Annotated in this window: 33 protein-coding genes (2 of these 33 only partly in view); 13 read left to right on the top strand and 20 right to left on the bottom strand. The window is 33.4% G+C overall.

Annotation, left to right across the window (positions count from 1 at the left end; all coding sequences use genetic code 11):
- Both odhB and clpB read right to left on the bottom strand, forming a co-directional pair.
- On the bottom strand, window positions 1–555 hold the beginning of the coding sequence (odhB, locus tag AB3211_RS03610; RefSeq protein WP_367364736.1) for a 2-oxoglutarate dehydrogenase complex dihydrolipoyllysine-residue succinyltransferase. The gene continues 633 nt to the left of window position 1, outside the view; the window shows 555 of its 1,188 coding nt (coding positions 1–555); the start codon lies at window positions 553–555; the stop codon falls past the left edge of the window.
- 120 nt (window positions 556–675) lie between these two features.
- Complete coding sequence (gene clpB / locus AB3211_RS03605) at window positions 676–3,252, bottom strand: ATP-dependent chaperone ClpB (RefSeq protein WP_367364735.1); 2,577 nt, start codon at window positions 3,250–3,252, stop codon at window positions 676–678.
- Window positions 3,253–4,070: 818 nt separating this feature from the next.
- Here clpB and efp point away from each other — a divergent pair.
- The 5 genes from efp (at window position 4,071) to AB3211_RS03580 (ending at window position 8,192) form a co-directional block, all read left to right on the top strand.
- A complete protein-coding gene (efp, locus tag AB3211_RS03600) occupies window positions 4,071–4,637 on the top strand; it encodes an elongation factor P (RefSeq protein WP_367364734.1) in 567 nt (188 codons plus the stop codon).
- Window positions 4,638–4,798: 161 nt separating this feature from the next.
- Window positions 4,799–5,554 carry an inositol monophosphatase family protein gene (locus AB3211_RS03595; RefSeq protein WP_367364733.1) on the top strand — a complete coding sequence of 252 codons (756 nt, stop codon included), beginning with the start codon at window positions 4,799–4,801 and terminating at the stop codon, window positions 5,552–5,554.
- A 125-nt stretch (window positions 5,555–5,679) separates the two neighbouring features.
- Window positions 5,680–6,015 carry a DUF2610 domain-containing protein gene (locus AB3211_RS03590; protein ID WP_367364732.1) on the top strand — a complete coding sequence of 112 codons (336 nt, stop codon included), beginning with the start codon at window positions 5,680–5,682 and terminating at the stop codon, window positions 6,013–6,015.
- 217 nt (window positions 6,016–6,232) lie between these two features.
- Window positions 6,233–6,928, top strand: coding sequence for a metal ABC transporter ATP-binding protein (locus AB3211_RS03585; RefSeq protein WP_341758792.1), 696 nt, complete (start codon window positions 6,233–6,235; stop codon window positions 6,926–6,928).
- A 490-nt stretch (window positions 6,929–7,418) separates the two neighbouring features.
- Complete coding sequence (locus AB3211_RS03580) at window positions 7,419–8,192, top strand: hypothetical protein (protein ID WP_367364731.1); 774 nt, start codon at window positions 7,419–7,421, stop codon at window positions 8,190–8,192.
- On the opposite strand, the gene AB3211_RS03575 is transcribed toward AB3211_RS03580, so the two are convergent.
- The 4 genes from AB3211_RS03575 to fabD all read right to left on the bottom strand — a co-directional run bounded on the left by AB3211_RS03575 (window position 8,189) and on the right by fabD (window position 14,034).
- The gene (locus tag AB3211_RS03575; RefSeq protein WP_367364730.1) at window positions 8,189–9,178 is read right to left on the bottom strand and encodes a ribonucleotide-diphosphate reductase subunit beta; all 990 of its coding nucleotides are present in this window, start codon (window positions 9,176–9,178) and stop codon (window positions 8,189–8,191) included. The genes AB3211_RS03580 and AB3211_RS03575 overlap by 4 nt on opposite strands.
- 403 nt (window positions 9,179–9,581) lie before the next feature.
- Window positions 9,582–10,610: an IS110 family transposase gene (locus tag AB3211_RS03570; protein WP_367363657.1), complete on the bottom strand. Its 1,029-nt coding sequence runs from the start codon at window positions 10,608–10,610 to the stop codon at window positions 9,582–9,584.
- Between the two features lie 292 nt (window positions 10,611–10,902).
- Window positions 10,903–12,729 (bottom strand): ribonucleoside-diphosphate reductase subunit alpha, encoded by a 1,827-nt coding sequence (locus tag AB3211_RS03565; RefSeq protein ID WP_367364729.1) that lies wholly within the window; start codon window positions 12,727–12,729, stop codon window positions 10,903–10,905.
- Window positions 12,730–13,104: 375 nt separating this feature from the next.
- Complete coding sequence (gene fabD / locus AB3211_RS03560) at window positions 13,105–14,034, bottom strand: ACP S-malonyltransferase (protein WP_367364728.1); 930 nt, start codon at window positions 14,032–14,034, stop codon at window positions 13,105–13,107.
- 187 nt (window positions 14,035–14,221) lie between these two features.
- Here fabD and AB3211_RS03555 point away from each other — a divergent pair, with 187 nt between their 5' ends.
- Together AB3211_RS03555 and AB3211_RS03550 are read left to right on the top strand one after the other, a co-directional pair.
- Window positions 14,222–16,180, top strand: coding sequence for a transglycosylase SLT domain-containing protein (locus tag AB3211_RS03555; protein WP_410521615.1), 1,959 nt, complete (start codon window positions 14,222–14,224; stop codon window positions 16,178–16,180).
- 594 nt (window positions 16,181–16,774) lie between these two features.
- Window positions 16,775–19,006: a tetratricopeptide repeat protein gene (locus AB3211_RS03550; RefSeq protein ID WP_367364726.1), complete on the top strand. Its 2,232-nt coding sequence runs from the start codon at window positions 16,775–16,777 to the stop codon at window positions 19,004–19,006.
- A gap of 639 nt (window positions 19,007–19,645) precedes the next feature.
- On the opposite strand, the gene AB3211_RS03545 is transcribed toward AB3211_RS03550, so the two are convergent.
- From AB3211_RS03545 to AB3211_RS03535, 3 genes are all read right to left on the bottom strand, one after another.
- Entirely contained in the window at window positions 19,646–19,783 is a 138-nt protein-coding gene (locus AB3211_RS03545; RefSeq protein WP_367364725.1) for a hypothetical protein, read from the bottom strand.
- Window positions 19,784–19,935: 152 nt separating this feature from the next.
- The gene (locus AB3211_RS03540) at window positions 19,936–24,735 is read right to left on the bottom strand and encodes an autotransporter domain-containing protein (protein WP_367364724.1); all 4,800 of its coding nucleotides are present in this window, start codon (window positions 24,733–24,735) and stop codon (window positions 19,936–19,938) included.
- A 606-nt stretch (window positions 24,736–25,341) separates the two neighbouring features.
- Entirely contained in the window at window positions 25,342–28,359 is a 3,018-nt protein-coding gene (locus tag AB3211_RS03535) for an NB-ARC domain-containing protein (protein ID WP_367364723.1), read from the bottom strand.
- Window positions 28,360–28,724: 365 nt separating this feature from the next.
- On the opposite strand from AB3211_RS03535, the gene AB3211_RS03530 reads away from it, so the two are divergent.
- Complete coding sequence (locus tag AB3211_RS03530; RefSeq protein ID WP_367364722.1) at window positions 28,725–29,363, top strand: bifunctional (p)ppGpp synthetase/guanosine-3',5'-bis(diphosphate) 3'-pyrophosphohydrolase; 639 nt, start codon at window positions 28,725–28,727, stop codon at window positions 29,361–29,363.
- Between the two features lie 286 nt (window positions 29,364–29,649).
- Here the strand turns inward: AB3211_RS03530 and tnpA are convergent, their stop codons facing one another.
- Complete coding sequence (gene tnpA, locus AB3211_RS03525) at window positions 29,650–30,081, bottom strand: IS200/IS605 family transposase (RefSeq protein WP_367364721.1); 432 nt, start codon at window positions 30,079–30,081, stop codon at window positions 29,650–29,652.
- A 950-nt stretch (window positions 30,082–31,031) separates the two neighbouring features.
- Between tnpA and dnaN the strand changes: the two genes are divergently transcribed.
- Complete coding sequence (dnaN, locus tag AB3211_RS03520; protein ID WP_367364720.1) at window positions 31,032–32,195, top strand: DNA polymerase III subunit beta; 1,164 nt, start codon at window positions 31,032–31,034, stop codon at window positions 32,193–32,195.
- 69 nt (window positions 32,196–32,264) lie between these two features.
- Here the strand turns inward: dnaN and AB3211_RS03515 are convergent, their stop codons facing one another.
- From AB3211_RS03515 to yidC, 10 genes are all read right to left on the bottom strand, one after another.
- Entirely contained in the window at window positions 32,265–35,507 is a 3,243-nt protein-coding gene (locus AB3211_RS03515) for a type IV secretion system protein (protein ID WP_367364719.1), read from the bottom strand.
- A 27-nt stretch (window positions 35,508–35,534) separates the two neighbouring features.
- Entirely contained in the window at window positions 35,535–38,249 is a 2,715-nt protein-coding gene (locus AB3211_RS03510) for a type IV secretion system protein (protein ID WP_367364718.1), read from the bottom strand.
- A gap of 26 nt (window positions 38,250–38,275) precedes the next feature.
- Window positions 38,276–41,215, bottom strand: a complete 2,940-nt coding sequence (locus AB3211_RS03505) for a type IV secretion system protein (RefSeq protein WP_367364717.1) — start codon at window positions 41,213–41,215, stop codon at window positions 38,276–38,278.
- A 245-nt stretch (window positions 41,216–41,460) separates the two neighbouring features.
- Complete coding sequence (locus tag AB3211_RS03500) at window positions 41,461–43,746, bottom strand: type IV secretion system protein (RefSeq protein WP_367364716.1); 2,286 nt, start codon at window positions 43,744–43,746, stop codon at window positions 41,461–41,463.
- Window positions 43,733–46,666: a type IV secretion system protein gene (locus AB3211_RS03495; protein WP_367364715.1), complete on the bottom strand. Its 2,934-nt coding sequence runs from the start codon at window positions 46,664–46,666 to the stop codon at window positions 43,733–43,735. Before AB3211_RS03495 ends, AB3211_RS03500 begins: the two co-directional genes overlap by 14 nt.
- A 7-nt stretch (window positions 46,667–46,673) precedes the next feature.
- Window positions 46,674–49,088 (bottom strand): VirB4 family type IV secretion/conjugal transfer ATPase, encoded by a 2,415-nt coding sequence (locus tag AB3211_RS03490; RefSeq protein ID WP_367364812.1) that lies wholly within the window; start codon window positions 49,086–49,088, stop codon window positions 46,674–46,676.
- Window positions 49,089–49,213: 125 nt separating this feature from the next.
- Complete coding sequence (locus AB3211_RS03485; RefSeq protein WP_341753466.1) at window positions 49,214–49,501, bottom strand: VirB3 family type IV secretion system protein; 288 nt, start codon at window positions 49,499–49,501, stop codon at window positions 49,214–49,216.
- A gap of 45 nt (window positions 49,502–49,546) precedes the next feature.
- Complete coding sequence (locus AB3211_RS03480) at window positions 49,547–50,461, bottom strand: acetylglutamate kinase (RefSeq protein ID WP_367364714.1); 915 nt, start codon at window positions 50,459–50,461, stop codon at window positions 49,547–49,549.
- Window positions 50,415–51,023 (bottom strand): ribosome biogenesis GTP-binding protein YihA/YsxC, encoded by a 609-nt coding sequence (gene yihA / locus AB3211_RS03475; protein ID WP_367364713.1) that lies wholly within the window; start codon window positions 51,021–51,023, stop codon window positions 50,415–50,417. Before yihA ends, AB3211_RS03480 begins: the two co-directional genes overlap by 47 nt.
- Entirely contained in the window at window positions 51,013–52,701 is a 1,689-nt protein-coding gene (gene yidC, locus AB3211_RS03470) for a membrane protein insertase YidC (RefSeq protein ID WP_367364712.1), read from the bottom strand. The genes yihA and yidC overlap by 11 nt, the downstream gene beginning before the upstream one ends.
- Window positions 52,702–53,598: 897 nt before the next feature.
- On the opposite strand from yidC, the gene AB3211_RS03465 reads away from it, so the two are divergent.
- The 4 genes from AB3211_RS03465 to parE all read left to right on the top strand — a co-directional run.
- On the top strand, window positions 53,599–54,528 hold the full coding sequence (locus tag AB3211_RS03465) for an AEC family transporter (protein ID WP_367364711.1): 930 nt from the start codon (window positions 53,599–53,601) through the stop codon (window positions 54,526–54,528).
- Window positions 54,529–54,566: 38 nt separating this feature from the next.
- Window positions 54,567–56,846, top strand: coding sequence for an NADP-dependent malic enzyme (locus AB3211_RS03460; protein WP_367364710.1), 2,280 nt, complete (start codon window positions 54,567–54,569; stop codon window positions 56,844–56,846).
- A 61-nt stretch (window positions 56,847–56,907) separates the two neighbouring features.
- Entirely contained in the window at window positions 56,908–57,084 is a 177-nt protein-coding gene (locus AB3211_RS03455) for a twin transmembrane helix small protein (protein ID WP_341747906.1), read from the top strand.
- A gap of 311 nt (window positions 57,085–57,395) precedes the next feature.
- Window positions 57,396–57,671 carry the 5' portion of a DNA topoisomerase IV subunit B gene (gene parE, locus AB3211_RS03450; RefSeq protein WP_367364709.1) on the top strand. Its footprint extends 1,707 nt past the window's final position, so 276 of the gene's 1,983 nt are visible here — the first part of the coding sequence; it begins with the start codon at window positions 57,396–57,398; its stop codon lies beyond the right edge, outside the window.

Genomic DNA, 57,671 nt, shown 5'->3' with positions numbered 1-57,671 from the left:
TGATTGTTTTAAACGATCCGCTATAGTTTTACGAAGACGTGACATTTTAACACGCTCAACCATCCCTTCATTTGTACGTACAACATTAGCTATAACAGGTAATTCTGTTTCTTTTGCAGGCGGGGTATTTATGAACTCTAGTACATCTCCCTTGGTCACTCTGCCTTCTCGACCAGTACCTTTTATGTCAGCTAATTGCAGTTTATTTTCACTCACTAATCTTTGCACCGAGGGCGGAACATCAACCTTGTTGGTACTTGCAGGTTGCTGTTTTATCTCTTTGTCTAGTGTACTAGGTGAAGCTACACTAGAAGCTTCTCCTTCGGTGATTTGTCCTACGCTCTCACCCACATATACTGTATCGCCCTCATTCTTAAGTATTTTGCTTATTACACCAGAGGAAAGTGCATTTACTTCTAACGTAACTTTCTCTGTCTCAAGTTCTAAAAGTAGCTCATCCACTTTTACCGCATCTCCTTGTTTTTTATGCCATTTAGCAATAGCCGCTTCTGATACAGACTCTCCAAGAGATGGAACTATAATTTCAATACTCATAATTATTTTATTCTCCTAATTATATTCTATTATAAACTCAATTCGATGTAAAACATCGGTTTAATAGCCTAGGGTGTCCCTGCACCTTCAGATGTCACCATTCACTATGGCAAAATCTTCTCAGGTTACTTTATTAATAACTAGTTCACTACCAGTTGATTTTATGTTTACCGTATCACCGCTCATAATACTACTCGAAAGAATCATTTTGGCAAAATGATTCTGTAGTTCTCGTTGAATAACTCTCTTTAATGGTCTAGCACCAAACATTGAGTCATAACCCTTATCAGCAAGGTAATTTATAGCTGATTCATCAAATTCCAATATAATATTTTGTTGCAAAAGAATTTTTTTTAGATTATCCAGTTGTATTTTAACAATATCATGTATGTTGGCACGATTTAGTTTATGGAATAGAATAATCTCATCTAGCCTATTTAAGAATTCAGGTTTAAATACGGCTCGTACATATTCCATTACTTGTTCTTTGATTTTATGTTGGTCATCTTCTTCTCGTTGATTAATAAGTATTTCAGCTCCAAGGTTAGAAGTAAGAACAATAATGGTATTTTTAAAATCAACGGTTATCCCTTGACTATCGGTTAGTCGTCCTTCATCTAAAATCTGCAGCATGATGTTAAAAATATCTGAATGAGCCTTTTCTACTTCATCAAATAAAATAACTTGATAAGGTCTCCTACGCACTGCTTCTGTTAAAATGCCTCCCTGCTCATAACCAACATATCCTGGAGGTGAGCCAATCAAACGTGATATGGAGTGTTTCTCCATATATTCAGACATATCAACTCTGAGAATAGCGTTACGATCATTAAATAAAAAAAGTGCTAAAGCTTTGGTTAGTTCAGTTTTCCCAACACCAGTTGGGCCTAAAAATAAAAATGACCCAAGTGGTCTGTTAATATCTTGCAAACCAGCACGAGAACGGCGTACGGCATCACTGATTCCTTTTATAGCTTCATCTTGACCGATCACTGACCTGCGAAGTTTATCTTCCATAGCTAGTAGTTTTTCACGTTCGCTTGATAGCATTGTATCAATCGGTATACCAGTAATTCTAGATATGATTATAGCTATATCGTTTTCCGATACAACTTCTTTTGATAGTTTGTTATCTCCTCCTTCCATTGCTTGTTGTAGTTTCTTAGTCAAATCAGGAATAACACCATATTTTAGCTCACTAGCCCGTGCAAGATCGCTACTTCTTTCTGCTCGTTCAAGTTCTGCTCTAGCTTTTTCTAGTTCCTCTTTTAATTTTTGCTCAATATGTATTTTGGATTTTTCAGCTTGCCAGCTAGCACTCATATCATAAGAAAGAGATTCAAGTTTTTCTAATTCATCGGTTAAGAGGATAATTTTCTTTTTTGAATGTTCATCATTTTCTTTTTTTAGAGCTGCTAGTTCAATCTTTATTTGAATAATACGGCGATCAAGTTCATCCAATTCTTCTGGTTTACTAGATAATTCTATTTTTAATCGACTACATGCTTCATCGATTAAGTCAATGGCTTTATCTGGTAAGTAACGATCAGTAATATATCTATTGGATAAAGTGCTGGCAGCAACTATAGCACTATCAGCAATTCTTACACCATGATGTAATTCGTATTTGTCCTTAATACCACGTAAAATTGATATAGTATCTTCTACTGTTGGCTCACTAACGTAAACTGCCTGAAACCTTCTAGCAAGAGCTGCATCTTTTTCAATATATTTACGGTATTCATCTAAAGTAGTAGCACCAATACAATGGAGTTCCCCTCTAGCAAGCATGGGCTTTAGTAAATTTGATGCATCCATAGCCCCATCTGTTTTGCCAGTTCCTACTAAAAGATGTAGTTCATCAATAAATAAAATGATTTCCCCTCCAGATTCTTTAATCTCGTTTAATACCGCTTTTAGTCGTTCTTCAAATTCTCCGCGATATTTAGCCCCAGCAATTAAAGCTCCCATATCAAGTTCAATGATACGGCAATTTACTAGCGTTTCTGGAATGTCTTGGCTAAAGATTCTTTGAGCTAACCCCTCTATTATGGCTGTTTTACCAACCCCTGGCTCTCCTATCAGCACTGGATTATTCTTCATTCTTCTTGATAAAACTTGTACTGTTCTTCTAATTTCCTCATCTCTGCCAATTATTGGATCAAGTTTACCAAGTTCTGCTAGCCGCGTGACATCTCTACCATATTTCTTTAAGGCATCGTAACTACTTTCAGAAGATTCGCTATCTGCTTTCTTACCTTTTCTTAACTGCAGAATTGCGGCGTTTATTTTTTTACTAGTTATTGAATTATCCAATAAAATTTTACCAGCAGATGTTTGGTCATACGATAATGCTTCAAAAACTCGCTCAATAGTGATAAAACTATCAGCATTATCCTTAGCAATATCTGAGGCTTTATTAAGTAATTTTAAGCTTTCCGATGATAAATAAAGCTGTCCTCCTCCCTCAATTTGTACTTTTGGGATTTTGTTTAATTCTATAGTTACAGCTTTATTTAAATCCTCTAAGCTACTACCCAAAATATTAATGAGGTTAGTAATAATGCCGCTATCATCATTTAACAAACTCGCCAGTATATGTAATGGCAATAGTTGCTGATGATCATTTTTTGCTGCTAAGCTTTGGGCATTAGAGATGACAGATTTTGCATGTGTAGTAAATTTATCCATATTCATTTCAATAACCTTATAAATTTTAAATTAACCTCAAATATCGATGTAAGAATAATTATTATTCTCTTTTTTTTAAATCATAGTTGATGACATCACCCCTAATGGCGATGATTACTTGAGCCTAGTATTAACTTGTTACATCGCATTAAGGTTAGAATATATCATAATATTTGACCCCACTAAGTATTTTATATAATTAATGGTTAATAATAATACAAGGGGCTATAGCTAAACCCGAAAATATTTGAGTCATGAAAACGATGTTATAAACTAGCTCAAGGCAAAGCCTTCCCGCGTAGGCGGGAAGGCTTTCAACCCACAACTGTCGAAAGTTAGAAGGTATAGGTGGTTTTAGAAGATTTTAATAAGTAAAATAACCTCAGTTCGATATAAGAATTAATAATTCTTATATCGAACTGAGGTTATAACAATAAATTTGCAGGAAATGATAAACAAAAATTTAATATATTTGACTCAACAACTATTAGTTTATCTAGTTAAAGAATTCAACACCAAATAGTATAAGATTTTGTACTTTTTTGTGGCGGTAATCCAAACTTGGTGGAGCTGAAAATATGATCCCCTTCGAACTTTCGACAGTTGTGGATCGTAGGTAGCCACGTACTAAATGTACGCCTAGCACTTCTACCCTTCAACTCCTAGCACTTCATAATTTTGATTCTATCGTCTATCAACTCTTCATTTACGAGTAGTATACATTTGACCTTTATCGATAAAAATGATAAAATAGACCTAGAAAGGTGTTAATAACCAGCTTGAACAAATATACAAAATAATTATTTTAAATAAGTGATAATAATATGAAAATTTCAGCAAATGCTATTAGGGCTGGTAACATTATAGTGTATAATGATGATTTATGGGTTGTAAGCAAAACACCTGAACATACCAAACCTGGTAAAGGTGGGGCTTATGTGCAAGTAGAGATGAAAAATTTAAAAACTGGTACAAAACTTAATGAGCGTTTTAATTCATCCGATTACGTTGAAAAAGCACAGCTTGAGAATAAGGATTTACAATTCCTATATTTTGAAGGTGATGATCTCGTGTTAATGGATAATGAGACATTTGAGCAGATTTTAATTAATAAGGCAATTCTTGGCGAATGTTTGCCATTTCTTGAGGATAATATGGTACTCAAGGTACAGTTTTATGAAGAAAAAGCTTTAAATGCTGAATTACCGCAAACCGTTATTGCTGAAATTATGCAAACTGATCCTGTAATTAAAGGCTCTACGGTAACATCTTCTTATAAACCAGCCATTTTAACCAATGGAGTAAAGGTAATGATACCGCCTTATTTAGTTACCGGAGAGAAAATAGTTGTAAAAATTGAAGATATAAGCTTTGTTGAGAGAGCAAAGTAATATATACTCAGGTAGAACTTCAAGAATTAGCGTTCCCGCGACCTAGAGATCGAAGCTGCTCCGTTACTCATATACGCTACGCCGCTCGACTTTGCTACTGCCTAGCTCTTCTTGAAGTTATACTATCGTCTATCATCAACCCTTGAAATCATATATAGCTTATGCAGCCTATAACTAACTTACTTATTACTGCATCATGTAAAGCTGTTAAGTTTCTGCAGAGAGATTTTTTGGAGCTGGAAATGCTTCAAAGATCTAACAAGGGAAACTATGATTTCTGCAATAAGTCTTATGTTAAAACACAAGACTTATTACGTAATGAGTTGCAAAAATATACAAGTTCTTTATTTTTTCCAGAGGATAAGTTCGAATTGGATAACGCTTCTGAGATGGTTTTATTAATAAATCCGCTTGATAGTTTGAGTAATTTAGAGAAAAGTATACCATTTTTTGCTGTATCTATAACGTGTTTAAAAAAGATTAATAAAATTTTAACCACGGTTTGTACTGTGATAAACTTTCCAGCTCTTGATGAGATTTATTATGTTGAGAAGGGAAGAGGGGTATGGGTAGGAAATAATACCACTAATAATAGTGGTAGATTAAGGGTTTCTGCTTGTTCTAGTTTTGATAATTTTCTAATTTCTACTGACGATCTTAACATAAACCCAGTTTTTTTGAAAAATGCTAGGGTTTTTGGTTCTCATTGTTATGGAATGCTATTACTTGCAGCTGGTAAGATTGATGCTGTTTATTTTTCATCATTAAATTACACTTTAAAAGCTAGCTTTGATTTAATTGTCCGAGAATCAGGTGGAGCAATAATAAATAATGACAAAACGTTTGTTGCTACTAATTATGAACTTTCCGAGAAATTTAAACATCTATTACTTGAAAAAACGTCATTGAGTAATTAAGTTCTGTCGCCAAAATTTTTTACTTTTATTTTTTTGTTAGATCATATACAATTTTGTTAGGGATAAGTTTTTTAGGATTAAATCTTGAAATCCCTAATATTATTCTAATAATTTAATGTTATGTTATGAAAAAGTTTAGTGTTAATTGTGATTTTGGTGGACAAATGGCACCATTTACCATATATGTAGGGCAACCTGAGCCGGGGCATCATCCCTTGCATTTTCAGGATGACTGGTTATCAAAGCAACGTGGTGGGAAAATACCAGCTGAGGTCATGGATGCGATAACTAAACTGCAAGAACTGGCTAATAAGAATAATGTTCTGCTGGAAGAATTGTGTGTGTATGCTCTTGGTTCTGCACAAGAGGAGGAGGATAAATCTGAAAAAAGTGAAGAATCAGAAAGTGATAATGACGACCAAGATGGTAATAATGATGTTAACGGTGACACTGCTAGTTAACCTGAGTTCGATGTAACTGGCTTGATGTCACCCCTACTTCGGTGCGGGGTCTAAAATATCTAATAGTATTCTTGGTTATTTTTTAAGATCCCTGCTTTCGCATGGATGACATCTAGGAGATTAAACCTATGTCTTACATAAAACTGAGGTTAGTTAGTTATCATAATTGACACACAATAATAATTTTGATCAGGTGGTTGTGTCTATATCAGAAGATATTACATTAATAAAATTCAGTAATGTATCTAAACAATTTGGCAAAAAGTTACCCCTTACTAATATTAATTTTACCGTTAAAAAAGGCGAGGTTACGACTTTAATCGGTCCAAATGGTGCTGGAAAAACAACAATAGCTAGATTAATCTTGGGATTAGACAGTGCCTCATCTGGTAATATAACAATTCACCCACATCTAAAAATTGGCTATGTACCGCAGAGACTAGATTTTGCTTCAGACTTACCAATTACAGCTGAAAATTTTTTGTATTTATTAGCCTCAAATGCTACTCGCAATGATTGGCAAGAATGGGGTAATTTTATTGATTTTGATAATTATAAACATCATGATATTTCAGAACTTTCTGGTGGTCAATTTCAGAAGCTAATTCTGACTGCTACCTTACTCAACAATCCTGATCTAATCATTTTAGATGAACCAACTCAATCATTAGATGTTACTAGTCAGCAAGAATTTTATCGGATTATTAATCAAATAAAAAAACGTCTCAATATTACGATTTTTATGATATCACATGACTTATTTACTGTGATGAAAAATTCTGACCAAGTTATATGTTTGAATGGACATATATGTTGTAGCGGTAAACCTAACGATTTAGCACAGAACCAAGACTTCCTAAACACCTTGTCATCAATTGGTTTTTATGTCCATCATCATGACCATAAACATTAGATCTTTTTGGCAACCTCACTTAGGCATTGCCCGCGTAAACCACTAGTATACTGCTATGATTTCAATAGTTGATGGACGAAGGTCAACTATATCTTCTCTTTATTAGGATTTTCTGCTTCTAATTTTTATAGAAAATTGATTATATAATCACCGTTTACCTTAGGATTATCTGTGCTAACTAATTGCAAATCAGATAAATTAATCGCTCCTATTAAATGTTTCCTTTTCCAATCATTAAATGTTGGTAAAGTTTTATTTTGATTCTTTCTTATCCAACCACAACGTGCTTTTGTTTAATACTGAGGATGAACGCTATCCATAAAATGAAGAATTGGTAGAAGTAACCTCAGTTCGATATAAGAATTAATAATTCTTATATCGAACTGAGGTTTATTACTAATGTTAAAAACATCTATTTTTTGCAGTCATTTTAGTATACTATTATTTTATTTACCACTAATATATATCATAAGATATTATAGGATATGAAATGAAAGATCGGAAAGACATTGAGCCATATATGGCATATAAGCCTGCTCAGATATATAATGTCTTGAAAGATTTAACTAGAAGCCAAGAATATAAACTATCAACAGAGACGTATGAAAATCCGGGGAATCCTGAGAATAAAATTAATTATTATCTTAAAAAGGACAATAATTATATCACTGCCCCATCTCATGATGCTCAAAAAGGCAATTCGCTTACAACAACTGCAGCCCCATTAAAGGATACACTTGGAGTACTAAACCAAGATCCTAATTGGAAGCAAGCAATAATTCCTATGTGTCAGTCTAACAAATATTTTCTTGGATTGCTAACAAGGAGACATTTTACATATTTAGAACTGAATAAAGATAAAGATGGAAATATAACATCTCATCATCATGATTCCAAAGGATGGCTTAGCCGTTTTTACCCACTAAAACCAATTAGAGATTCACTAGAAGAAACATTTGGAAAAGATAGAGTTACCTTTAAATCATCATATCTAGGTCATCAAAAAATAGCTGATAATATAAATTGCGGTCGATTCATCCTGTCTTATATAAAAAACGTTATTACTGGTGATCCTGCTAAAAATAAAATAAATCCTCAAACGCAGACAAGTTTATTTAGCGATTTTGACACAACAATTAACAATCCACCTCAGAAAAAAAAGATTTTACCTAAAGCTAAAGTCCCAACACAGACTCCCCATATGGTAGACCACGTATCACGCATTAGTATAAAACCTAATAATAATCCAGGAAGAACACATTAAGTCGTACCACTCTTCCTACCATCCATCTCAGCAAATACATCTTCCCACGATCCAGTAGTTGCAGCTTTGGTATATTCGGTCACCCTTCCTTCAAAGAAATTAGTATGTTCAGCACCGTTTAAGATTTCATCAAGCCAAGGTAATGGATTAGTATCAATTAAATAAATCTCTTTAAGCCCAAGTTGCATTAATCTGCGATCGGCAATATAACGAATATATTTCATTACGTCTCTAGCTGTTAACCCCTCAATACCACCAACTTCAAATGCTAGTTCAATAAAGGCATCTTCAAAATGCACAATAGTCGCACACGCCTCATAAAGACGGCTACGAACCTCCTCAGTCCATACCTCAGGGTTTTCTCTAATAAAAGTTTTAAATAACATAATGATAGAATCAGTATGTAACGTCTCATCCCTTACTGACCAACTAATAATTTGCCCCATACCTTTCATTTTATTAAAACGAGGAAAATTAAGTAAAATGGCAAATGAAGCAAATAGTTGTAATCCTTCAGTAAATGCCCCAAATACTGCTAAAGTCGTGGCGATATCTTCTTTCGTTTCTACACCGAAACGCTGCATATAGTCATATTTATCTTTCATTTCTTTATACTTAAGAAATGCTGAATATTCAGTTTCTGGCATACCTACAGTGTCAAGCAAATGGGAATAAGCAGCAATATGAATTGTTTCCATATTAGAAAACGCCGATAACATCATCAACACTTCCGTTGGCTTAAATACCCTAGAATAATGTTTCATATAACAATTATTCACTTCAATATCAGCTTGAGTAAAGAAACGAAATATTTGAGTTAATAAATGTTTTTCTCCTGGACTTAAATTATATTTCCAATCTTTTAGATCATCAGCTAGCGGCACTTCCTCTGGTAACCAATGAATTCGTTGTTGAATATGCCATGCTTCATAAGCCCATGGATAAGAAAATGGTTTGTAGATTGGACTGGCATTAAGTAAAGACATGTTATATTTCCTTTTTAAGTATACTAAATTAACCTGAGTTTGATATAAGAATAATTCTTCCTTCCTGTGAAGGTAATGTCATTCCCGCGTGGATCACTAGTATGTCATATATGGACGAGTAAGTAAGTCAATAAGAAAAATGATGCGGGAGTAATAAAAAAATAAGCTGTCATATATTCGGCATCTAGTGCCATAATAGTTTTCGCATTCCACGCAATCCTTGGAGTTATCCACTCATTCTTACGGCTTCTAGAGCCTTGACATAAAATCTCGGACTTGTTTTTGGAATGCCCATTTATTATCTCCAATCACTTTCGCTTATATCGTACCTCTTAAATCCTATTTACTTACTTCTTCTTTTATATAGATAAAATACAGATAAATCTATATACACCACCAACTATCAAGCATATGCACATTTTCTTGTAACACATACATACGCTATTCTAGCTAATTTGTTTGCTATTGCCACAGCAGCCTTATTAAAGCTCATCCTTCCCAACAATTTTTTTGCCCATAGCACTAAATGATCAGTGGGGTCCTTTTGTATTTTTGCTCTGATTGCAATAGACCTTGCTCCTTGTATCAGCATAGTTCTAACATATCTATCTCCTTTCTTAGTGATAGATCCAAGACTTGTTTTACCACCTGTGCTATTTTGCTTAGGCACTAATCCCAAACTTGCAGCAAAACTTCGACAATCATCATAATTTTCATAAGCTGCTATGCTTAGTATATTAGCATTAATTTCTCCAATACCTGGTATTGTTTTTAATAAAGTAGCTGTTTCAGATTCTTTATTTATTGCTATTAGCTGTTTATCTATTGCTGATTCTTGTATTAATAACGTAGCAATTTCTTCAGCTATTACCTTCATTTCCTTATACATTCTCTCTGAAATCACACCAGCATTTTTGGCATCTTCTACTATATTTAATGCCTCACGGGCAAATTTAGATTTACTCATTTTTATGTAATAACCAAATTCAAGTAAATCACTCATTAAACCATTACTATATTGTACTCTTTGTCTAATAATATGTTGCCGACGTTTATGTAACCAACTAATCTCTTGTTGTGATATATTTTTTATACGAACCGATTTTAACTCCGGATCTTTTCCTGCTCTTGCTATTGCCAAAGCATCATTTGTATCATTTTTTTGCCGAGTTTTTGCAAAAGCTTTTACATCACATGGTTTAAGTAATTTTACTGTAAAACCTGATTCCATAAACTTATTGCTCCAATAATGACAACTGCCACATGCTTCCATTACCAATAAACTATTCTTGGGAATGTTTGTTAAAATGTAGTCTTCAAATTCTTCTCTGTGTAATTTTTTAGCTAATATTTTTTCACCATCTTTATTTAATGCAACAATATGAAAAATTGTTTTTGCTAAATCAATGCCTAGTATGTTAATATCTTTCATGGTATGGACTCCTTTTTAATTATTAAATAGTATAATTATGTGACCGAATTATATTCGTGATCACGGTAGTAAGTAAAGTTTCTTTTACTTACTCGTCCATACCATCATTCTTAGCAACGGCGGGAATCTAAAAAAAATAAGCCTGAAAGACTATTAAGTAATATAGATCCCGCACCGAAGCAGGGATGACATACTAGTGATCCACGCGGGCAAAGCCAAGCAGGGGTGACACACTAATGATCCACGCTAGCAATGCCTTTAGCTAGGAATGACATCAAGACTACCATATTCATTACTGACAGGATAAACATTCATCATAAGACACAACGTCTTCTTGTTTTTTCTTATTATCTCGTTCAATATCTTGAAAATCCACTTTCTTGACATCGTGTGATACTTTATCGGCTCTTTGAATCGAGGTTGATCTACAATAATATAAACTCTTAACACCTTTCTTCCAAGCTCTAAAATGGATATTATTTAAATACATCTTACTTACATTACCTGCTAAAAAAACATTTAGAGATTGAGATTGCGAGACATATGATACCCTATCTGCTGCTAGATCAATAAGCCAATTTTGATCAATCTCATAAGCAGTTCTAAAAACATCTTTTTCATGGCTGGATAAAAAGGTTAGATGTTGAACTGAGCCTTCATGAGTTGCAATTGATGACCAAACCTGCTCATTATTAAAACCTTTGGTGCTTAACAGCTTTTCTAAATATTTGTTACGTACATTAAAAGATCCAGTAAGAGTCTTTTGGACAAAACTATTAGCAGCAAATGGTTCAATTCCAGGTGAACTATTGCCAGCAATAATAGAGATTGATGCCGTAGGAGCAATAGCTGTTTTATTACTAAACCGTTCGTTAATACCTACTTCAGCTGCATCGAGGCAAGCACCACGTTCATCAGATAGAACTACTGAAGCTTTATCAACTTCTTTATGAATATGTTCAAATATTTGATTATTCCAAACCTTTGCCATTACCGACTCTATTGGTACATCCTTTGATTGTAGGAATGAGTGAAAACCCATAACACCTAAACCTACACTACGTTCACGCATTGCTGAATATTTAGCTCGCTCCATGGTACTAGGTGCTTTAGTGATAAAATCTTCAAGTACGTTATCTAAAAAACGCATTACGGTAGGAATAAACTCGGGGTCATTTTGCCAATCATCAAAATATTCTAAATTTACAGAAGACAAACAACACACAGCGGTTCTAACCTTACCCAAATGATCAATGCCAGTTGGTAGGGTAATCTCGCTACAAAGATTAGAAGTTTTTACTTGTAGCCCAAGTTTTTTATGATGCTGCGGAATATATTTATTGACAGTATCAATAAATAAAATATAGGGTTCTCCAGTTTCTATTCTAGTAGTTAGTAACTTAACCCACAAATCTCTAGCCTTAACTTCACGTACAACTTTTTTAGTAGCAGGGCTGATTAATGGAAAATTTTCATCACTCTCAACTGCTTGCATAAATGCATCTGTTACAGCTATGCCGTGATGTATGTTTAAAGCTTTACGATTAGTATCACCACCAGTATGGCGTCTTAAATCTATGAATTCCTCAATTTCAGGGTGATCAATTGGTAAATATATAGCAGCATTTCCACGTCTAATTGACCCTTGAGAAATAGCTAAAGTCATAGAATCCACAACCTTGATAAATGGAATAATGCCAGAAGAAGTACCTTTGCCTTTAATTGCCTCATTAATAGAACGAACATTGCCCCAATAGCTTCCTATACCACCACCACGTGAGGCTAACCAAACATTCTCAGTCCAAAGATCTACAATACCTTCTAAACTATCATCTGTTTCATTCAAAAAACAAGAGATAGGCATCCCTCTGTCAGTTCCACCATTACTAAGAACTGGGGTAGCTGGCATAAACCACAACTTGCTTATGTACTCATATAATTGCTGAGCTATCTCTGCATTATCAGCATAATAGCTAGCTACTCTAGCAAATAAATCTTGAAAATCCTCTCCGGCTAGTAAGTATCTATCTTTTAGCACTGCTTTGCCAAAACTAGTAAGTAAATCATCTCGTTTCTTATCAATTTTTATAGGAAATTTAGTATTTGCTTGCGTTGCCATTGTTATATTATCTTATTGTTTTAATTAAATTACCCTAATTCGGGATAAGAATTATAATTCTTATCCCGAATTAGCTGTGATATAAAGAAAAATGTACTCTTGAAGCGGTTCTGCGAGTACATTTTAAACCTTTCTAAAGCTAAAAATATGATTTTAAAAGATTAAAATCATGTTTTTAGCAAAATGGATTGCCACGCTCACATACGTTCGCTCGCAATGACATATACGTCTATAAAACGTCATTGCGAGGAGACCGTAGGTCGACGAAGCAATCTATAATTTCACCGAATTTGGGATAAGAATTATTTAATTCTTATCCCAAATTGGGGTAAATTGAGAATATAGCAGATTTTTGTCTTAACACTAATAGCATAATCACACAATTTTTAAAAATTTTTCTAATTCTACAAGACTCGAAACATTAATCAAATCAAATTTATGGTCAGTTTTTTTTAGCATATTAGTTAGCACCTTACCTGCACCAATTTCAACTATTTGTTCTATTTTTAGATTTTCCAATTCGTTTAAGGTTTGACGCCACCTCACCCTACCGCAAATCTGTGAGATTAAGTTTTGTTTTATCTCTATAGGGTTAGTTGTTGGTTTGGCTGTAACGTTTTGTATTACCGGAACAAACGGTTTGTTAATTACTACTTTGTCTAAAGCCTTTGCCATTTGCTCTTCTGCTGGCTTCATCAAACTACAATGAAAAGGACTACTTACATTCAATTTAATAGCTTTATAGCCCAAATCTTTTACGATAGATATTACCCGCTCCACTGCTATAGCTTCACCACTGATGACTATTTGTCCGTTTATATTATCGTTGGCTATATCAAGGTTGGTAAACTCTTTTACGATCTCTTCAAGCTTTTCTAGAGGAATAGCTATACACGCCGCCATTGAACCTTCACCTACTGGATAAGCCTCTTGCATAGACTTACTACGTATTGCTAGCAATTGGGTAGTTACTTGTATATCTATACTTTCCGCTGCACATAATGCACTATATTCTCCTAAAGAATGACCTGCAACATATGAACACAGGTTAGTAATATTTCTATTGGTTTGTTGTTTAATGACATTCAATATTGCCATAGACACTGCCATTAGTGCTGGTTGAGCATTAATAGTCAAAGTTAAATCTTCACTTGGTCCATTAAAGACAATATGACTTAATTTTCTTTCGAGAGTATCATCTACCATTTCAAATGTCTCTTTTGCCACCTGAAAGTTATCGTAGAATTCTTTTCCCATACCAACTATTTGTGACCCTTGACCTGGAAAGACAAATGCTCTATTCATAATATACTACTCGTAAATGAAGAGTTGATAGACGATAGAATCAAAATTATGATAGTAGCCGGAGTCAAAGGGTCGAGGTGCTAGGCGTACATTTAGTACGTGGCTACCTACGATCCCTGAAGACGACAACGCAATTCTTGATTTTCATCGAGTATAATACCATAATAATTTAATTTATCTACTGCCGATTATGAGAATTCCAACAATACTGTCAATAGTTTTAATTATTCTAAATTTACTAATATCAGAGTCAATGGCCTTGGACTCTGTCAAAGAAACTTTTACATGTCTAGACAAGAAAACATGGCAAGATTGTGAAAAGATGGCAAAGTCTTCAAAAGATAAAGCCTTAATCAAAATTATTATGTCTCAAAGATTCTTAGACCTGAATTATAAGAAAAATAGCTTTGAAGAGGTAATAAAATTTATACAAAACAATCCCCACTGGCCACAAGTCGATAAACTAAAAGAGATGGCAGAACAATATTTAAACTATAACACAGACCAAGCTTTAATTGTAAACTGGTTTAGTGGAAACGAACCAATTACTGCTTTAGGCTATAAATTTTATGCTTTAGCCAGTAAAAAATTAATAAAAGATCCACAAAAATTAGCGAAGATTATAAAAAATGGTTGGATTTATGGGGTCTTCACGCAAGCAGAAGAAAGCAACTATTTGAGTAATTTCAAAAATATATTGTGTGAAGAAGATCATGTAAAAAAAATTGATGAATATTTATGGACAGGGGATACGTGTAGTGCAAAAAAATATATGCATTATGTCAGTAATGGCTATAAACAAAATTTTATTACCCAAATTGCTATACTAAGTAAATCTAATACTAGTGAAAAACTTTTTCAACAAGTATCAGAAAAATATTATACCCCAGCTTTATTATTTAACTATTTGGATTCCAAGAAAAAAGAGATTCCTACCAGTCAAAGTATTGCTCTATTTAAAAAAGTAAAGCAAGATAAAATACATTCCGCCTATTGGGCTCGTGTACAATCTTATTACGCTAGAGAATTTATTGACCAAAAAGATTTTGTCAGTAGTTATAAAATAATTAGCATACCTCTTACTGTCTACCCTGAGCATGTAAGAGAAGCAGAATGGCTTAGTGGTTGGCTTGCTCTTAGATTTTTGCATAAGCCGGACATTGCTTTAAGTCATTTTAACAAATTTATGAAAGTTGCAGCCAAGCCATTAAGCGTATCAAGGGGGCAATATTGGCTAGCTAGAACCTATGAAGCAAAAGGGGATAAAGAGCAAGCGAATAAATTTTATCATATGGCCAGCAAGTATTCCCATAGTTTTTATGGACAGTTAGCTAATATCGAACTTAACAAACGGCACTTTATTTTACCACAAAAGCCCACCTCCACTAAGCATAATAATGAAAATAGTGAAATTATTAGAGCCATAAAACATCTAATTAAATATGGTAAGCATGATTTAGCTCTGTTATATGCTAAAACGGCTATTGAAAAATCATCAAAACCGTCTGAGGTTTTATTAATTACCGATATGATTAGTACAAAGGGCAATATTTATCATACAGTAGAGGTAGCAAAAACTGCTTGTCAACATCATACTTTTATTAAGGATTATGCTTTCCCTACCCCTTATACTCAGGCAGTAAAAAATACCCCCCTAGAACCAGCTTTAATATACAGTATTATAAGACAGGAGTCAGTTTTTAATCAATATACAATTAGTACAGCTAAAGCTAAGGGTCTAATGCAGCTTACAGATGCAGCTGCTTATGATACGGCTAAATCTATTGGCTGTAAATGTCATATTAAAAAATTAACTACTGACCCTAAATATAACATTATGCTAGGTACTAATCATTTTAAAGAATACTTACAACTATATAATGGTAATTATCTTTTAGCCATTGCTGCTTATAATGCTGGTCCTTGTAGAATCACAAGATGGATTAATCTGTTTGGTGATCCACGAGACTTAAAAGATTTACGACAAATAATTGATTGGATTGAACTAATCCCATATTATGAAACTAGAAATTATGCTCAACGTGTCTTAGAAAATCTACAAGTTTATAGATCTATCCTTAATAAAAACAGCAACTTAAAGCTAAAACAAGATCTTTTAAAGACTAAAGATAATAAGAGAACCTGAATTCGATGTAACAAGTTACATCGAACTTTCGTGTTATATTTTAACAATCAGGTTTGAAGCGGCTGCCCACCTGATTGTTAAAATATAACACTCCATTCAATATGTGATTTTAATAATTAAAATCACATATTGAATGATGAAAAAAGTTAAAATGCACTCGCGTCAGCCGCTTCAAGAGTGCATTTTTCCTTATAACAAAGCCAGCTCGATATAAGAATTAATAATTCTTATATCGAACTGAGATTAAGAGAGAAATATAACATTTTAGGCTATTTTTAGCCCCATGCTTCTAGTACTACAGTTGTAGCACCAGAGTACCAGTAGTAAAGGTATAACATGTTCTCAAGATATAAGAACCCAAAAATCACCATAAGGGATTATACGAACTTTGAAATTGTAAAGATGACCTACTGATAGTAGGTTAGTGGAATTTAGGTTCAGAATTAGCAAACAAACTTTTCTACTTTTTAATGATTTTTATTATTAATATTTAAACTTAAGTTGAGTTATTTTTGCTTATTCTTTATAGATATTCGTATAATATGTTTTATATGTACCGTTAGGACATAATTTATTTTTCAACAGTTTCATTATATGAAAAAATTTTTACTATTAATCATATTATTAATCATTAATACTAGAACTTTGGCAAAAGAACAAATAACTAATTTAATCACCCCAGTTAGTTATTTTGTCAATCATGAGCAACAACTTAAAATCCTTAATGAGCATTTAAATAAATATAGACAAGCAAGTATAGTTGGTACTAGTGGTATAGGTAAAACTCAACTGATTAGGATGTATGGTTATGAGAATAAAAATAATTATGATCTAATTTGGTTTTTTGATTGTAACCTTGATTTTAATGAGCAATTTGTTAAATTAGCCAAACAACTCAATACTATCAAACAAACTAATATATCTGAAGAAGTTGCTTTAGCAAAAAAAGAAGTAATATCATATTTAACTTCTACTAATAAGTGGTTATTGGTGTTTGATAATCTAAAAGTTAATGAAAATACAAAAGTACAAGATTTTATTGATTGGGAACATAATGGTAATATAGTGTTTTGTTCGCAAGATAATGAAAAGTTATCTAATATTATAGCAATGCCCATACTTGATAAGCCTACTATTATAGCTTTAGCTAATAGCTTATTGGATAATAAAGATAACAATAGTGTTGAATTTTTAACGCAATCTTTTAGTGGTTATCCAATATTGATAGTGCAAGGAACTCAATTGCTTAACAAAATTAAAGGTTTAGATAAAGAGGAGTATAAAAAGAAAATCTATCAATCAACTGATAAAATAGCAACAAATATTAATATGGTTATTCAACAATTAAAACCAAGTGCAATAAAGTTGCTGAATAAAATAGCTTTATTAAATAACCAAAGTTTTTCAAAACAGCTGCTTACCATCATTACTGATCATAAAGATACTTTAGATGATGATATATATCAATTATCTAAGTTTATGCTAATTAGCAATATTAATTTTAGTGAGAATAATCCTATTTTTGAAATGCATGACATAGTTAGCAATAAAATAATGGAACTAAATGGTGATAATAATAAAATATATTTAGAAAATATTATTGCCAAATTACCTAAACCTACAAGAGCTCTCTCAGGATATTTGTGGAGAACCGCTCAGACTATAGCAGAAAACTTAGAAATTATTCTTAAAAATTCTGAAGGATATAATACTAACATATATACAATACTTAAATTAAGAAGTGAGTTATTGTCTTTATATGTAAACGTTGGTGATAATAGCAAAATCCAGCAAATGGTTGATTGGTTTAATCAAAAAAATCAACAAATTAAATTATGGCAAATGCCTGAGAATTACAAATTTTATTACAGTAGATATTTAGGGGCAATAGGAATCTATAATAGGTTAATAAGAAATTTTGAAACAGCGATTTCTTATTTTACTAAATCATTAGAAGTTTTATATACACTTGATAATGATGAAGGCAATGATGCTCTAAAATTTAATTTAATTCATCAAATATGTATAACGTATATAGACATAGGTGAGATAAAATTGGCTGAAGAATTACTTATAAAGATTGAAAAATTAGCAACTCAAGAAGTAGAACATATATTTACAATATATTTTTTAAAGGCTTGCTTGTTTTATGCACAAGGAAAATATAACAAAGCTTTAGAATATAGAGATCAAAGTATTGAGCTTCTTATAAAAAATGGATTCCATGCTAATGACTTATACCTTAGTAGAACTTATATTTATAGAGCAATGGTACTGAATTGTCTTGGTAGATATCAAGAAGCTTATGCTCAAGCTCAACAATTATATAACACACATAAGAAGCTCATAGGGTATGATTATGATATTAAATTTTCATGTATTTATACAGAAATGGCAAAAAGTAAATTAGGTTTAGGTAAAGTATATAAAGCTTCTGAATACATTAATAAGGCTATATTGTTAGCAGAAGAAAACAACAATTCGGAGAACATAAATTATTCTAAAAATTCTGATTTAGCAGCTACTTATGTAGTACAAGGTGATATTTTTTTTGCTCAAGATGACCTTAAGCGATCTATAGAATCTTATAAAAAAGCGTTTGTTATATACCATTATTTATATGGAGATAGAAGTAAAAATATTGTTCAAGTAAGTGATTTGTATAATCATGGAGCAAAAACTGCCTGTAAAAGCAAAGATTTATATAATTATAAATTTTTTGGCAAGCCACAAATTAAGGAGTTTGGCATACACCACCCTAATACAGTTGATATGTTTGAATATTGCAAACAATATAACATGGATTTGTGGGACAAGAACCATTAAGTATTAAGGTTCTGTGGCATTTATTAATAACACAAGGGAAAAGGATCATTAGGAAGATTCATGATTTCACCCCAATTCGGGATAAGAATTAGTTAATTCTTATCCCGAATTAGCTTTAATATAAGGAAAAATGCATTCTTAAAGCGGCTAACGCGAATGCATTTTAAACCTTTCTAAAACTAAAAACATGATTTTAATCTTTTAAAATCATGTTTTTAGCAAAATATTAATTTAACTTGAATTCGATGTAACAAGTTAATACTAGACCCAGTATCATCTCTATTGTGGGTGATGTCACCCCTGCGTAGGCAGGGGTCTAAAGCAGTAGCAAGGATTAAGTGCTTAAACATTTTTAGATACCTGCCTTCGCAGGGATGACATCGAGCGTGCAGAGAATAATAATTATTCTTACATCAAACTGAGGTTAATTTAACAATCAGATGCAGAGCCGTCTCAAATCTGATTGTTTCTATAATTTTACCGAATTTGGGATAAGAATTTGTCAATTCTTATCCCAAATTCGCGTATTTCCGTATGCAACTCGTTAAACAATCCCAACAACAACGTAAAACAGATGCTCATACCCCACATCATTAATTCATGTACGCTGGAATGCTGATGGATTACATAACTTCACTGTTAAAATGTTAACTTACCTTGCCTTATTAGATCATCTAAAATAGGCGTTTCTTTTTGGCTTCTTTGGATACGATCAACTTTATCAGCTATAAAAGTAATAGGCTCATGTTGCTTTTTTATAAATTTGATAATTTCCATAAAATGTTTGCAATCACCTTATAATGACCCCATAAAACTAGACCAGTGAGTAAGTCAGTTCGTAGACACTCTTATTAAACAAAAAGGGTTTTCTTTTTTAAAAGAAAACCCTTTTGTTTGAAGTAATAGATAAGTAAACTTAAAAGATTAGTTTAGAAGTTTACACGAACTTTTAAAGTACCTTGGTGACCAACATATTTACTAGCTAAATATGCATCGTAACCAGCTCCATACTCCATATTACCAGCTTTAGCAGTAACGCCTAAACCAAGGTTAAATAATGTTTTTGCAGCTTTGTCAGCTCTAGTAGCAAACGAACTAGTCATACCATCTAATTTAGCATTAACTTTCCCTGAACTACCAACTAACTTTTGTGAAACAAAAGCATGTACTTCAGGCATCACTGTAATACCGTTAGTATCTACAGAAACTGCAAATCTAGTACCAAGCACAGCTTCAACTTTATTGCTAGTCTTCTTACCAACGACCTTATTTACGTTGTCTGTACCAGTTTCTTTATAACCTTCATCGCTAGATCCTGTATAACGAATTCCAGCCATCGGTGTTAATAATACTGAGTCAGATACTTTAGCATTGTAACCAAATAATACTTGACCACCGTAAGACAGAGAATCATAACTAGCTTTAGCAGTTTGCTGACCACTAGCATTACGAGAAGTAGGAACTTTTCTAGGATCGCTATTTTTAATTTTATTTGAACCAAAAGAAACCAAACCTTGTACAAAGAAATCTTTATCAAGTTGTTGTGATCCATAAAGAGAGAGCATCACAGTATTAAGGTCTGTTTTTTCTCCAAATTTATAATCTTTGTATTTCATATCAGTTCTAACAATACTAACAGCAGCACCGATCGTTAGATTTTCGCTCGCTAAAGCATCGAAACCAAGGACTCCACCAACAGATTTTGTTTTATAGCCAACAACACTACCTTCACCCTTCTGAATAGCTTGATTATAGTATGGCATAGCCCATGCACCCATTGATTCACCAGCTACATCATCAGAACCACTACCTACAGGTTTTTGTTGATCAACTTGGGCAAGTCTTGCTCCCACTAAATTAGTAATCCCAACATTAGCATGATCGATAGCATCAGTTACTAGTGCATTCTCAGCATTTACACGTTGTTGTATTGCTTTACCACGTTCTTTTGGGTCTTTTAACCGACCAATATCAGTCATATCAGCTAATGCCTCACGACCAAGCAAACCAGCATTTTCCTGATCTTTCTCATCACCACCAGCAGCTTTCATATCAGTTGGAGCTATAGTTGCAGCATTATTTGAACGCAACAAGTAAACATCTTGATCCTCTTTAGTCTGAACGATCCACTGTGCATATGCTTGATCTGTTTTTACTCCTGTTAGAGGACCAAATTGTGCACCATTAACTAGACGTAGATTTTTACCATTGGCAATCAACTTGTACTCTTGATCCGCCCCTAATTGACCTTCATCCTTAACGATTATAGCACTAACTGGTACACTAGCAGCCACCTCTATAGGAGCATTAACCTCTATAGAACCAAGTTTTCCATCTGCAGTTAAGGTAGTTGCAATAGAAGTCCCAGCACCCCATGTAGAAACTACGTCTTTTTGGTTATCTTGGAAGATTAACTTATCAGAGTTCAGATTAATATTGGCATTAATATGTGAAGTACCACTAATTATATTGTTACCAATAATTACGATATTTTCAGTACCGAAGTTAACTACTTCTGCATACATAGCAGCATTCTGCAAGCCTACTGTTTTATTGCCATTAAATGTTATAGCCTTAAAACGAGCATTCTCTGTACCAAGCTTAGCACCAATACCAGCATAATTTGTGAAGTTAATCTTATTATCTTCTCCCTTACTGGTCATAGTAGCTGTCAACCTAACACCATCTTTAAACTCAGCTACAGAACCACCTTTATCACTACCAACTTGTAGTCCACCAGCTACTATTCTACCAGCTTTGTAAACTACATTGTCATTAATAATACCATTATTGACATAAGTATCACCAAAGTTTTCGGTATTTACTTCAAAAGTTGCATCTTTTAAGTTGTGTCCCTCAGAACCTAAACCATAAACCTTATTAGAACCAGCCTTAAAGTTAACAGCACCTTGATTATCAGTTGTAGTTGTTACACCAGCAAAGAAGTCCTGAATAGTAACATTTAAGGTATTATCTCCAGCAAATTGTAGATTAACCAAATGATCCTTATCACCAATATGGTTAGGTTTACTGATAGTGTGATCAATAGTTGATAATACAACTGTAGGTCTAGCGTCTTTAGAACTCGCACCAACAGTTTTAAAAGTACTATCAACATTTATCCCATCAAGTTGCATTTGTGGAGCTAAAGTTAAGCTTGCAGCAGTTTTACTGGTGAACTTAATATTGCTAAATTTTAGACCGTTATCACCTACTAATTCAACATTACCACCATGCAATTCTAAGGTAGCTATACCGTTAACAGCACCAGCATTAGCAGCTGCTGTAGTAGTGAATTTTACACCAGTACCAACACCAGCAGCATTATCAAATTTCAGTGTTCCCTTACCATCAACATTACCAACAACTGCATTAGCAGTATAATTACCATCTACAACTAATGTAGATCCGTCAGTTGCTAATTCTATATTTCCGCTGAAAAAACCTTGACCCGATGTAACTGCCTCAACACCAGCATTTACTTTGAGACCTTTAAATTGCCCGCCTGATGTCCCTATGTCGCCTTTTAGAGCAGCATTCCCAGCAAAAACTAGATTACTTCCATTAGCTGAAGCAGTTATACTCTTAGCAGTAATATCATTACCTTTACGAAGAGTAAGAGTCTTATCGTTTGCTGTAAACTTGATTTCCTTTAACCCATCCTTAGAGGTTGTTGTATTATATAAGGAGACATTCTCACTAACTTCAAATGTAGATTGCTCTGCATTTGTCAAAGCTCCAAAGGCATATTTAGCAGTAGCAACATTCATCTTAACTGTTGACGCGTTACCACCAAAATCAATGCCAGCAATATTAACCCATTTATTGGCAGCTGCAGCTATGTCAAAGTTAAGTTTTTGTCCTTTCAGTAATAATTTATCTAGAGGCTTAGAATTATTATCAGCAGGATTCATACCAATAGTACCAACAATCTTTAAAGTACCACCATTGTTCATTTCAGTTGCATCAATAGTACCGCCACCATTAGCACTTATTATAGATTTAATGGTTACATCACCTGCTTTATTAGTTAACTTCAATGTTCCACTATTAACATTATCAAAGATAGTCTTAGCATTAATCGTAGCACCACCAACTTTTACTGTTTTATCCTTATGGATGATAATATTACCAAGTCTTCCAGCAGCAGCAGCACCAGCAGCACCAATGTTACCAGTAATTTCAGCATTACCCTCAAACGTTAAATTTGAAGCAGCAGCAACATCAACATTAGCAACAGTTTCATTAATATTACCGGTCAGTTTATAACCATCAGCAAATGTAAAATGTGTATTAGCCGCCCCTCCTTGTAGTTCAGTGACAGCATGCTGTCCTGACAATCTCAGAGTACCACCAACAGTATTGCGAATTGCAGTCAAATTGTTTACTATACCACTTAATTCACCATTACCTTGAAAAAATATCTTTCCAACTACAGCTGGACCGTTTATGTCACCATAAAAGTCTCCTTTAAGTGTTTTACCAGCTTCCACAGTAATTGTACTAAGTGTATTATGGAAATCTGTTGTACCAAGATTACTACTCTTGGATAGAGTTACAGCTGAAGCTACTGTTATGTTTGTAACACCCCCCTTACCTACATCAACTTCACCTTGTAAAGCGATAGTCCCACCACGTAATTCAAGCTCTTTAGTATATACTCCTCCTGTAATTGTTGCATCATGACCAGCGCTAGCATCAACTATGAATTTCCCAGCTCTATGCTCCGTATCTATACCAACTACGGGTCTATCTGCACCTCCAAGATGAGAAAGAACTGCAGCTTTTCCCTGATTATCTAAGTGAATTACACCATATCCATCTTGAGTACCACCAAGAGATCCATCTCTAACTCTAAAGCTAACAGCAGCACCATTCTTAGAAGTAAGTAACAATATACCATTACCATTATTACCAAAGTTGATTCTACTACCTGCTCTTGTTTGTAAGTCCAACGTACCAGGATCACCACCAACAGTTACACTAGAGCTGAATTCAACAGTACTATTATCAGAGATGCTAATTATTTGGGCTTTGGCAACTTCTGATTTTTGAAATGTTGCCTTAAAGCCAACATTGTTAATATTCAATGTTACATTTTCACCATTAACAATTGTAAAGTCATTAAACACGATATTTGCAGGAGCAAAAGCAAACCCATCACCTGGACGACCAGTAATAATGTTAAGGTTACCACCCCCCACCGCATCAAAAGTAACAGGACCTAATAAGTCATTACCAAGACCAGCACCAACAAGACGCTCAGAACCAGCAACAATATTACCACCTAAAGTTAAACTGCGACCAGCTGCAACTCGAAAAGGAGCGACAGCACCACCATTTGTTATAGAGTTGATAGTTGTATCTGTAGTAACTGTAGTAACACCTATATTATGAGCATCCAAATGAAGACGTGAAATAGTTTGACCACCAGGAAGGTTAAGATTAAACTCAACAGCATCGGCATGAATTTCTAAACTCGAACCTGAGGTAAATAGTATAGGATTACCAAGAGTACCATCAACACCAGCAAGACCACCATCCTTATTGAGCCCGACTCCATTATCAAGAGATACAGCAACATCTAGTGTAACCCTAGGCTCTATAACATCAAGATGAGCAGCAGCAACAGCAAATGCCGTATTACTTCCACCGACTATAACTGAAGCAATAGAAGCAGTCGCTAGCAAGTTTTTCAAAAAACTGCTTTTTTTACTTTTATTATTCATAATTTTTTCCTATTTAAGTTAATTCATTTTCTAAATACAGTTTCTTGGAACAATTAGTTTCAAAAATTATTCCTGCTCGATGTCATTCCTGCATCTATGTCATCCCAGCGAAAGCTGGAATCTAAAAAAGTAGCCAAGTTTTTAGATCCCGCTACCTTCGCAGGGATGACAATCAAAAGCACATGATTGACCATCAAAGGTGCAGGAATAACATCGAAAGCATAGGGATGACCCTACGCAATCAATAATACCTTAAAACCTTTTTAGAAATATCTAAAACACGCAGTTACTATATATGTAAAAATAACTAATTACAAGCTACTTGACTATTTTTTTTATAAATTACTATCAACTGTGTTATATTTGAAACAGCTATAGAAATTTGTTATATCATGATAGTTTGACTTACTTGACTCCCAAACTTTCTTACCCCAAAAACATCTGACAACGCGACTGAAAAGTTGCATAAAGTTACCTAACTATAACCTCGAATATCGATTTTTTTGGATTCCTGCTTTCGCAGGAATGACATCGTTTCATCGTACTGTAAGATCAAATCTTGACAGTGACTGACTCATAATTTTTCTTTATAGAATCCTATTCTATTTATTGCATCGATGCTTTAATATCTTTCTCTTTATTGTTAAGATAATTTAATCTATTGTCAAGACGTAATTTTTCTGCTTGTTGTTTAGCTTTACTAGAATATTCCAAAGCTTTGTTGAAATCGCCTTTGCTAAAATAAGCATCTGAATAAGTTATATAAAAAAACATTTTTATTATGTCATCAGCTCTTTGCTCAATTAAGTTATTGTATTTATTAAACTCTATTATTACTTTATCCGCTTGGTTGGTTAACATAAGTAGTTCTCCATATAATCTGATTGATAGTAAAAAGTCTCTAATGTTATCAGTTTCCTTAAATAAAACTATTGCTTCTTGAATTGATTTAATAGAATCCTCTATTTCTAGTGTACTTATATTAATTTTATCTGTTTTTGTGTTTTTCTCTAAGACAAGATTAGCTTTAGTATACAATAATCTTGCCTTTAAAGCTTGCATATCCTGATCTTTTACTGACTTATTTATTTTCACATTTTTATACTCATCAAATGCTTTATTTAGCTTTTCTTCAGCCTCGTGATAATTACTAATTCTACAAAAATATCTTGAGTATAAAGTTAGAACTCTACATTTTAATATTTCTAAGCCGTCAGTTTTCTGCAAATATGCATTAACCTGACCAAGTATCTTTAAAAAATCTTCATATTTTTCTTGATAATAGTAGATTGAAGCAATTATTAAATCTAATGTCGCAAGATTTTCATTATATTTATCCTTAAATTTAGTTTTAAATTGCTGACTAGTTTCAATAATTTGTTGAAAAGAATTAGTTAGTTTAAATTCATGTTCATTATCTATAAAAAATTGTAATAGGGATTCAAACCACCCTAAATTTAAGGTAGAATAAATATTATTGTTTTTATTTAGTACCTGAATTATCTTATGATGTAAAACTGCTTGTACTAGGCGATGGATAGAAATATTATTATCATCATAATTGATCATGGAATATTGCCATAATAGTGCAATATGTTTATTTAATGTTAATTCTGGAGATGATAAATGAGGATGAGCGGTTTGTAGCCATGTAAGCAATAGTTTACGAGAGATTCTGTCTGGTGCTAAGTAAGCACATACTGTTAAAAGCTCAATAGCTATTGGCGGTTCATTGTTAATTTTAGTATCTCTAACAATTGCCTCTAAGGTGATGTTCCAGGTTATTGCCACTGGGTAGTTATAACTATTTGTTTCTCCTAAAAAAGAATTATCAGCTAATAATTCTGATTCATACCTCTGGTAAAGAGCTAAATATTCTGGAATAGTGATATGTTTTTGCTTAATATAAGCACTCGCTTGTACTAGTGCTAAGGGTAAATATCCTAAAACTTCTACTAATGTCCTCATAGCATTTTGTTCTTCTGCTGCCACATTTCGCTGTATTAAAGTCTTTATTGTTTTAATCGACTCCTCTTCTGTCATGACATCAATAGGCAATATTGAAAATTTTGTTGGCCAATGACGTTGACGAGTTGTTAAAATCATATATCCACCAGTTTCTGGTAAAAATGGTGCAATTTTACGATAGTTGCTTACGTTATCATAAACTAAAAGCCATCCTGGATTCTCAACTAACCATTGTTTAACATAAGCAATAATGTTTTCTTTTGTATAGGTGTTTTCTGCGTATCCTAATAACTTAGCGAATTCAATATATTTATTATACAAATCATCAATGTTTTCTGCAGGAAACCAAACTTTAAGTGTATACGGATGCTTTGTGTGATTGACATATTGCAAGGCTAATTGTGTTTTTCCAATTCCTCCAAGTCCAGCACATGCAGTAACTGCTACATTATTTATTCCTTCTAGTGTATGATTCTGATGTAATTTACTGTATAAATTACTTAATAGTTTTTCTCTACCAACAAAAACATTATCTTGTCTAGGTATATTCCAACTAGTCAAATTCTTAGGAAATATTATTGACTCTTGTGGTTTAAGGTAGGGTATTTCTGCTTCTTGACTTTTAACCGTTTTTTTAACAGCTGGGCTAAATATTAAAAGATAAGCACTACAACTAATCAAAAACAATATACTAACTATTGGTAGGTAAATATTCCTAACTTTAGCTTGAATATTTTTGTCTGTCAAATAAGATTGAGGAGAAACTAAACTAGACTTACTTGACATAATATTATTATATCTTGCCCTGAACTTAATAATAATATTATCTATATTCGTATTAGAAAAAATTCTTGTGATAATTTCTAAAAAAATAAAATGATATTGTTTAAATAGAGAAAGATTAATATATTCAAAATTAGTTTGTTTAGGTAAAAATTCTACACTTTGCTCTTTCTGTGTTATAAGGAAAAATACTTTAGATATATCCTGATCATTAGACATAGTAACAGACTTACTATCTTTTTGTCGTTTGGATATATTAGTTTCATTTACAGCACAAACATAGATAGTACATTGCTTTTTACCTTCTCCATGTGTCTCCTTATGCCTTAGAACTATAGGAACATTATCAAAATCTTCTTGCAGTTCTATATAAACTGTTATGCCTATAAGCTGTAAATCACTACGTATCTTATTAATCATCAAGTTTAAATCATTGTTTTTTAGCATCTGCAAAACAATAAAAAAAGATATATTATAAGACTTTGTTAATATTGAAATTTCTTTTAAGGTTTTCTTGAATTCTTGTTGAATTAATAAACTGCAATAATAACTTTGTATTAGTTTATATTTATCAGATTTTTCCATAAAGTTTATAATACCCTCTCGGGCATTTGTTCCTATTTTCCGTTTGATATTAGAAATATGACTTTCAATAGTTCTTGTCTCGACTTGTTTATCCTCATTTGATAAAAAATTAGCTACTCCTTTTATGTTTTTCCCATGCATAATGCATGCTATTACATCCATCTCTCTTGATGTAAATCTAATATTGTTAATTACTAGTAAATGTTTTTCATACATCTCTTGTGGACATAGTATCTCTTGATCTTCCATAAAATCTAATTTATTTAAATTATTATATAAGGTTAACATTTTATAACTATAAGATTATAAAATAGTATACAAACATAAATAATAGATAAATTTTTACATTCATGCCTATGTGTTTTTTACTTATGTATAATACTTACTGTTTTTTTAAGAGTTGGAATAATTCTAATTTAGGTTTTAATAAATTCTTCCAATTAAGTGTAGGGGAGTTAAACTGCACTTAAGTATTGCAAAATGATCAGCCTTATTCCCTCCATAAATTTAAAAATAAAGTTCCAATAGTTATATCTTTTCTAGAGTTTAGTGTACTAATATGGGGTTAATAGTTAATTACAGAGAGCAAAAGCTGATTATTTTATGATAAATATTTTAAAACAAGTCCACAGCAATTTAGTAGAGTATTAATTATGCAAGGTATAAATACTACTGACTTACGTAATATCATAGCTACTATTAGCACTAAACTACATAGAAATAATATAGCTGCTGAAATACATTACAGATTAAAAGACCCTTGTTCTGCTTTAAAGAAGATATTAAAAAAAGCTATCACTGTGAAAGAATTAAAGGACCTAATTGCTTTTAGGATTGTAGTTGATACAAAAAAAGACTGTTATAAAGTATTGGATATTATTTACAATATCTATTCTGTTAATGTAGAGAAGTCTAAAGACTTTATTACTAATCCTAAGGATAATGGCTACCGTTCCTTACATGTCATAGTTGATATCTATGAACGTAATATAGAAATACAAATACGTAGCAGAAAGATGCATAATACAGCAGAATTTGGCACAGCTAACCATGATGAATATAAAAAGACACAGGAAACAAAATTAAGAAAGTTATTCTCTAATTATAGGCTTAATACAGCTTATATTAATACTGAGATCAATAACGCCTATAATATTTTGAGCGGGTTTAATTGGACTATATTAGAACTCTTTATTTATGAGCGGGTAATTGAGAATCTTTGTCATAATTTGTATGATATACAATTGAAGGGTTCTGTCGCATTTATTGCAAATAGCACAAGGGAAGAGTAGAATAGTGTAAAGAAAGTATATCTATGCCATTTTATATTTCTACGAAACTGCTTAAATATTTTAAATGATTCTGTTCTTCACAAGAAATCATCATGTTATATTTAATTGAAATTAAGTCAGAACACCCTCGCTAAACGAGGGGCTTGACGGTATTGGAATGAAGCTATGGCTCATTTGATGATTAAATTTGAGGATAGGCTTAACAAAATTTAATGACCTATTTTTCGAATTTACACAGTTTTTTGGACAGAGCCTATTGAGCAGCCCAAAGGGCTGCCATTGTTAATTAAGATTCTCCTGTTTCGTCAGAACCTAGACTATCAAATTGCTCTTGGTTCTTAATGTAGTGTTTGATCTGATTCTCTTCAAATCCCACAGTTGAGACCGCATAACCTCTAGCCCACAACTTTTCTCCATTAAAATTACGCTTTCGTCCACCAAACTGCCTAGCAACAGCTATAGCACTTTTCTCCTTGATATAACCTATTACTTCGGCTACAGAATATTTAGGAGGAATTTTGATGAGCATATGGACATGATCTTGTACCATATGCCCTTCTATTATCTTGCTTCCACGTTGAGAAGCCAACTCATGGAATACCTTTCCAAGGTATTTTCTAACCTTCCCATACAATTCTTTTTTACGACACTTTGGAATAAACACAATATGATATTTGCAATCCCATTTAGAATGATTTAAACTTTCGTATGTTGTCATATATTTTCTCCTTTGACCGTCAAGCCAAAGAGGTTATATATGATAACTTTTTATTTTATACTAAATCTAAAGGCCAAGCCTTGATGGTCTCACTAGTCAAACTAGTACCCTATCATTGAGTTAAAGGTGGTAAAGTTTCTATCCTTGCCATTTATCGTAAATCTCTTCGACTTAAAGAAGGTGATGAAATAGTTTTTAATCTTAATAACAATGAACTTACCCTAATTCCTATTAAGACTAGTTTACAAAAAGTACGCGAAATGATAGTATAATGGACTGAAAAATTTAGACAAAAAAGCAGGTAGTTTTGTTTTGTAATAAAATATAATAAGAATTATACTTAGGATAAACGAATGGCAAAGAAACAAAGTAGCACCAAACAAAATGCTATACATTATGTAAAAACATAAACAAACTATTAGAAGCAGTTTGTTAGTAGCCATACAACTTGAATATTTTAGGATAGACGAAATATATACCGATAATCCTGAATTTGGATATTGTTGTATACATAGGCAATTATTAGAAAATGGTTTTAATAGACTTCTTTCGAGACTTCATCTGAGAGGTGGTTTTGTTGTCAGAATTAATCTCAAAATCCTCACGTACGTTTGTCGTACTGCTTACGGTTTTTCGATTAATTTTTTCTAAAAACCCTTATCTCATACCTAGTTTCGAAAGAAGTCTAATGTTAGGTAGGGATAGAATACACAAATATATGGAGATAATGGGCATAGAAGCTATTTATCTGCATAAGAAGAAAGCTGTTTCTGTGAAGGATAATCAGCATAAAATTCATAGTTACTTGCTTGATCAATACTGGATCAAATCAGGAAAAACGAAAACGATCTATATACCTAATGTCAATGAGGTATAGAGTGACAATATAACTTACATTAGAACTAATGGTGATTTTATGTATCTTGCAGCTATTATAAATACTAAATAATATGAATAATAATAACTTAAAAATAATAGTTGAGACAAAAACATTAACTCAGGCTTTGGCTTTTGCCAATTCTGTAGTAGAAAAACGTAACGTAATTGCTGAGCTTAGTCATGTTAAATTATCATCTAAGGATGGTAAGCTAGAGCTAATAACTACTAACATGGAAATATATTTAAGCCAAAAAGTAGCAGCTCAAGTAATAAGTGAAGGCGAAATAATGGTATCTACTAAAACATTAAATGACATAATAAGAAAGATATCTGATAATGATGTAACGCTCAGTGTCTCAAATGAAACAGATCAGCTTGAAATTTTAGGAAAGAATTGTGCTTTTAACCTACTAACCCTACATGCTAACCAGTTCCCTGCGTTAGATGATATTAATGTTGAAACTACTTTAAAAATATCTTGTAGTGATTTTGTTAAAATGATCGACGGTACTTTGTTTTCGGTATCCGTTGATGAAACTCGTTATAATCTTAATGGTGTTTATTTCTACGTAAAAGATGAAGAATGTTGTATGGCTAGCACCGATGGGCATAGATTATCAGTGTCAGTAGTAAAAATAGCCAATAATGCTAGCGAGTTTGGAGTTATTTTACCTAAAAAGACTCTCGAGGAAATTGTTAAGATACTGAAAGACCCCAAGAATATTCAACTGGAAATTGAAATTTTTCTAAGTGTTAATAGGATTAAATTTGTTTGCAATGATATTATGATGGTATCAAAACTAATTGATGGAACTTTTCCGGATTATCAAGCTTTTATCCCAGTAGAGAACAACTATAAACTTACTATTAATACCAAGTTGCTAGCTGATGCTATAGATAGAGTAGCGACAATAACTATAGACAAATTTCAAGCAATAAAATTGATTTTATCAAAAGACTTGCTTGAAATTACCGCTTCTGGAGAAGCAAGAGGCGTGGCTAAAGAATGCATACCATGTTCTCTAGATGAAAGTAATTTATGCATTTTTGATTATGAAGATAATCTGTCTATAGGTTTTAATCCTAAATATCTTACTGACGCACTAAGTGCTGTGTTAAGTGCTACTAAAGCAAACCAAGTTGAGCTATACTTTTTAAATGCATCATCACCAATGTTATTGAAAACCCTTCAGAATCCTAAAGATGTTTTTGTGATTATGCCAGTTAAGGTTTAATATTCACCTTAATTCGATGTAACAAGTTAATACTAACCTCAGTTCGATATATCTTTTGCTTTGAAAAAGCTAATCTTTTTTTTCATATTTAGGCATTCTAGCATCTAAGCGATATTGATTAATTCCATCAATGTGAGATCTAACTTCTTTTTTAATAAGTTCTTTTCTTTCTTCTATTTTCTTTAGTACTGCTTTACTATACTCTAAAGATTGATTGTCCGCATTAGCTTCAGCTTTCTCACGCATAATTTCATAATGTTCTTGTCTGCGTGCATATCTATCGTCATCTATTATTTTCTGCTCAATCTTATAAGCACTGTCAATCATATTACGAGTTTGAGTATCCGTTGCTTTTTCTCGCATGAATCGCTCGCCCATCAACACGGGATTCTCTCCCTCATCACCTTCACCTTTAGCTAAAGCATCATATATCTCAAAGGCAAGTTTTTTGTTAGATAGTTCTGCATAATATGCACTATCTGCTGTTCTATCCTGTAATTCAAGCTTGGCTAGATATTCAGGAGATGAAATATCTCCTTGAACAGCAATGGTTTCTTTATTGATTTTAGTTAAAAGTGCTTGATGTTCCAAAGATCGTTGCTGATCCTTAAGTGATTCACTATGGGTTCTAAGTCTTGGATCATTATAATTAAAATCTTCCCACTCTGCCCCAGTCAAGTTACCCTCAAAAGCATCCCGTAAATCTTTACCAACAATAGCAGTAAGTGCCTCTCGTTTTAATCCTTCATAACCAGCATATATTCTCTCTCCTATATTTTTACGCTTCTTATCACGTAGCTCTCTCTTTTCATCAATACGCCTATTCATCTCTTGCCAACTTTTGAGTGGTGCTATATTTTTACCAAATAACCCTATTCCCCTTGCTGACATTGCTTGATATGCATCTACGTAAGCTTGCTGGAAATCTTTGGTAAACTTTGCATCACTCGCTAATTCTCGTAAAGTTTTACCATCTTTAGTTTTCATTAAATCATCAAGCTCTTTCTGCTGATCTTTGTCAAGTTTTTTACCTTCTCCAAATTTAAGACCCGCTAAATAATCGCGAAGTTCGGAGTAACTATTACCCTTAAACTCTTTATCCGTTCCCTCCGGTTTAATTGCTTTAATAACCTCACTAATACCCTTTTGGTAATCAGCTTGAGCATGAACATTAACATCTTCATAATCTATACCATAAGTTCTTTTTACTTCATCTAAAACACTAGATTTTACTGTCCTTGGATTCAGAGCTTCTTTTCTTACCCCTTCTATCAACCACTTGCCCTCAATCATCATGTTCTCATAGGCATTGGCAATGGGCATGGTTGCTATTTCGATTGCTTGATTTGCCCTTTGTTTAGCAGCCTTTAGAACATAATTTGCAGGTCTCTCTATTTGCTGTTGAATAGGGGCATAAGCAGCTTGTCCAATCGCTTGTAAATTTGTTAGATTACCTGAGGTGCTAGATAAGAATTTAGCACTTGAAACAGCTATATCATTAAATTTACTTAGTAAATAAACACATACAAAAATTAACAATAATCCATCCAGCTGAACAAACTTACCACTGAAAAATTTATCAATTCTTGTTGAATCTTGGACTGGATCTAAAAATGGTAATTCAACATATCTTTCCTCAATACATTGATAAGCTAAACATAGTTTACCATCTTCTGATCCATCATAGCTGCGATGATCGACAGGCACTAATATATTAGCCTTTGTTTTAGAAAATTTATCAGCTTTCATTGGAGATGGAAACCACCAATAAAATATTGAGTCTCCAAGACTAGTGTCTAGATCTTCATTCATACTACCAAATAGGTCATTTATCGGTCCTAAATTTGGGAAGTCATACTTACATACCCCAAAACCAAGTGAAGAATATATTTCTGTTCTGATAATCATTGAAATAAAAGCAATACCAGTAAATAATATAATTGGTTGTAGTGCATAGGAAATCAGCTGTCTTAACCAGTTTTCAAACAATGAACGCGTGATACCAAATAACATAAAGCAAATGAATATTGGAGCCATTATGATAATCATCCCAACGGTTATCAGTGCTGTAAGATATATAATAGTAGCCTTAAATACCATCATGAAGATAAAATAAAGGGCTATCAAGAATAAAATTATATATATAAATCCTAACGGATCGACAAATAGTAATGAAAATAATTTTGCCATAGTTTGCGGGGCTATCATTAAACCTATAATACTCCAAGATCCAGGTCCGGTAGCTGCTGTTTCTTTAATTATTTGTAATATTTCCGCTACCCCTTCCATAAAAAACACGAATAAGTAATCATGGAAAAATTGCCAGCTACTAGTTGAACTAAGTAACGTAGATACTATACTAACTTTTACTACTCTAATTATTAATTCAGTATGTGTGAGATTAACATTACCAATCAGGAAAGAAAATCCTGTAAACATAATATACAAAGTTAACAAAGCCGAAACAGATACACGATACCCCGGTGTTTTAATAATACCCTCGTAAATTGACCTAACTAGCCCTGTATTCTTGCCATCACCAAATAACTCAGCTTTTATTAAATTCGTTAAAAATTCAATAGGGTCAGGTCTAGTGTCAGTGACCCCAGATTTAATAACTACACGGTACTGACCATTATTATCATCGTAAAATTTATCTAAAATCTTAAAATATAATGGGCATTGAACGTATTTAACTTTATCCTCATCTGCATATTGATAACTTATTCCTCCAGCTTTTACTAATTCCCCTCTTTTATTAAGATCATAAAGTGCATAACCAACAAGAGGTGTACCAAGGTGGGCGGTAATGCCTTTTGGTGTACGTTGTGTATCCAAAGAGAGATTAGGATCTGTATCACGCTCAGCAATTAACATGTATAGCCCTACACCATTTTTAAATAAACATGGTGCATTACTAATGCTAGCATCCTTACTGTCAGTACACATGATGTCATCTATAAATTGGCATACTTGTAGTCTCTTACAAAATTCAGATAAAGTATTGGTATTATTTTCCTGACCATACCACGCACTCCAAGCTGATAATTCTGTAGAGTTGTTTTTATCTCCTTTAGAATAATCCCAAGTTTTTACCAACATAGTAAGTGGTTGACCATTTACATTATATCCAGTATTGATCCAAGGAGCTGTTTGATTATCTTGTTGTTGCCCGCTTAACTCTTCTTTTTTATATCTTGAAGAAATTACAAATTTTATAAAGCCAAAATCATCTGCATCAACGCACCTATCACCAGTACACCCTGAAAGGCACAACATAGAAATTAATAAAATAACAAAAATATTCTTCATTTATAAAAACCTAGGCTTAAATAGTAATTATTCCTTTTTATTAGATCCACCACCCGCTTCACCACCAGTGTCTGAATCATTTCTTGAGGCAAATATTTTGCCAGTATATTCTTTCTTGCCGTCAGGATCACTTTTCCTAGCTTTATAATTTTGATCTATCACCTTATCCTTAAATATCCTAGCTGGAGCAAAAGCTAAATCCTTGACTGGTTTTGCCACAGATTCCATATCCTGTATAATAGATTGCGTAGGATTAGAAGGTCTTTGGAAATCACCCTCTTGTCTTGCAGGTGTTACGTTGGTCAATTGAGCAACTACTATAGTCACATAATCGACAAGTCCATAACACATTAGGCAATAAGCATAGAATAATAAGCTACTGGTAAATATTACCAAGAATGTCCCGGTAGAATTTAATAAATCCTGTGCATTATTAATTTCCGTAACTTCCGGTACGAAAAAAGGTATCCCTGGTAAAAATGGTATTTTGAAAGAAAAATTAATCGGTATGTCCATATGCGTTAGATCTAATCCTATAGCTATTGGGATAAATTCAAAGTTCCAGCATGCTCTTACCACAATTTTTAAAAGTTGTTCAGACATCACCTGATCTATTAATAGAAAAAATATTAATAATATGGTTGGTTGCATCATGTAACTAAATAAAGTAGATAACCAGTTATCGAAAATGCTTTTTGTCTTCTCAAATAGTACCAAAATTATGAATAATGGTGCTAAAGATATCATAATCGCAAGACCAATATAGGCTATAACGTAACCTATGATAACTTCCAAAATGGCTCTAAAATAAAGCGTCAGAGAATAAATAGTCATGATAGCAACAAGAGCAAGACCATTATGAATTTGGAGTAATTGTATAAATAAAAGCCCCCAAAATCTGCCATTGGTATATTTATCAAATATTGGATCAATAAAACCAAAAATGTTAGCTTTAGAACTAGTAAGCCCTACTACATTGGTCATTAGATAGTCAGTACCCTTAATAAAGGCGTTAAATAAGTAATTATTGAAAAAGTTCCAACTATCATCTCCTATTAGTATTACTATCAAAGTGATTTTTATAATTCTTGTTAATAAGTCTTTGGCCGTTATTTGAATAGCACCCGCTAAAAAGGTTAAAGCATATATTATTACGTAAAGAATCAATGCGGCTTTTATGATTCGGTGTAATGTTACATTTTTAGTTAGTTTAGTATAAAAATTCATAGTAAATTTATGAAACTCATCGGTAATAGGTTTAACTGCCCCTTTATATACAATATCTGAAAACCAAGTACTTCCAGTGTAATTAGCATAATTTACCTTAATTAATCCCATTACCTCTTTATTAGGATTCTTTACCCTAATCCATAAATAACCATCTTTGTCAGCATCAGTTGAAAAATCTTGGTTGATTTGTGTACCCACTAGCGATGCAAGTGGTGTTCCACCACCTTTTACTATAATATATTCAACTTCTATGTCTTTTTGTTGTGCATCACTAACAGTCTTATCACCATTACCTACTTCTACCATCATAATATAGCGTCCAAAATGTAAAAAACTGCTACTTAAATCTACAGCTGGGCTATTAATATAAAAATTAAGTTTATCAAGATCAGAAAATGTAGTCCAATCACTCATTAAAGGTTTATCTAGGGAAGTAAACATTCCTTGGATTAACCAATCAGTTAAAAAATCTAAATCTCCAGCAATATCAGATTTATAATATAAGAAACTCTTTTTTAAAAATTTAGAATATACAAAGTTCTCTGCTTCTCTCTTTATAATCTGATTATTTACCAATATCCTCATTCCTCTCCCTTGATCATAGAAGCATACTGGAGAGTTATCTTTATCATTAGCAAAATCAGGACAAATTGTAATAGCTAAACGGTTCATATCTTGTATAATCGCCGGATTCAACGGTTTGCCAACTAATGCTAATTTATCTAACACCTTGTATTTTGTATTTGCTCCAGTACCCTGGCACACTTTATCCCTTGAAGGATCAATAGAATCACATAATTTTTCTGCAGTTGAATATAGTATTTTATTATCAAGGTTGCTATTTGTATAAAGTGACGGGACTCCCAACATATTATTGTCAAGCTCTGACTTTAAAAAATCTTCGTCAGTAGCTACACTAAAAAAATCTCCTGCTCCTGCGAGAGTTATATTTATGACATCACCTTTTTCTACTCGAATTTTCTGTCTATTGTTAGCAAAATTAAAATAGTCTACATAATTCTGCATTTTGCTAAATGCCAAACTTGTATAATCTTTAGTAGGATCAGTTGCCTTAAATTTAGGAAAATTAGTAGCTTCATACTTTTTAGTTAAATGATTAAAAGTTTTAATAAATATTTGTGGTCTATTGAATCTTGGATCTATACGGTACATCACTCGGTATCTTCTTGGACTACTTACAGATCCCCTAGTACTCCAGTCAAACTTAATTGCTTTATCTTTTTTAACATAGTTACCAGTAGAATTCCATTCATTTGGTTTTGCAAGGTCTAAAGAAATGCTACCTTCTTGAAAACTATTGAATTTTGGTACTTCTAGACATGATGCAAATAAGGTTTTAAGCCCCTCTAAACTTGAATTCATCCAATCAAGTTTACTGTTATCATCATTAGCTTTGGCAGGATGGCAGGCTAACAGAACTACTAAGGCAATAAAAACTTGCCCCTTAAGTAGAAAATCTACCAACAAAATTAGATGCCTGAAATTTCTCATCCTATTATTCACTTCATTTTCAGTTATTACTTTGGATTCGCATTAGAACCACTTTCATTACCACTACCACTCTCAACACCACTTCTTGGATTCTGATCCTTATTGTTACCATCACTATCCTTGGTATCACCTTTTGACCTAGCTTTATTCCCTTTATCAATTGCTTTATTCCTATTTTTTAATCTACCAGCAGCTTCTTTCTTAATTGTATCTCTAGATGTCTTATCTAAACCAACCTTTTTTAAAGCTCCTTGTTCCATTGCCGATGACATTGCATGTCCCATAGATGTAGCAGAAGGTCCAGCGGTACTAGTCAACTTTGCCACCATTTTTCCAGAAAATTCAACATAACCATACATTCCATAAGCAATCATAATTAATGCAATATAATGTTGCATATTCAAACCCATCATACCAGAACGAGGATCCATTCCCCAAGGTACAAACCAATTGATACAAAAAATCTCTAAATTAGAGAAAATCGCAGGAAGACCTGGAATAGCAGGAAATGGAACTTTTATAGGTAAAGCACATTTCCAACACACACTATAACCAGTTGCAAAATCCAAGTAAATTGTAAATAGCTGAGTAAGTATAATAATTCCTGCCATTAAAATTACTGGCTCTATAATATATCTAAAAGTAAACCTCACCCAATTATCAAATAAATATCTAGTGAAATCAAATAGCATAAACGTAAGAAACAATGGAGCTATACCAATTAATATAGCAATTGCCATAAATGCCATAATATAAACTGCCACGGCTCGAAGAGCGGTGATGATTACTATCATTGTAGCAATAAATACTATAACAAAATAAATCAATCCACTAAGACCCATAGAGATTAAAGAAAGCACTTGACCAGCAAAAGTTTTACTGAACAATATTTTACTCATTAATGCATCTAGGAACATGAAAGGATTTGTTATCTTATTCGTTGATGAAAACATGCTATAGCCACTCATATTCGAGATGATTCCATCTGAAAAGTTAGTTACAAAATCAAATATATAATTATTGAAAAATCCAAAAGTACTTTCATTCATTAACCCACTAACTATAGCAATTTTTGCTATCCTAATTACCAAATCCTGTTGGTTGATTTTGACCATACCTAATAAAAACATTGCTCCGTATGACATAACGTAGAGAATTAATACGGCTTTTATATAGTTAAAAAAGTTAGTACAAGTAGTAACTCCCCCACCATAGCAAGTCATGTTCTTAAAAATCATCACAGCTGCACCCTTGATTTTGCCTTTTAATAACTCAAATAAAGGGGTTAAAATATTTAAAGTAAAACTACCAACTTTTTCTGAGGTAAAGAATTGTACTTTATACCTACCATAACTTTCTTTATAGTCCTCTTTTTTATTGAGAATTCTCATCCATAGATATCCATTGCCACTTGTAGTAATCTTCGCATTACCTTCGGCATCATCCATATTAATACTATTAGCGGTATAAGGTTTACTAGATGTGTTAGGATTTTCGTCATATGGTACTACTAAATATTGTATTTTACCACGATTAGCCTCAACATCATCAAAACTCTCGCCATTAGTTCTTCGACATTTAGTCTGCTTAATATTTAAGACATAGCCACCAGTATTATTGGTATATTTGTCATCTTTTGACCATAAACGATATTGTAAATAGGTTTTTGCTGTACCGGCTAGAGTCCCATTATAAATGATTTGATATTTAATATTAGCAGCTTTACTATTATTTATTGGATCATACTCTTTGTTTCCAGCAATTACTTTGGCAAATTTATAGTCTGCTCCTAAAGATTTAGCATTAGTTGGAGTCTCACTGTTATCCATTCTATATAACAGACCTGTTGGACCATCGGCAGAGTACCAAAAATATCTTTTATTTTGGTATTCCCCTTCTATGTAAGCTTTATCTTTTATGCTATGATCAACATCAGGGCATGTACGAGATGAAGCACTAGAATTGTTAGAACATTCAGGGTAGAAATTAGTAAATAGCTTACCAGTATTATCATACCAAGGCGAAGTAAAAAAACCGTCATCACGATAAGATTCTGGTGCTGTACTCATCACATTAGCCAAAAAAGGAGTCTCATCACATATTGTTTTCCAGTAACTAAACCAATGAGCTGGATCAGAATTACAACGCCAATCACCTACATGCCTATTCTGTACTATATCCCAACATATATCATGTGGATTAATATTAACACAATCATTCGGATTGTTACAATTTGCCGGCCACTTACAACCACTAACATACTGCCCAGTATATATTGAATATCTACCACATAATGGACTATATGTTTTCTGCCCTTCTGAGCAATCTGCTGTCTCTATAAAATTTTTAAATTCACCATCTTGCTTAACAAGCTTAAAGACATTTTTTACACTAGCTATATTATTTGGCAAATCCGGCAATTTTTTGTGATCCGGTGAAACTGATATTATGACCTTATCGTTAATAAACAATTCAGCTATATTTCGCCATTCATCAGTTTTAGCATCAAAAATTAAAGATAGTGGTTCTGCATTAGTTTCTTCAACCCTAGGAATGGCAACCATGTTATTATTGGTATCTAGATCTGAAGATTGTTGAATATTATTTTTGGGGATATAAGCCCTACAAAGACTTATGTTACCCTCTATTTTAAACTTAATATCCTGCTTATCTGTAACAGCTAAATTAGTATTTAACCATTCTCCATAATGTTTAGGATCATACTCAGTCTCAATTGAACCATCTGGTTTTGTTTTGGTAATAACAGTATAGTTTGCTGTTGCGTTAAGCATGATTGTATTAGTAATACGATCAGTACTACCTCCCTTTTCGTCTAGATCATATCTAAGGAGGCAACCGTTGGTAATTTTTACTGACCCTATCATCGCAAGTAATACCATAACAACGCTAACCACTAGAGCCGCTATGCCTAATACTATTATAAGTTTTGATAAATTTCCTTTCATACAATTTTTATACAACAATATCCAAGTTAATTACTGCCACTTAAGCAGCTTCAATGTGATTCCCGCCGTTGCTAAGAATGATTATAAATGGATTGCTTCGTCGCCACTAAAGTGCCTTCTCGCAATGACGTGTGGGTAAAAGTACTGTCGTCATTGCGAGGAGGCGTAGCCGACGAAGCAATCCATATATGACATACTAGTGATCCACGCGGGCAAAGCCTACACGGGAATGACATCGTTTTTTGTTACCCTGCACCACCGCCACCACCACTCATACCACCACCGCCTCCAGAACCCATACCACCACCGCCTCCAGAACCCATACCACCACCGCTACCGCCACCACTAGAACCTGCCGTACCTTCATCAGCTTTGCCACCACCATCACCACCACCTGAATCTTTTGCTTCTTCTCCTCCTTTCCTTGGTTTTTCTAAAGGATTTTTCTGCGGTGGTTTTCCACCGGAACTTTTTGAAGCATCGGCAATAAACTCTGCCCCTTTCTTAACCATATCAACTATCTTAGTAGGACTAGCTGTTACGGAATCCATGATAGGACCACCAGTAAGCTCGGCGGCAAACTGACTAATTGATTTTGAAAAATAATAAAAAATAATTGAAAAAATTAATACATAAAGTAACTCTACTAACAGTGATACAACATCTATAACAATTGATTTAATTGGAAAAAGAATTAAAAGATGCTTCTCCCAACCTTCCCCTGAATAATATCGTAATAATTTATATCCGGCACTATTTTTACAATCCTCAGTATTAGTATTTGGTAATCTAAGCTCAAAAGTACTAAACTGAACATCACTGTTATACTTATAGTCATGCCTCATAAACTCACAATTCTTGTATATTGCCGAATCATACATAGTAAGTAACAATGCAATAAAACCAGCTACCACTGCGGGTTGCACTGCACAAGATATACAAATTTTTAGCCATGCATCAAAATATGCTTTGGTTCTAGTAAATAAAACCATAGGAATAAATATAGGAGAAATATAGGTCATGACATATATGGTAACTAGACATACTAAATAGTGTGTTATAAAATATAAAATTATTGAAACAAATATTACAGAAAATATTATTCCAGATGCTACTATTATTATTTGTCCAGATAATAATAAACCAAACATCACAGTAAAAAATCTGAATCCGCCAACCTTACTCAATGCCTTTGGTGCTTCGTCTCCAGGTTTTTTAAAGTTTACAGCAATACCTTTAGTTCCACCCGGCACATTATTAGGAATACCGTTTAAAACGGATTCTGTATTATAATATAGCCCCATACCCAAATAATAACCTATCCTACAATCAACAGCATCCCAAAGTGCATAAAACTTATAACCATCTTTATACTTACTAGTATCGTACTCACATAATCCTCGAGAGCCACCAGCATTAAAAACTATTTGGGCAAATTGTGGAGTAAACTGCGTGAGTAATGGTAAACCATACTGAAGCATACCATTTTCGGTAGTTTCCTTTCCATCCTTAAAATACGCTGGTCCAAGACCTGTAGCAAAATAAGTGACAACTACTAGCTTCATAACAAAAGATGCTATTTTATCTAAATTACCATATTCTTTGCTTAAAATCATATTAACAGCAAAAAACATAACATATAATATTAACGCCGCCCTAATAGATATTTTCAAAGATTCTTGGAAGGTTGAGAAAGGATTAAGGGCAGTCAAACTAATCTTATCATTTTTTGGATCACAGCTACTATAACGAAAAAAAACTTTATCAAGAGTTTCCTTTACACAATCTACAGCTAAGCCAGAAAAATTAAGTAATGACTGACTCCTTGTAGTACCCATATAACAAGTTTTACCTATATTCCGGCATTGTTCGTTTGGTGGTGGTATCGGAGCTGGTGTGGTAGTACTTTTACAAGCTAGTGGAAGTTGTCCTTTTGAGGTAGACATGACTAGGCACAATCTTGTATCAACAATTTTTACTGTTAAAATAATATCTTTTAATAAAGTATTTCCACCTAAATCAGGATTATTATCAGTGCTTAACTCACTAAGACGCTTAGAATCATTTAAATTAAGAGTAATAACTTTACACTCTAGAAGACTACCATCTTTATTTTTTAGACAGAATTTAAATTGTGGGTCAGTTGCATCACACCCATTAGGAGTACCGGTCATATCAATACTATATAGAAGATGTCCGTAAGCTGTGTTTTGTCTTAAATAATCATCTACTGCAAATGAAACTGATGGACACGGATCTCCAAAACCAGCAAAAACTTTGCTTGAAAAAAGTACCAAACAACATTGTATAAAAATTTTTATGACTTTACCAAGTGGGCAAGTTTTAAGTAGGTATAACAGCCCTAAGGTGTCATTCCTGTTTCCCTTAATGCCATCCTGCTTCGGTGCGAGATCTAGAATATCTAAAGCACCCTTCCGGTCTATTTCTTTAGATTCCCGCCTACCCACATAACATCGAGGACTATTATACCTACTTAAACTTGTACAGTTGGTGACTTTATGAATTTTCATTAGAGCCATCTTTTTTTACATTAGTTCTAGCAGTTGTAGTTTTCTTAGCTGGTCTAGTTTTAAGATAGCTCTCCTTCCTAGCTTTTTCCTCACGATTTTTTATTTCTTGTTTAATGTCACCAGCCTTTCCAGCTTGCACCGTAGAATCCTCAAGTCCTCCCAAAGTTTTAGAAAGTAACTCATGGGTCTTTTGCTCTTTTGGTAATTCCTTAGTAGGACTTGCTTTCTCTACTGTCCTTTCTAATTCTTGCGTATTTGTAGCTATCTGTGGTGACCTATTAACAAAATCCTCTGTTTCTACTATTTTACTAGTTGGAGGTAGAATAGGTTCGTCAATAGTCTGCAAATTAACCCTTGATTCCTTTGAAGAACCTCCTGCATTTGAAGCACTCGATTCAGATACACCAGCTGCAGTAGATTCTGCTATATGACGGGCTGGAGAGATAGGCAGTCCACCACCACCTAGAGACTTACCACCACCTCCTCCTGCTGTTGATACAGTATCTCCAGATGAACCGCTGGTGTCTAAGGTATCTCCTGCTGATTCACCACCAGTAGCTTTAGTATCTCCAGCTGATCCACCTCCACCACCTAGATCCTTAGTACTAGCACCTCTAGCTACTTTATCAGCCGCCTGCATTTTACCAGCAGCTCCAAGAGCAGCCATACCGGCTTTGTATATTGCTTGTGGATGTATGGCAACACCACTAAGAGGTACACCTTCAGTCATATCAGCTGCAAACTCTGCTAATTGGCTACTAAAGTGATACATTAAATACAAAGTAAAGCAGGCAGTAATTAAAGCTAGAGCAATATCCTTAATTTTCTCAAAAACTAGTTTGGGTGATACAAAGAACATACCGGGTCCCATAATAATACCCTGCAAAAACGGGTATTTAGATAAATGATCGCTTGTACTACCACTACCTGGTTTTTTTTTGACAATCTCATTGAGGTTATCTTTAGCAAAATCAAAAACTGTTTCTATTGGATTATTAAGCATATAACCTAGGCTATTTTTACAGCTTTTAACATCGTTTTGATCAATATATCCATCCCAATTATTATCAACATAAAATATTTTTACCTTTCTTTTTCCATCTCCCCCACTTTCTATACTACTTTGTATAGGGTTACTTTTATATTTACAGTGACCATAAAAACCGAAATCATAAACTGAAAACATCATAATCATAAAGGTTGCCACTACCATAGGTTGTAGTAAAAATGATATTAATAACTTTACCCATGATTCAAAGTAACCACGAGTATATTCAAATAAAAACATTGGCACAAAAAGAGGAGCTAAAACACCTAATATTACTATAGATATCATGCACATCACTGTAGCATTCACCATAAACGCTCCAACAGAAATCACTAATAAAGGATAGGACAGTGCCAAAGATACTAGAGTCATGTTACCTGAAATAATAGCAGGAATCAGTAAATATACATAAGGTGGGGCTGAGAAACTAAAAAAGTCAAAATTCTTGAAATCATGATTTTTATATTGATTTTCTACCAGTAAGGTTGATAGGATATCTAATCCTAAATAATGGCTTACATGACAGTCTAATGAATCCCATAATGCCATATAAGAAAGATTTTTATCGTAAACTTCTCCATCAAATTTACACAACTCTGATGGAGAAGCATTCATAACCCAACCAGCAAGTGTATCTATTCCTCCTAATAATAAAGGAAAGGCCCATTGTACCATACCATCTAGTCGATTATAGTCAGAATTACTACCAGGAGTAATGTTTATACCTACAGAAAAATAGGTTACAAACAACATCTTTAATACAAAATTAATTATTTCATTTTTAGGAGGAACATCACCAGAAAGTATAATTTTAAAACCAAAGAAAATTACATATATAGTCAATAAAGCGGTAACAGTGCGGTGCATATTACGTTGAAATTGAAATAATATGCTACTTTCTCTTTTGCTTGAATTAATTACTTTATTAATATCATCAAATGTACAAACATCTTTACTAACCAGTAATCTTGCTGTCATTTCTTTAATACATTCTATTAATGGTGAAGAGATAACTATGGCTGTTTTAGAATTATTATAAGCTCTTTGGTAACAACTAGAAGATGACAAACCACAATCAACTATTGCCATTGGGTCAGTAGCGGTATTAGAACCTTTCTTAGTCCCATCATCAAGGCTCATAAAAGTTGCATAAATCGATTCAGGGTAAGGTTCTCTAATATACTTACAGCCAACTGATACCCAATCTGCTAATATAGTAGGAGCAGCTACACACATGGTATCTTTTATTTTTACTACTTTAAAAATAACTGGTATAGGTACGTCCAACATTACACTAGAATAACCATCTTTTGTGTCCTTATAAATAGTATGAAATGATGCTTTATTGCTCTCCCATGCTTTTAGAATATCTTTCCACGGATCAGAACCGGTTAATACGGCCTTAGCAATAGCAATAGCAGAAAGGGTTATCGCCTTCGCTCTAACACCTATTAGATTAACATTATTACACAATGCAAAGGTTAATTTAGGGTCATTTGGATCAATTTTATTATTTCTTGCACATTGTCCTCCAGGGTAATCTCCATCAAATAATTCATGGTCATTTATTTTAAGACGTAGCATGGTATTTGCATATAATCCTGGCGAGATTATATTAGCAACAGCAAAGGTGAAAAATGATGCCGGTATACAAGTGTGAGAAAATTCCGTACGTAATAAATCACCGATACCTTGAGTTTCACAGGTCAAACCTGAAAGAATATCAATTATAGTATCTAAAGTACCTTTTGGTTTTGGTTCTTCTGCATAACTATTATGGACAACAGTAAAATTTAGTAGACTGCATAGCACTACTATTCTAGCAAATATTTTTGCTCCACTAAGTAAATTTTTTATAAAATTATAATGCATAAATTAACTAAAGTGATTTTACTTCCTCATAAAATACCGGTAACCATTTTTCAGGATCATCACCATGTTTCTTTCTAATCCGATCTAACAATAACACTGTTTCAACCCGACCAGAAAGAACATTGATAATATCAGTCATACCATCTAAACTTATTTTTGCAACAACTGCATCTACCCCCTGTTTTATTAAGAAATAACGCGATGTTGGATCTGTAGTTTTTATCAAAATATATTCACGTTGACTAAGCATAAAAGCACTACGATAAATATCAGTTGCCTTAAGGTTTGGTAAGAATATTTGTGTCGCAGTTTGTTGGATCAAGGTATCACTAATCCTGCTTTTAGCTGCATCTTCAACACTTTGGGTAGCAAAAATTACAAAAGTATTTAACTTACGCAAAACTTTTAGCCAGTCCTTAATTTTGGGAGCAAATACTGGATTATCAATCAAAGCCCACGCCTCATCAAGAACTATCATAGTTCTTTGACCATCTAAAGAAATACTAATTCTATGGAAAATATATAGTAGCACAGGAGCAAGACTAACTGGATCTTTTAACAGTTCAGTCATATCAAAGCCAAATACTCGAGCTTGCTGCAAATCAATATTATCTGCCTCATTATCAAATATTCTAGCATGAGAGCCTTTACCAACCCACATAGCAATCCTGCCTGCTAAGCTATTAGGACCATCTATGCCCAAAAATGCTACAACATTTTTTAATCTTCTATCTTTTTTCTCTAGTTTAAAATTACCACTTACTGCTTGTGATAAAATCTTATTATCTTCTGATGATAACAACTCTCCATTAGAAGTAACCAATACTTTAAGCCATTCTAATATAAATGTTCTATTCTCACCAGTATCATCAAGTTGCAAAGGATTAAAGTTACATTCTCCTCCTGGATCAATTGTGGTATAAATCCCATTAAGTGATCTAATAAATATTTCAGCACCGTGGTCTTTATCAAAGAAAAACATTCTAGGTTTAAATTTTTGTGCTTGTGCACATAAAAAATTCATTAATACTGTTTTACCAGCACCAGTTGGACCAATGATCAGAGTATGTCCAACATCTCTAACATGAAAACTGAAATAAAAAGGAGTTCCCGAGGTAGTATCGAGTACAGTTACATATTCTCCCCAGTGATTATTAAAAACCTTACCTAATGGATAATTATGCATAGATGCAAAACTAGCCATGTTTAAAGTATTTATAGTCGAACCCCTTACTATATAATCCATATTTCCAGGAAGCTGCCCCCAATAACTTGGCTCCATATTAATTCTTTCTCTAACCGGTTGAATTCCAGAATTGGAGAGTTCAACAGAAGCCATAGATAGGGTATCCTCAAGGGATTTTAAATTACTATCAGAGCATAGAAGCGAAAAATGATGTTCTCCAAAACCAATATCACCACTGGTAGCCATATCAAGTGCTCGAGAAATTTCAGCAACTTGTGATACAGCTTTATCCTCTGCTTGAATCATTCTATTTTGTTGTAGTTGCATTTTGCTAATCGCCACTGTCCTATTAGCAAAAACAAAACTTTGGGTCATTACAAACTCAAAAGGCATTTGTAAAAATCCGTCAAAGATTCCAGCTGACGTAGATGGTCCATACTCTAAAATACTTAATATACCGGCATATCTTCTACCCTTTGGACCACGTGCTTCTATAGATCTAGAACCAAAAAACAATCTATGGGTTGGAAGATATTGGTCTATTGAATTTCTTGGAACGGTCATTTGCATTGAAGATCCACAATTCACCAAAGTACCTAAGAATTCCATAATATCACAACAATAGCCACTATTCGATTTGCGTACGCCAAGTAACCTCGCCGAATAACTATGGAATGTATTAACTACTCTTGAGGACATTTCTCGCAAACTATCCTGCATATCTCGCATGTCATTTTCCCAAGCTGATTTATCAGACTTTTGCATCAACTTTTTAATGAAATATTCGATTATAGCAACCCCAGCTTTATCTGGTCTATAAAGAATACTCACATATAATTCATTAAAAAACGACCTAGAACCTGCATGTTTCTTACGCCATTCATTTGATAAATAAGTTGTGAAATCATTAGGTATTTTTATGGTAGGGTCAGAGGTATATTCAAGCCCATCAAAAACCACTGGTTTGCGTCTCCTGATCGTGTGGAAATACATCACAATATTGCCTGATGACATATTTTTAAGTAACGCATTTCTGATATTTTTTTTAATATCTAAATCTTCATCATCAGCTGTTTCAAAGGAAAAACCACCTATTTTTACTACTTGTAATAATTCATTATTTTTAGTTAAAATAGTATTACTATCCCAATGGCATTTATAAGGAATAAAATGAGAAGTAGGTTTTTCTTTCCTAGATCTCGACTCTTTGGCTGTTTTTGTTACAGATAATTTTATCATTTTGTCATTTTATACTTTGTTCTAATACTACAGTTGTAGTATCACTAGATTATCAGTAGTAAAAACGATGTCCCCCTACGAAAGCAGGGGTGACAATATTGTGAGTAACTACAACTGTAGTACTAAATACCGTATGAATTCGCTCCATAGAATGATTTATTAGGACACTGACTACATCTAGAAGATTTATTTAAAAGCAACTCTATAAATCTTGGTTCTTTAAAACATATTACATACCCTATCATATGAATCACAAAAGCAACAAGCAAATTCATAATACTATTACTTTGAATAAATAATGACATAGATATAATCATATTAAGTGCTGCAAATTTTATACTCACACCAAATATCATTGCGGGTCTTGTTAAACCGACAAATAACGGGTCTGATACTAAACTGCCTGACATAAATTACCCCTCTTTTGCTTTTTTACCAAAAATTAAATCTATAACTCACTCATATTCTTTACTTATAAACATACTTAACAATATCGAATCAGGGAAAGCCGAATTGAGAAAATGTACATAATTGGTACTGTTTTGAACAGCACTTAAAGCTGCTTCAAGCAAGCCAACTTTCTCAGGATCAACAGTATTATTCAACATCTCTTTCAATACATTAACATCTTGTATTCGTATATACTTCTCTCCGGCAAATTCTAGCCCATCACATAATAATACTAAATGATCTGCATCTAATGAGGAAGCAATTATCGAGGCCGTCAGATTTACATCCAGTAGATGAGTATTACCTTTTTCATCGCTAGCTACTGGTGTTATAACAGGAATAATATTGCTATCTTCAAAATTTATTAAAATCTCAGGGTTTATTATAACTGGTTCACTGACAAACCCAATATCTATTACAGCTTGATTACTGTCTCTCCTATGTGATAATTTGGATTTCTTAGCTTGAATAAGATTAGCATCTTTGCAAGAAATACCAATAGCATAACAACCTAAACTACAGAGCTTTGAAACTATACGCTTATTAATATAGCCAGACAGAACCATTTCCATAATCTGCGAACTTTTATAATCAGCTACCTTAATATTATTGATAAATTTTTCATCACAGCCAAACAATTTTAGCGTATCATTTACCAAATTAGTATGATCATGAACTATAAAGATTTTAATGCCACAACTGTCAAGTAACTGTATTACCTCTGCAAAATTCGTTAGCAATTTGTCATCATCAATAATTAATGACGGTAGCTTAAATACCATAACTTGATCTCTAACTTCACTACTACGTCTTATTATGTCTTTAATTAGGCTAGTATCTTTGACATGGGCAAAACCTTTACCTTCCTTTTCTTTATAATTTAATGCATTTTGCCAAATTAAACTGCAATTCTTTTGCACCTTCTTTACTCCTGCTACTTGTATAAATTACATTACATGAGTAGCCTAAAGTTGCAAGAAAATTCTGTGTTACCGTCGTTAGGTTTTCTCTATGTGTTACCTTATCCGACTTTGTAAAAACAATTTGGAAATCTTTATTATAAGAAAGTAATAATTTAGCAATCTCTATGTCATTTTGCTTTATTCCTCTTCTAGCATCAATCAATAAATTTACTAATTTGAGGTTTAAACTCGTTCTGAGATAATATGCTATTAAGGTTTCCCACTGCTGCTTTATATATATTGGTACTTCTGCAAAGCCATATCCAGGAAGATCAACTAACATAAGTTTATCGGCAAGGGAGAAAAAATTTATTTGCCTAGTACGACCAGGAGTATTAGACACCCTAGCAAGACTTGAATTATTGCATATACTATTAATCAAACTTGACTTGCCAACATTTGATTTGCCGACAAATGCAATTTCTGGCAAAAATATGCTAGGAAACTGACTTATTTTTGCCACACCAGCGATGAATTTTGCTTCTTGACGGAAAAGTTTTGTAACCTTATCAACCGACATTATTGTCTAACTTATTGATGTAATATTGCTGAATTATTGATAAAATGTTATTCCAAGACCAGTAAATCAGCAATCCTGCTGGAAAACTACTAAACATTACTAAGAAAACCAGCGGCATAAATTTCATTACTTGAGCTTGAACTGGATCAGCTAGCTCTGGACTCATCCTTTGCTGTAGAAACATAGTCAGAGCCATAAAAATAGGCCATACACCAATCATCAGGAAGCTTGGACAAGTAAATGGTAGTAATCCAAACAAGTTGAAAATTGTTGTTGGATCATTAGCAGATAAATCTTTTATCCAACCAAAAAATGGTGCTTGACGCATCTCAATAGTTACATTTAACACTTTATAAATTGAGAAAAATACTGGGATTTGTACAATAATGGGGAGACAACCAGCTATGGGATTAACCTTTTCTCTTTTGTACAATGCCATAACTTCTTGGTTAAGCCTCATTTTATCATCAGCATATAGAGCCCTAATTCTCTCGACTTCAGGCTGAAGCTTTTTTGTCTTTTTCATCGAGCGATATGATTTATTAGCTAGAGTAAACATTAGCAGTTTTATGATAACAGTTACAATCAAGATACTAACACCAAAGTTACCAACATAGTGATAGAAAAAGTTCATGGCATTAAAAACTGGCTTAGTAATTATATAAAACCAACCAAAGTCAATTGCCCGATCAAATAACGTAATATTATATTGCTTTTCGTATTTATCTAATAAATCAACTTTCTTTGCTCCGGCAAATAATCTTTGTGATATAGTAAATTTGTTTCCTACTTCTATAGTTTGAGTTGGTGAGATGAAGTCAATCTGATATTTTTCAATACCGTTTTTTATTACACAATTGAAATTAGAACTATACTTACTAATTTTATCAGGAATTAAGGAAGCTAGCCAATATTTATCTGTTATGCCAATCCAATCAACAACGCCTTGCGGAAACTTTTCAATCTTTTTATCTTTTAAGTCATCAAAGGAATGTTCTTTAAGCCTACCATCAATAGCACCAATTGGTCCTTGATGCAGGATATTAGCCACTTTCTCTTTGCCAGTATATTTACGGTTAATTAGTCCATAATACTGAACTGATATTGGCTGTTTACTATCATTCACCGTAGTTTGATCTATGGTGAACAAGTAATTACTATCCATGCTGATAGTAACCAAGAATTTAACCCCATCTTTGTTGATCCATGATAAATTCACAGGTTTTGTAGGAGTAAGCTCATCACTATCAGCTTGCCAAAGAGTTTCACTGTCAGGAAAAATATTACTACCAGTTTTATCAAACCAACCCATTTCTGCAAAATAGGCTTCTTCTGACTGAGAATGAGCAAATAATACAACAGGCTTACTATCTTTTGATAGATCTTGCTTATACTTCAATAAAACCAAATCATCAAACCTTAACCCTTTTAAAGCAATCGATCCAGAAAGTAATTCTGAGTTTATCTGAATTCTCTTGGTAGCAACAAAGGATTCAGCTTCTTTAGAGGCTTCTACTTGAACATTCTTTTTCTTTAACTCTTGAACTTGCTTATTATATATTTTATTTTGCTGTTCTAATTTTTGTAATCTTGGTTTATCGTAAAAATATTGCCATCCAAAAATAATACCAAGGGACAAGACAATGGCAGCTACCAAGTTAACTATGTTATGATTCATCACGGTCTAAAAATAATTTAAGTTTACTAGAATATATCAGAATATTTGATTCCACTAAGTCTTTTATATATAATTAATTTAACCTCAAGTATTGATGTAATAAATTAATAGTAGGCTCAAGTAATCATCGCCATTAGGGGTGATGTTACCGCCATTATGTCATCCCAGCGAAAGCTGGGATCTAAAACTATATAACACACCTTCTATGCTATTTTTTTAGACCCCGCCTACGCAGGGGTGACATAAAAGGAGAGGCAGGGACACCCTAGGCTATTAAACCGATATCTTACATCAATACTTGAGGTTAATTTAGGTACATAAAATAAAAATAGCTCCCTAATCTTAGGATATTCATTAGACATACCCTATGAGTTCTATAAGATTTAAGCAAAATAATCAAGAAATTTGATTTATACTTAAATCACGCGAATTTGGGATAAGAATTAACTAATTCTTATCCCAAATTGGGGTAAATCAGGCTCATTTGAGTATACGTCTTGATTTGCAATCAAACTCTGATATTATGCGAGGTAAAATTTTAATCGTAACACGCGAATTCGGGATAAGAATTTGTCAATTCTTATCCCAAATTCGGTGAAATTATAGATTGCTTCGTCGACCTACGGTCTCCTCGCAATGACGTTTTATAGACGTATATGTCATTGCGAGCGAACGTATGTGAGCGTGGCAATCCATTTTGCTAAAAACATGATTTTAATCTTTTAAAATCATGTTTTTAGCTTTAGAAAGGTTTAAAATGCATTCGCAAAACCGCTTTAAGAATGCATTTTTCCTTATATTAAAGCCAATCCGGGATAAGAATTAACTAATTCTTATCCCGAATGGGGGTATAACACATATTTATAACCAATTGCTAATTGGGATAATTGTAAACTGATGAACGAAATATTCTCTAATACATTACCTGTTTTGTTGATTCCCTTGTTTGGTAGTATTATCAAAAGGAAATGGTTGACTTCTGAAGAATTTTGGCGAGGATTAGAGAAATTATCATATTTTTTTCTTTTCCCTATCATGCTTTTTAATAATATATCTGCAGCCGATTTAAATGCATCGTCTATAATAAAACTAGTATTTGCATTAATCATCTCCACCTCTATTATTTCTTTGGCTTTAATTATTTATCAGAAGAAAACCAATTTTGACAAGGTTCAGTTTACTTCAACTTTTCAAGGTGCAATACGTTTTAATAGTTATATCTTTTTTGGTGTTAGTAGTCCTCTTTTGGGTCAGGAGGGACTTGCTATAGTATCTGTGATTTCATCCTATATGATCATTTTTACTAATATCATATCAGTAATGATTTTTGCACGTTATATCCCTGATAGTTCAGTAGCTAAGTCGCCTAAAGCTAGCTTTATATTGATACTTAGATTGATAGTACAAAATCCCTTGATTATAGCTAGTATAATTGGATTTCTTTTTAATTATTCTGGTTTAGAATTACATCTTGGTATAAAAAAAACCTTATCTAGCCTGTCCAACTCTGCTTTAGCTATAGGTATGCTAAATGTTGGGGCAGGTCTCAAATTTTTTATGTGTGGTGCTATTTTACAAAATGTGTTGCTTACTAGTTTTGTTAAGTTAGTGGCTTTTCCTATTGTCACAATAATTGTATTATCACTAATGTCAATTACTGGTACTGCTAAATCAGTTGGTGTTCTGTATAGCTGTCTGCCGTGTGCTAGCACTGCTTACGTTCTATCACGCCAGCTGGGTGGTGATCCGGAATCTATGGCATCAATTATTACTTTCACAACACTTTTTTCAATAGTATCATTGTCAGTTCTTATGTGGATGATATAACTAATAAACACTTGAAGTAATTAAGAAGGAATAACATCATGGGTGAAATGAATAAAATAAATTATCTCAAAGCCTTAGAATATCATCGAAAAGGTAAGCCAGGTAAAATTGCTATTGTGGCAACTAAGCCTTTGGACACTGCACATGACTTGGCTTTGGCTTATTCGCCAGGGGTAGCAGCTCCGTGTCTCGAAATTGCGAAAAATATAGATGATATTTATAAATATACTGCTAGAGGTAACTTAGTTGCTGTAATAACTAACGGTACAGCAGTTCTTGGCCTTGGTAGTATAGGTGCAGCTGCGTCGAAACCCGTAATGGAAGGGAAAGCCGTTTTATTCAAGAACTTTGCTGATATTGATTCTATTGATCTTGAAATAGATACGACTGACCCTGATGAGTTTGTTAATGCAGTAAAATATCTTAATTACAGTTTTGGAGGTATTAATTTAGAAGATATTAAATCTCCTGAATGTTTTATAATTGAAGAAAAATTAAAAAGCTGTATGCAGATACCGGTTTTTCATGATGATCAGCATGGCACGGCTATTATTGCTGCTGCAGGTTTAATTAATGCAGCTTATCTTACCAATCGTTCATTTGATAGTCTAAAAATTGTCGTAAGTGGTGCAGGGGCAGCGGCAATTGCTTGCATTGAATTACTAATTGCTCTTAGTGTAGACAAAAAAAATGTTATACTATGTGATAAAATGGGGGTAGTTTACCAAGGTCGGCAAGAAGGCATGAATAAATGGAAAGAATTATACGCAGTCGAGACCGATCTCAGGACTCTGAGTGATGCTATGAAGTCAGCCGATGTATTCCTTGGTTTATCTGTTAAAGGAACAGTATCGAAAGACATGGTAGCTAGCATGGCTGCAAATCCTATCATTTTTGCCATGGCTAATCCAGACCCAGAGATTACTCCAGAGGATATACAGCTAGTTAGAAGCGATGCGATTATTGCTACCGGACGCTCTGATTATAATAATCAGATTAATAATGTTATGGGATTTCCGTATATTTTCCGTGGAGCTTTAGATGTTAGAGCTACTACTATTAATCAAGAAATGAAAATAGCTGCAGCAACTTCTTTGGCTGAATTAGCAAGACAAGCTGTCCCGAATGAAGTTTATAAAGCATATCCTGGTAAAAAAATGGTTTTTGGTCCAGATTACATAATTCCTGTACCATTTGATCCAAGATTAATTACCACTGTTCCGGTAGCGGTAGCTAAAGCTGCCATAGATAGTGGGGTTGCTAAAATTACCGAATTTGATGTTAAGAATTATGCAAAGGAGCTGGAAAGTAGGTTAAATCCTACCTCTCGTTACATGAATCTATTATTTGAGAGAATTCAACAGTCAACACCTCAAAGGATAGTTTTTGCCGAAGGTGAGGAGGAAGAGGTAATTATAGCTGCTATGAGCATACGGGATACTTCGCATGCTCATCCTATCCTAGTTGGTAGATATGATAAAATATCTGCTGTTTTAAATAGAATAGGTATGAATTATGATTTAAATGGTATTACCATAATGAATGCTGCTATTAACCAAAATCTTGATAAATATATAGATACTCTTTACAGCCGGTTACAGCGTAAAGGTTACTTATACCGTGACTGTGCTAGATTAGTTAAAAGTGATAGAAATATATTCTCAGCTATCATGGTAGCTTGTGGCGATGCTGATTGTATGGTTACTGGTGTAACAAAGAGCTATTATAGTAGCTTAGAGGATATTATGAAGGTAATGGAAGCCAAAGAAAATAACAGAATTTTAGGCTATTCCATTCTGATTGCCAAGGAGCATAATATAATTATTGCTGATAATAGTGTGGCTGAACTGCCAAATGAGCAGGACCTTGTAGAAATAACCTTGCAGACTGCTAATATAGCAAAAAACATGGGAATGATACCAAAGGTTGCACTACTTTCCTTCTCGACTTTTGGTAATCCAATGAGAGAAAAGGCAAATAGAGTACGGGAAGCTGTTAGAATTTTAGATAGTATGAGTCTAGATTTTGAATATGATGGCGAGATGTCAGCTAATGTTGCTCTGAACCCTAATCGTAATTCATATAAGTTTTGCAGGCTATCAGGTCCTGCTAATGTATTAATTATGCCAAGTCTACATTCAGCTGCAATATCAACACAACTGCTGCAAGAATTAGCTGGAGGTGTTTTTATAGGACCAATAATTAATGGTTTTGAATATCCGGTACAAATAGTACAAATGGGAGCATCGGCAAGTGAGATAACAAAAATTGCCACATTTGCCTGTATAGATGCAATAAATCTCTTGAACAAAAGATAATTAATTTCCGGATTTTATATTATTTGTTAATAGGTTATAATAACTCTTTCGAGGAATTTTAATGATATATACATTAATTGCTTTAAGCTTGACTACATTAGTCTTAGTGATAGGGATTGTCTCTATGGCTATTGGTGGGAAATTTGATAAAAAATTTAGCTCAAAATTAATGTCGCTGCGGGTTATATTTCAGGCAGTTGCTGTATGTTTACTTGCTTTTCTCTATCTTTCAAAATAGTATAACCTCAAATATTGATGTAATAAATTAATAGTAGGCTCAAGTAATCATCGCCATTAGGGGTGATGTCACCGCCATTATGTCATCCCAGCGAAAGCTGGGATCTAAAACTATATAACATACCTTCTATGCTATTTTTTAGACCCCTGCCTACGCAGGGGTGACATCCTAGGCTATTAAACCGATGTCTTACATCAATAGTTGAGGTTAGTATATTTCTCCTACTTTAAGAGTTGTTTTTACAACTCTTGAAGTAGGGAATTATTTTTTCACCCAAAAACTTGGAAAAACTTGTAAGTTAATACCATAATATGTCTGATCTATTTAGTTTTAATGATAAAAAGCCTAAAATTAATAATTCATATACTGCAAAAGATATTGAAGTATTAGAAGGGCTTGAACCTGTACGCAAACGTCCTGGTATGTATATTGGCGGAACAGACGAAAATGCTATGCATCATCTTGTTTCGGAAGTACTGGATAATGCTATGGATGAAGCTGTTGCTGGTTTTGCTAACATTATAACCATAAAAATGCATGTGAATAACAGTATCACTATTTCTGATAATGGTAGAGGAATTCCTGTC

The organism is Candidatus Tisiphia endosymbiont of Nedyus quadrimaculatus (genome assembly GCF_964059235.1).
In the GTDB taxonomy this organism is placed as follows: Bacteria; Pseudomonadota; Alphaproteobacteria; order Rickettsiales; family Rickettsiaceae; genus Tisiphia.
This window is presented reverse-complemented; position numbering and strand designations above follow the sequence as displayed.

Bases quoted from the DNA above. Each gene is read 5' to 3' on its own strand.
- tnpA (WP_367364721.1), bottom strand. From the start codon at position 30,081: ATGACAACATACGAAAGTTTAAATCATTCTAAATGGGATTGCAAATAT.
- efp (WP_367364734.1), top strand. From the start codon at position 4,071: ATGAAAATTTCAGCAAATGCTATTAGGGCTGGTAACATTATAGTGTAT.
- AB3211_RS03535 (WP_367364723.1), bottom strand. From the start codon at position 28,359: ATGTTAACCTTATATAATAATTTAAATAAATTAGATTTTATGGAAGAT.
- AB3211_RS03530 (WP_367364722.1), top strand. From the start codon at position 28,725: ATGCAAGGTATAAATACTACTGACTTACGTAATATCATAGCTACTATT.
- clpB (WP_367364735.1), bottom strand. From the start codon at position 3,252: ATGAATATGGATAAATTTACTACACATGCAAAATCTGTCATCTCTAAT.
- AB3211_RS03515 (WP_367364719.1), bottom strand. From the start codon at position 35,507: ATGAAGAATATTTTTGTTATTTTATTAATTTCTATGTTGTGCCTTTCA.
- AB3211_RS03565 (WP_367364729.1), bottom strand. From the start codon at position 12,729: ATGGCAACGCAAGCAAATACTAAATTTCCTATAAAAATTGATAAGAAA.
- AB3211_RS03540 (WP_367364724.1), bottom strand. From the start codon at position 24,735: ATGAATAATAAAAGTAAAAAAAGCAGTTTTTTGAAAAACTTGCTAGCG.
- AB3211_RS03580 (WP_367364731.1), top strand. From the start codon at position 7,419: ATGAAAGATCGGAAAGACATTGAGCCATATATGGCATATAAGCCTGCT.
- AB3211_RS03495 (WP_367364715.1), bottom strand. From the start codon at position 46,666: ATGCATTATAATTTTATAAAAAATTTACTTAGTGGAGCAAAAATATTT.
- AB3211_RS03455 (WP_341747906.1), top strand. From the start codon at position 56,908: ATGATATATACATTAATTGCTTTAAGCTTGACTACATTAGTCTTAGTG.
- AB3211_RS03460 (WP_367364710.1), top strand. From the start codon at position 54,567: ATGGGTGAAATGAATAAAATAAATTATCTCAAAGCCTTAGAATATCAT.
- AB3211_RS03595 (WP_367364733.1), top strand. From the start codon at position 4,799: ATGCAGCCTATAACTAACTTACTTATTACTGCATCATGTAAAGCTGTT.
- AB3211_RS03575 (WP_367364730.1), bottom strand. From the start codon at position 9,178: ATGTCTTTACTTAATGCCAGTCCAATCTACAAACCATTTTCTTATCCA.
- AB3211_RS03510 (WP_367364718.1), bottom strand. From the start codon at position 38,249: ATGAGAAATTTCAGGCATCTAATTTTGTTGGTAGATTTTCTACTTAAG.
- AB3211_RS03570 (WP_367363657.1), bottom strand. From the start codon at position 10,610: ATGAAAGATATTAACATACTAGGCATTGATTTAGCAAAAACAATTTTT.
- AB3211_RS03500 (WP_367364716.1), bottom strand. From the start codon at position 43,746: ATGAAAATTCATAAAGTCACCAACTGTACAAGTTTAAGTAGGTATAAT.
- AB3211_RS03485 (WP_341753466.1), bottom strand. From the start codon at position 49,501: ATGTCAGGCAGTTTAGTATCAGACCCGTTATTTGTCGGTTTAACAAGA.
- AB3211_RS03505 (WP_367364717.1), bottom strand. From the start codon at position 41,215: ATGAAAGGAAATTTATCAAAACTTATAATAGTATTAGGCATAGCGGCT.
- AB3211_RS03590 (WP_367364732.1), top strand. From the start codon at position 5,680: ATGAAAAAGTTTAGTGTTAATTGTGATTTTGGTGGACAAATGGCACCA.
- dnaN (WP_367364720.1), top strand. From the start codon at position 31,032: ATGAATAATAATAACTTAAAAATAATAGTTGAGACAAAAACATTAACT.
- yidC (WP_367364712.1), bottom strand. From the start codon at position 52,701: ATGAATCATAACATAGTTAACTTGGTAGCTGCCATTGTCTTGTCCCTT.
- AB3211_RS03550 (WP_367364726.1), top strand. From the start codon at position 16,775: ATGAAAAAATTTTTACTATTAATCATATTATTAATCATTAATACTAGA.
- AB3211_RS03465 (WP_367364711.1), top strand. From the start codon at position 53,599: ATGAACGAAATATTCTCTAATACATTACCTGTTTTGTTGATTCCCTTG.
- yihA (WP_367364713.1), bottom strand. From the start codon at position 51,023: ATGTCGGTTGATAAGGTTACAAAACTTTTCCGTCAAGAAGCAAAATTC.
- fabD (WP_367364728.1), bottom strand. From the start codon at position 14,034: ATGAATAGAGCATTTGTCTTTCCAGGTCAAGGGTCACAAATAGTTGGT.
- AB3211_RS03545 (WP_367364725.1), bottom strand. From the start codon at position 19,783: ATGGAAATTATCAAATTTATAAAAAAGCAACATGAGCCTATTACTTTT.